The organism is Pseudoalteromonas sp. BSi20311, from assembly GCF_000239875.1.
In the GTDB taxonomy this organism is placed as follows: domain Bacteria; phylum Pseudomonadota; class Gammaproteobacteria; order Enterobacterales; family Alteromonadaceae; genus Pseudoalteromonas.
Window position 1 is genome coordinate 1 of sequence record NZ_BADU01000015.1, and the last position, 57,671, is coordinate 57,671.

General features: G+C 40.6%; 55 protein-coding genes (1 of these 55 running past the window's edge). 23 read left to right on the forward strand and 32 right to left on the reverse strand.

All coding sequences use genetic code 11. The annotated features are described in order from the left end of the window. Positions 1-128: 128 nt before the first annotated feature. Positions 129-923: a YggN family protein gene (locus tag P20311_RS01700; RefSeq protein ID WP_008108973.1), complete on the reverse strand. Its 795-nt coding sequence runs from the start codon at positions 921-923 to the stop codon at positions 129-131. 388 nt (positions 924-1,311) lie between these two features. On the opposite strand from P20311_RS01700, the gene P20311_RS01705 reads away from it, so the two are divergent. Beyond that, on the forward strand, positions 1,312-1,497 hold the full coding sequence (locus P20311_RS01705) for a PA3496 family putative envelope integrity protein (RefSeq protein WP_008108975.1): 186 nt from the start codon (positions 1,312-1,314) through the stop codon (positions 1,495-1,497). A gap of 71 nt (positions 1,498-1,568) precedes the next feature. Here P20311_RS01705 and P20311_RS01710 read toward each other — a convergent pair whose 3' ends face one another. The 3 genes from P20311_RS01710 to P20311_RS01720 form a co-directional block, all read right to left on the reverse strand. Beyond that, positions 1,569-2,060: a glutathione peroxidase gene (locus P20311_RS01710; protein ID WP_008108976.1), complete on the reverse strand. Its 492-nt coding sequence runs from the start codon at positions 2,058-2,060 to the stop codon at positions 1,569-1,571. An 89-nt stretch (positions 2,061-2,149) separates the two neighbouring features. Continuing rightward, a complete protein-coding gene (locus tag P20311_RS01715; RefSeq protein ID WP_008108977.1) occupies positions 2,150-2,449 on the reverse strand; it encodes an AzlD domain-containing protein in 300 nt (99 codons plus the stop codon). Continuing rightward, complete coding sequence (locus tag P20311_RS01720; protein ID WP_008108978.1) at positions 2,449-3,150, reverse strand: AzlC family ABC transporter permease; 702 nt, start codon at positions 3,148-3,150, stop codon at positions 2,449-2,451. Before P20311_RS01720 ends, P20311_RS01715 begins: the two co-directional genes overlap by 1 nt. 417 nt (positions 3,151-3,567) lie before the next feature. Between P20311_RS01720 and P20311_RS01725 the strand changes: the two genes are divergently transcribed. Further along, a complete protein-coding gene (locus P20311_RS01725; protein WP_008108979.1) occupies positions 3,568-4,224 on the forward strand; it encodes a cytochrome b/b6 domain-containing protein in 657 nt (218 codons plus the stop codon). A 51-nt stretch (positions 4,225-4,275) separates the two neighbouring features. Here the strand turns inward: P20311_RS01725 and P20311_RS01730 are convergent, their stop codons facing one another. After that, positions 4,276-4,728, reverse strand: a complete 453-nt coding sequence (locus P20311_RS01730) for a cytochrome c (RefSeq protein WP_008108980.1) — start codon at positions 4,726-4,728, stop codon at positions 4,276-4,278. 77 nt (positions 4,729-4,805) lie between these two features. Then, positions 4,806-5,276: a DUF2721 domain-containing protein gene (locus tag P20311_RS01735; protein WP_008108981.1), complete on the reverse strand. Its 471-nt coding sequence runs from the start codon at positions 5,274-5,276 to the stop codon at positions 4,806-4,808. Between the two features lie 233 nt (positions 5,277-5,509). Here P20311_RS01735 and P20311_RS01740 point away from each other — a divergent pair, with 233 nt between their 5' ends. The 4 genes from P20311_RS01740 (at position 5,510) to P20311_RS01755 (ending at position 12,370) form a co-directional block, all read left to right on the forward strand. After that, complete coding sequence (locus tag P20311_RS01740; RefSeq protein WP_008108983.1) at positions 5,510-8,980, forward strand: S8 family serine peptidase; 3,471 nt, start codon at positions 5,510-5,512, stop codon at positions 8,978-8,980. A 128-nt stretch (positions 8,981-9,108) separates the two neighbouring features. Next, complete coding sequence (locus P20311_RS01745) at positions 9,109-11,280, forward strand: S9 family peptidase (protein WP_008108984.1); 2,172 nt, start codon at positions 9,109-9,111, stop codon at positions 11,278-11,280. A gap of 160 nt (positions 11,281-11,440) precedes the next feature. Then, complete coding sequence (locus P20311_RS01750) at positions 11,441-11,806, forward strand: DUF4870 domain-containing protein (protein ID WP_008108988.1); 366 nt, start codon at positions 11,441-11,443, stop codon at positions 11,804-11,806. Positions 11,807-11,929: 123 nt separating this feature from the next. Continuing rightward, complete coding sequence (locus tag P20311_RS01755; RefSeq protein WP_008108992.1) at positions 11,930-12,370, forward strand: YqaA family protein; 441 nt, start codon at positions 11,930-11,932, stop codon at positions 12,368-12,370. On the opposite strand, the gene folX is transcribed toward P20311_RS01755, so the two are convergent. The 7 genes from folX to ycaO all read right to left on the reverse strand — a co-directional run bounded on the left by folX (position 12,347) and on the right by ycaO (position 20,931). Continuing rightward, positions 12,347-12,703, reverse strand: coding sequence for a dihydroneopterin triphosphate 2'-epimerase (gene folX, locus P20311_RS01760; RefSeq protein WP_008108994.1), 357 nt, complete (start codon positions 12,701-12,703; stop codon positions 12,347-12,349). The two genes, P20311_RS01755 and folX, sit on opposite strands and share 24 nt — an antisense overlap. A 3-nt stretch (positions 12,704-12,706) precedes the next feature. After that, a complete protein-coding gene (folE, locus tag P20311_RS01765; protein WP_008108996.1) occupies positions 12,707-13,261 on the reverse strand; it encodes a GTP cyclohydrolase I FolE in 555 nt (184 codons plus the stop codon). 25 nt (positions 13,262-13,286) lie between these two features. Next, complete coding sequence (folM, locus tag P20311_RS01770) at positions 13,287-14,006, reverse strand: dihydromonapterin reductase (RefSeq protein ID WP_008108997.1); 720 nt, start codon at positions 14,004-14,006, stop codon at positions 13,287-13,289. A 127-nt stretch (positions 14,007-14,133) separates the two neighbouring features. After that, on the reverse strand, positions 14,134-14,970 hold the full coding sequence (gene nadE / locus P20311_RS01775; RefSeq protein WP_008108999.1) for an ammonia-dependent NAD(+) synthetase: 837 nt from the start codon (positions 14,968-14,970) through the stop codon (positions 14,134-14,136). A gap of 73 nt (positions 14,971-15,043) precedes the next feature. After that, a complete protein-coding gene (locus P20311_RS01780) occupies positions 15,044-15,676 on the reverse strand; it encodes a YceH family protein (protein ID WP_008109001.1) in 633 nt (210 codons plus the stop codon). Positions 15,677-15,717: 41 nt separating this feature from the next. Continuing rightward, on the reverse strand, positions 15,718-19,053 hold the full coding sequence (locus tag P20311_RS01785; protein WP_008109003.1) for an ATP-binding protein: 3,336 nt from the start codon (positions 19,051-19,053) through the stop codon (positions 15,718-15,720). 117 nt (positions 19,054-19,170) lie between these two features. After that, the gene (gene ycaO, locus P20311_RS01790) at positions 19,171-20,931 is read right to left on the reverse strand and encodes a 30S ribosomal protein S12 methylthiotransferase accessory factor YcaO (RefSeq protein ID WP_008109006.1); all 1,761 of its coding nucleotides are present in this window, start codon (positions 20,929-20,931) and stop codon (positions 19,171-19,173) included. A 156-nt stretch (positions 20,932-21,087) separates the two neighbouring features. On the opposite strand from ycaO, the gene P20311_RS01795 reads away from it, so the two are divergent. The 4 genes from P20311_RS01795 (at position 21,088) to P20311_RS01810 (ending at position 26,238) form a co-directional block, all read left to right on the forward strand. After that, positions 21,088-23,376 (forward strand): penicillin acylase family protein, encoded by a 2,289-nt coding sequence (locus P20311_RS01795; protein ID WP_008109008.1) that lies wholly within the window; start codon positions 21,088-21,090, stop codon positions 23,374-23,376. Positions 23,377-23,451: 75 nt separating this feature from the next. Continuing rightward, positions 23,452-24,300 carry an MBL fold metallo-hydrolase gene (locus tag P20311_RS01800; protein WP_008109010.1) on the forward strand — a complete coding sequence of 283 codons (849 nt, stop codon included), beginning with the start codon at positions 23,452-23,454 and terminating at the stop codon, positions 24,298-24,300. Between the two features lie 88 nt (positions 24,301-24,388). Next, on the forward strand, positions 24,389-25,921 hold the full coding sequence (locus P20311_RS01805) for a bifunctional GNAT family N-acetyltransferase/carbon-nitrogen hydrolase family protein (RefSeq protein ID WP_008109012.1): 1,533 nt from the start codon (positions 24,389-24,391) through the stop codon (positions 25,919-25,921). Beyond that, on the forward strand, positions 25,921-26,238 hold the full coding sequence (locus tag P20311_RS01810; protein ID WP_008109014.1) for a multidrug efflux SMR transporter: 318 nt from the start codon (positions 25,921-25,923) through the stop codon (positions 26,236-26,238). The genes P20311_RS01805 and P20311_RS01810 overlap by 1 nt, the downstream gene beginning before the upstream one ends. 39 nt (positions 26,239-26,277) lie before the next feature. Here the strand turns inward: P20311_RS01810 and P20311_RS01815 are convergent, their stop codons facing one another. Further along, positions 26,278-27,159 (reverse strand): DMT family transporter, encoded by an 882-nt coding sequence (locus tag P20311_RS01815; RefSeq protein ID WP_008109016.1) that lies wholly within the window; start codon positions 27,157-27,159, stop codon positions 26,278-26,280. A gap of 242 nt (positions 27,160-27,401) precedes the next feature. Between P20311_RS01815 and P20311_RS01820 the strand changes: the two genes are divergently transcribed. Beyond that, complete coding sequence (locus tag P20311_RS01820; RefSeq protein ID WP_036984650.1) at positions 27,402-27,785, forward strand: MAPEG family protein; 384 nt, start codon at positions 27,402-27,404, stop codon at positions 27,783-27,785. A gap of 75 nt (positions 27,786-27,860) precedes the next feature. On the opposite strand, the gene P20311_RS01825 is transcribed toward P20311_RS01820, so the two are convergent. The 3 genes from P20311_RS01825 to P20311_RS01835 all read right to left on the reverse strand — a co-directional run bounded on the left by P20311_RS01825 (position 27,861) and on the right by P20311_RS01835 (position 30,258). Then, positions 27,861-29,072, reverse strand: a complete 1,212-nt coding sequence (locus P20311_RS01825) for a TonB family protein (RefSeq protein ID WP_008109020.1) — start codon at positions 29,070-29,072, stop codon at positions 27,861-27,863. A gap of 9 nt (positions 29,073-29,081) precedes the next feature. After that, positions 29,082-29,456, reverse strand: a complete 375-nt coding sequence (locus P20311_RS01830) for a BlaI/MecI/CopY family transcriptional regulator (RefSeq protein WP_008109021.1) — start codon at positions 29,454-29,456, stop codon at positions 29,082-29,084. 112 nt (positions 29,457-29,568) lie between these two features. Further along, positions 29,569-30,258, reverse strand: a complete 690-nt coding sequence (locus tag P20311_RS01835) for a pseudouridine synthase (protein ID WP_008109022.1) — start codon at positions 30,256-30,258, stop codon at positions 29,569-29,571. A 91-nt stretch (positions 30,259-30,349) separates the two neighbouring features. Between P20311_RS01835 and P20311_RS01840 the strand changes: the two genes are divergently transcribed. Together P20311_RS01840 and P20311_RS01845 are read left to right on the forward strand one after the other, a co-directional pair. Further along, positions 30,350-30,655 (forward strand): DUF6482 family protein, encoded by a 306-nt coding sequence (locus tag P20311_RS01840; RefSeq protein ID WP_008109023.1) that lies wholly within the window; start codon positions 30,350-30,352, stop codon positions 30,653-30,655. Between the two features lie 40 nt (positions 30,656-30,695). After that, positions 30,696-31,115, forward strand: coding sequence for an N-acetyltransferase (locus tag P20311_RS01845; RefSeq protein ID WP_008109024.1), 420 nt, complete (start codon positions 30,696-30,698; stop codon positions 31,113-31,115). Between the two features lie 14 nt (positions 31,116-31,129). On the opposite strand, the gene P20311_RS01850 is transcribed toward P20311_RS01845, so the two are convergent. From P20311_RS01850 to P20311_RS01880, 7 genes are all read right to left on the reverse strand, one after another. Then, complete coding sequence (locus tag P20311_RS01850; RefSeq protein ID WP_008109025.1) at positions 31,130-31,489, reverse strand: HopJ type III effector protein; 360 nt, start codon at positions 31,487-31,489, stop codon at positions 31,130-31,132. 74 nt (positions 31,490-31,563) lie between these two features. Next, positions 31,564-32,268: an HAD-IA family hydrolase gene (locus P20311_RS01855; RefSeq protein WP_008109026.1), complete on the reverse strand. Its 705-nt coding sequence runs from the start codon at positions 32,266-32,268 to the stop codon at positions 31,564-31,566. A gap of 10 nt (positions 32,269-32,278) precedes the next feature. After that, positions 32,279-33,223, reverse strand: a complete 945-nt coding sequence (locus P20311_RS01860) for a tyrosine recombinase XerC (protein ID WP_008109027.1) — start codon at positions 33,221-33,223, stop codon at positions 32,279-32,281. Further along, entirely contained in the window at positions 33,220-33,831 is a 612-nt protein-coding gene (locus P20311_RS01865; RefSeq protein WP_008109028.1) for a DUF484 family protein, read from the reverse strand. Before P20311_RS01865 ends, P20311_RS01860 begins: the two co-directional genes overlap by 4 nt. After that, positions 33,828-34,658: a diaminopimelate epimerase gene (gene dapF / locus P20311_RS01870; RefSeq protein ID WP_008109029.1), complete on the reverse strand. Its 831-nt coding sequence runs from the start codon at positions 34,656-34,658 to the stop codon at positions 33,828-33,830. Before dapF ends, P20311_RS01865 begins: the two co-directional genes overlap by 4 nt. Positions 34,659-34,722: 64 nt before the next feature. Beyond that, positions 34,723-35,976, reverse strand: coding sequence for a diaminopimelate decarboxylase (gene lysA, locus P20311_RS01875; protein WP_008109031.1), 1,254 nt, complete (start codon positions 35,974-35,976; stop codon positions 34,723-34,725). Continuing rightward, positions 35,977-36,156 carry a lipoprotein gene (locus P20311_RS01880; RefSeq protein WP_008109033.1) on the reverse strand — a complete coding sequence of 60 codons (180 nt, stop codon included), beginning with the start codon at positions 36,154-36,156 and terminating at the stop codon, positions 35,977-35,979. It abuts the gene before it with no gap. Positions 36,157-36,304: 148 nt separating this feature from the next. On the opposite strand from P20311_RS01880, the gene cyaY reads away from it, so the two are divergent. The 8 genes from cyaY (at position 36,305) to add (ending at position 45,979) form a co-directional block, all read left to right on the forward strand. Then, a complete protein-coding gene (gene cyaY / locus P20311_RS01885) occupies positions 36,305-36,628 on the forward strand; it encodes an iron donor protein CyaY (RefSeq protein WP_008109036.1) in 324 nt (107 codons plus the stop codon). Beyond that, positions 36,625-37,281 (forward strand): alpha/beta hydrolase, encoded by a 657-nt coding sequence (locus P20311_RS01890; protein ID WP_008109038.1) that lies wholly within the window; start codon positions 36,625-36,627, stop codon positions 37,279-37,281. The genes cyaY and P20311_RS01890 overlap by 4 nt, the downstream gene beginning before the upstream one ends. Positions 37,282-37,304: 23 nt before the next feature. Beyond that, positions 37,305-38,204, forward strand: a complete 900-nt coding sequence (locus tag P20311_RS01895) for a DUF2914 domain-containing protein (RefSeq protein WP_036984652.1) — start codon at positions 37,305-37,307, stop codon at positions 38,202-38,204. Between the two features lie 58 nt (positions 38,205-38,262). After that, the gene (hemC, locus tag P20311_RS01900) at positions 38,263-39,201 is read left to right on the forward strand and encodes a hydroxymethylbilane synthase (protein ID WP_008109042.1); all 939 of its coding nucleotides are present in this window, start codon (positions 38,263-38,265) and stop codon (positions 39,199-39,201) included. Then, positions 39,201-41,039 (forward strand): uroporphyrinogen-III C-methyltransferase, encoded by a 1,839-nt coding sequence (locus P20311_RS01905; RefSeq protein ID WP_036984654.1) that lies wholly within the window; start codon positions 39,201-39,203, stop codon positions 41,037-41,039. Before hemC ends, P20311_RS01905 begins: the two co-directional genes overlap by 1 nt. Next, positions 41,036-42,145 (forward strand): heme biosynthesis HemY N-terminal domain-containing protein, encoded by a 1,110-nt coding sequence (locus tag P20311_RS01910; protein ID WP_008109045.1) that lies wholly within the window; start codon positions 41,036-41,038, stop codon positions 42,143-42,145. Before P20311_RS01905 ends, P20311_RS01910 begins: the two co-directional genes overlap by 4 nt. A 46-nt stretch (positions 42,146-42,191) precedes the next feature. Next, positions 42,192-44,858: an ATP-binding protein gene (locus tag P20311_RS01915; protein ID WP_008109048.1), complete on the forward strand. Its 2,667-nt coding sequence runs from the start codon at positions 42,192-42,194 to the stop codon at positions 44,856-44,858. Between the two features lie 119 nt (positions 44,859-44,977). After that, positions 44,978-45,979: an adenosine deaminase gene (gene add / locus P20311_RS01920; protein ID WP_008109049.1), complete on the forward strand. Its 1,002-nt coding sequence runs from the start codon at positions 44,978-44,980 to the stop codon at positions 45,977-45,979. A gap of 69 nt (positions 45,980-46,048) precedes the next feature. On the opposite strand, the gene P20311_RS01925 is transcribed toward add, so the two are convergent. The 5 genes from P20311_RS01925 to P20311_RS01945 all read right to left on the reverse strand — a co-directional run bounded on the left by P20311_RS01925 (position 46,049) and on the right by P20311_RS01945 (position 51,358). Continuing rightward, positions 46,049-46,462, reverse strand: a complete 414-nt coding sequence (locus tag P20311_RS01925; protein WP_008109051.1) for a CBS domain-containing protein — start codon at positions 46,460-46,462, stop codon at positions 46,049-46,051. Between the two features lie 161 nt (positions 46,463-46,623). After that, on the reverse strand, positions 46,624-47,337 hold the full coding sequence (fre, locus tag P20311_RS01930; protein WP_008109053.1) for an NAD(P)H-flavin reductase: 714 nt from the start codon (positions 47,335-47,337) through the stop codon (positions 46,624-46,626). Between the two features lie 94 nt (positions 47,338-47,431). After that, positions 47,432-48,898, reverse strand: a complete 1,467-nt coding sequence (ubiD, locus tag P20311_RS01935) for a 4-hydroxy-3-polyprenylbenzoate decarboxylase (protein ID WP_008109055.1) — start codon at positions 48,896-48,898, stop codon at positions 47,432-47,434. A 71-nt stretch (positions 48,899-48,969) separates the two neighbouring features. Next, positions 48,970-51,000 carry a methyl-accepting chemotaxis protein gene (locus P20311_RS01940; RefSeq protein WP_036984656.1) on the reverse strand — a complete coding sequence of 677 codons (2,031 nt, stop codon included), beginning with the start codon at positions 50,998-51,000 and terminating at the stop codon, positions 48,970-48,972. 67 nt (positions 51,001-51,067) lie between these two features. After that, the gene (locus tag P20311_RS01945; protein WP_008468601.1) at positions 51,068-51,358 is read right to left on the reverse strand and encodes an MliC family protein; all 291 of its coding nucleotides are present in this window, start codon (positions 51,356-51,358) and stop codon (positions 51,068-51,070) included. A gap of 110 nt (positions 51,359-51,468) precedes the next feature. Here P20311_RS01945 and P20311_RS01950 point away from each other — a divergent pair, with 110 nt between their 5' ends. Further along, a complete protein-coding gene (locus tag P20311_RS01950) occupies positions 51,469-52,371 on the forward strand; it encodes a DUF808 domain-containing protein (protein ID WP_008109059.1) in 903 nt (300 codons plus the stop codon). 21 nt (positions 52,372-52,392) lie between these two features. Here P20311_RS01950 and P20311_RS01955 read toward each other — a convergent pair whose 3' ends face one another. Together P20311_RS01955 and P20311_RS01960 are read right to left on the reverse strand one after the other, a co-directional pair. After that, positions 52,393-53,334 (reverse strand): tetratricopeptide repeat protein, encoded by a 942-nt coding sequence (locus tag P20311_RS01955; RefSeq protein ID WP_008109061.1) that lies wholly within the window; start codon positions 53,332-53,334, stop codon positions 52,393-52,395. Between the two features lie 135 nt (positions 53,335-53,469). After that, positions 53,470-55,545: a TonB-dependent siderophore receptor gene (locus P20311_RS01960; protein ID WP_008109063.1), complete on the reverse strand. Its 2,076-nt coding sequence runs from the start codon at positions 55,543-55,545 to the stop codon at positions 53,470-53,472. A gap of 193 nt (positions 55,546-55,738) precedes the next feature. On the opposite strand from P20311_RS01960, the gene dbpA reads away from it, so the two are divergent. Continuing rightward, positions 55,739-57,127, forward strand: coding sequence for an ATP-dependent RNA helicase DbpA (gene dbpA, locus P20311_RS01965; protein WP_036984658.1), 1,389 nt, complete (start codon positions 55,739-55,741; stop codon positions 57,125-57,127). Between the two features lie 9 nt (positions 57,128-57,136). Here dbpA and P20311_RS01970 read toward each other — a convergent pair whose 3' ends face one another. Next, positions 57,137-57,671 carry the 3' portion of a DNA-J related domain-containing protein gene (locus P20311_RS01970; RefSeq protein WP_008109066.1) on the reverse strand. It continues 47 nt past the right edge of the window, so only the last 535 of its 582 coding nucleotides appear in the window; its start codon lies beyond the right edge, outside the window; the stop codon is at positions 57,137-57,139.

Consider the following 57,671-nt stretch of genomic DNA (forward strand, 5'->3'; position numbering starts at 1 on the left):
CCGTGAGTAGATCCGCTCAACAGTCTATTATTTGAGTTAAATGGTTTTAAATAGGGTATAAAAGGCAAAATGCGGCATAGCTTAAAAGCAAATGCCGCAAAGGGAGATTAATGCGGGGTATTATTCTATTAGTGCTGTTTAATAGTAAATAGCTCATAGCCTTTTAATGCAGGAACTTGAGCGGTTAGTTGCGTTTCTTGTTGTGCTATTTCAACAAAATCATCACATAATGAATTTGCACGCTTTTCAAGTGTTTTGGCATGCAGCTCCACTTTTTCTTCTATTTGTGCGCCCATATTTTCCATGCGCTCTTCAAATGCTTGCATGTCACCGCCTGAACTCATTAACTCAGAGCCCAATGCCACTAAAATGCTGCCCATTGATTCCATTACTGCTGATTCAACTGCTGTTTCTATTTGCTTTTCAAGCTGCTGTTCAAAGTTTTCACCAAATTGAGTAAAGCTTTGTTGGCCCATTACAAAAGTACCTTGCTGATAAAAGGTGCTTTCAACCTCTTGATGAATATCGTCCATTAAGGCTGAAATATTATCGAGGCCGTTAATATTAAACGCATTTGCAACTTCTTCTAATGCTACACCTGCAATTTTAACCCCTTCAAGGGCAATATTGGCCACTTCAGGTAATTGCACGCGTAAATTGTCTGTGTAGTCGGTCATTGCTTGGCGCTGTGTACTATTTAATGCTACTTGCTCGCCATTGATAGACAGCTCACCTTCAGCGGTAAATAGCATGCGCTGATTATTGGCTTTAAAAATTTCTAATTCATTAGGTTTGATGCGCACATCGTTCTTAAATTCAACGTTACATTCATCGTTACTAAATGAAATTGAAGAGTCGCTAGTATTGTGAGCCATAGCTACTGGAGCGCACATTATTGCGCTAACTAATAATAATTTTTTCATGTTTATTCTCTGTTTTTTTGCTGATGATAATTAACTTATAACAAGTTTGATGCCAATAGTTTTTAGTGTTTAAAAACAGTTGGTTGAGTGTTTTTGGCTGAGGTGTAGTTAAAAGCAAACTTAAAGGAAAGGCTAAGTTTTGGTCAAAATAACCAATAATTAAATGCTAATAAATAAAATTTATCGATACGATAAAAAACTCTCACTTTCCACAATTGAAATTTAGCGCTATTTATTCACAATACTGACACAGAGACTATTTAGGATAGCGATGTGGCTTTATTTTGACGTAAATTTGTACAGTGAATTTATGTTGAACATTTTAATTTCACCAATTATCGCGATATAAAAATCCGAGGTTGGTCTCAAACACTTTATGGAGTGGGTTGTGGGTAAGACATTTAGTTACGATGCGCTAGATGATGATTTTGTTGAAGACGAATACGAAATGGTCGGGCGTAATCAACACGACAAGAAAAAGCAAAAGGTAAAAAGAAAGTTAGAGGATTACCTTGAGCAAAAACGCTTGCGTAAAAATCTAGGTGAAGATGACTTAAACGATTATATTGATTAGGTTGCCGCTAGTACAAATAAGCGCTGTAGTTGGCAATAAAGAGGCTTTGGGCCTCTTTATACTTTTTGGGGTTAAGCCTTAGCTGCAAGCAGAGCTTTTTCAATTACTTTTTCTAGTTTTTCAGGTTTGGTAATAGGCGCAAAGCGCTTAATGGGTGTGCCATCAGCTGCTATTAAAAACTTTGTGAAGTTCCACTTAATTTTTCGTGTTAAAAATCCAGGCAGTACAGATTTTAAATAGCGGAAAACTGAATCTGTGTGCTGGCCATTTACATTTACTTTTTCTGCGATTAAAAAATTAACCCCATAATTTATTAAACAACCTTGCGCTATTTGCTCTGAGTCTCCGGGCTCTTGCTGACCAAATTGGTTACAAGGAAAACCTATAATGACTAAGCCTTGGCTTGCATACTTTTCATGTAATGCTTGCAACGACTTATATTGATAAGTGAATCCACACTCACTCGCGGTATTTACTATTAGTACAACTTTACCCTCAAACTCTTTAAAGTCGATTGGCTGGCCTTGCAGGCTGGTAGTCTTTAGCTGATGGAATGGGTGCATATAAATACGCTTATTATTTGTTTATTTTGCATAGTTTAACCTTTGCGTGATGATCTACAAAGTCTAAGTCACTTCTACAGCGCTTGCTGCTAATTTAAAATTAGAAATAGCCCCATACCGGCCAAGGTAGTTAAGTAAATATTATGAGTTTTGTAAGCAACAACAATAGCGACTATAGCTGCACTGAGATAAGGGTTTTGCCAGTTTAGGTTTATACCTTCGTCATTTATAAATACAATAGGCACCCAAATCGCCGTTAAAACCGCAGGTGCACTAAAGCTTAAAAACTGCTGCATTTTAGGCCCTACTTTAAATGGTAATGCGCGGTGTAAGAATAAATAACGAGTAAAAAAGGTAATACATGCCATTAGCAAAATAGTGGTCATCATTATTTGGCATCCTTATTTTGCACTAATCTGGTAACAGCGTAACCTGCGCTCATCGCGAGTAGTGCAGAGCATACTAACCACAATTCAAAGCCTGTACTTTTTAATAAAGTGGCACTGATCCCTGCAACAATGACGGTGACTAAAGTGGCTAAGTTTTTAATCCCTGGAATTACTAAGGCAATAAAAGTTGCTGCAATTGCAAAATCGAGTCCTAAATTAGTGAGGTCTGGAAGCATAGTACCGGCTACAATGCCAATTAGAGTCCAAATATTCCACGCAATGTAAAAGCTAAAACCTGCGCTCAATGCATAAATTAAACGGGTTTTAGTACGATAGGCGCGAGGGTGGTGCGAGAAGGCAAAAAGTTCATCAGTTAACACAAAGCTGACAGGAAGACGCCATCGCATGGGTTGCTCAATCACTTTGTGACGAACCGCCAAGCCATATAAAAAATGGCGAGAGCTAATAATAAACGTGGTAAAAAGAATGGTCAGTAGAGGGGTATTACCAGCAATGAGCTCAATTGCAACCAGCTGCGCTGAGCCTGCAAATACCAGTAGCGACATGGCTTGAGTTTCAAAAGGGGTAAAGCCATTTTGTATTGCTAACGAGCCACATAAAATGCCCCAAGGAATAACTGCTAAACACAGTGGCAGCATATCTAAAAAGCCTTTTAATACTGGTTTTTTAATTGATTGCATGTGTTTTACTCTGCGCACTGGTAGAAAGACTCATTAGGATACCTCAAGGTCTGTTGACCTTTGCATATTAAAATTTGTTCAACTAGGGGCGATTTAATCGCGGCGCGAGGTTTGTAACCTAGTGGGCTAAGTAAAAACCGAGCAAAGCTTCCGCGTCCTGCTCACGCCCCTTACCTACATCCATGTAGGCAACAAAGAGTTAATCGCCCCTAGACAGAACCCTTCGGGCAGCGCCTGTTTGGCATTGATGCAGCGTTATCGCCTATTTATGGGGAATAACCACACCACATAGGCTCTGTCTTGCCTAAATACCAAACAGACTGCTGGAAATTTAATCTTGAAAGGTTAACAGACCCTTAGATTAAGATGCTAAAATAGTTAGCGTTTTAGATGATACTTTTTTTTAGGGAAGGTGCAATGTTTAAGGTAAAAGTGTGGGATGGTTTTGTAAGAAGCTTTCATTGGTTATTAGTATTGAGTATTGCTGCGCTTTATTTTAGTGCTGAAGAGGCCATGATAGAGCTACATTTTGTGGTTGGCTTTTTTACCTTAGCGCTTATCTCAACACGGATTATATGGGGCCTCTTTGGCAGTAAAACAGCAAAAATATCGGCATTACTGCACTCTCCTAAATCGGTGCTTGCTTCTTTTGCTGGCAAAAAAACAAATGAGGTGGGCCATTCTGCACCAGGTAGTTATATGGTGTTATTATTTTTTATTCTGCTCATAGCGCAGCTAGTAAGCGGTTTAATGAGCAGTGATGGCATTTTAACTGATGGCCCGTTAGCGCAGTATGTATCAAGTGATACCATTGATTTTGCCAATTGGTTGCACCATATTAATTTTGATATTTTATTTTATGCGATTATTTTGCATGTTGTGGCTATTATTGCTTACAAAGTGAAAGGCAAGCCTTTGGTCAAAGCAATGATCACGGGTAATAAAGCACTAGCAACAAAAAGCTCAGAGCCAGAGACAAAGTCACCATGGGTTGCATGGGTTATATTTTTGGTACTACTGGTTTTATTAATGAGTACCTGGGGAAGTGAGCATTTAAGTTATTTGCTTAGTTAAAAAAAGTGGCGCTAATACAGCGCCATTTTTGTTTTTAATACACCGTATATATTAGTCTTTGAATTGCTTATGACAATCTTTACAGCCTTTAGCCCATGCACCAAACGCTTTACCAATAACAGCTTTGTCACCGGTTTGAGCTGCTACAGCAAGTTCATCAGCATATTGTTGAAATGCTGTCGCTTTTTTCATAAAAGTATCGTTTTCAGACCATACCGCAGGAAGTGCTGATGTATCACCCTTATCAGTACCTGCGTAAAAAGCTTCCCAAGGCATTTTAGACAATGCCGCTGCGTTATTTGCACGCTGCTTAAATTGCTCTGCATCAAAAGGAATTTTACCCTTAAGCATGGCACCCATATCGCCTATTTGAACTGAAATCATAGAGAATGCAGCTTGGCGATACTCAATCGCATCACTCGGCTCTTTAAATGCAGAATTTGCAGATACGCTAAGTGCGCATGTAGATAGTAATGCCCCGATAAATACTTGTTTCAATTTCACTTTACTCTACTCCTTAAGGGTTCTTTAATTATCTTTGTATCTTAGCTCAGGCTTTAGTTCAAGATAAAGAGCTGGTTTTAGTCATTTATATCAATATCAGCAAATATCATTCCTCGACGCATACTGCGGGTTGCCAAAAAAACCTCGCCAAGTAATGACATAAATGCACATATTAGCAATGCCATGGCACCAACAAAACAACTACCGATAGTGACACCTAAATTAATCGATTGTATGTGCGATAAAAACAACAACATAACTACTGCACATACTAATAATGCGCTTAAGACACTTAAACTAAATGCAATATGAATGCAGCGAGAGCGCTTAAGAAGAGCTCTTAATTCTGTGGTTAAGGATAAGTTAAACTCTTCATCAGTACTAACTTTTAATTTTCGTTCTAACTGCCTGGCTCTATCTGTAATACGAGCTAAGCGGTTGGATAATACCCCGAGTGTTGCCGCAATACCGGTAATTAAAAAAACGGGTGCAACGGCTGTTTGAATGACCTTAGCCATAGTTAAAATATTAATTACATCGTTGTTCATTTTACTCTCAATTAAAACTGTATCATTTACAATCATTCACAATTAGTTTTTGTTTTTTATTACATTAAAATCAATGTTTTATGATGTTATTTTTGTTGGTGTGTGCTTTTTTGTAACTTAAATGTAGCAATGCTGTTGCTCCTGCAAAGGTTAACGTTTTATATTCGTAGTTATCAATCAATGGAATTGAAACTAGTAAATACAATAATACATAACCTATCCTAGGGGAAACGATGTCTAATAATATAATTAAAAGAACAGCAATCGCGACTGCTGTATCAAGTGCATTTGTGGCAACACTTGCCAGTGCTGCGACTTTGCCAAATGCTACAATGACTAACAAGCAAGTAGAGCAAGTAAAAGAAATAGCTGCTGATAAAAAAGCGCCTTCAGCTCATATGATTGTTTTAAAAGCAAAAACTTCAGTTGATGCAGTGGCAGATGGGACTTACCAAGTATCATCTAACCGTGAAGTAACCGCTCAGGTTGAGCAGCTTCAGGACATAATGGCGGTTGAGCTTAGCAGCCTAGATTTTAATGCTAAGGTAATTGGCAAAACTAAAATTTTAGCGCCAACGTTAATAGTTCAAGCAACGCCTGAAGCGTTAGCAAAAATTGCAAAAGATGATCGTGTTGCTAAAGTTTTACCAATGTTCGATCGCGAGCTACATGTTGCAGCAAGCTCAGAATATATCAATGCAAAACCACTTATAACTGATGGAATTGCAAGTGGTAAAGGTCAACGTGTTGCAGTACTTGATACAGGTATTGACTACACGCACGCAGCGTTTGGTGGTGCTGGCACAGTTGAAGCTTATTTAGCAGCTCAAGCTGATCCAACATCAGTTGCATGGCCACAAGGCATTGTACAAGGTGGTTACGACTTTATACGTGATGATGCTGATCCAATTGAAAATGATGCCGCTAATTCACCTTCTACAGGTGCTCCAACAAACCACGGTACATCATCTGCAAACTCTGTAAATGGTATTGCTCCTGACGTTGAACTGTACGCTTACTCAGTGTGTGGCGGCGGTTGTCCGGGTGCTGCACAAGCAGCCGCTTTAGAAGCCGCAATGGATCCAAATGGCGATGGTGACATTTCAGACCGTGTTGATGTAATGAATATGTCATTAGGTGGTGAGTTTGGTGATACTTACACGGGTGGCGGTACGCAATTCCTAATTCAACGAGCCGTTGATTTAGGTGTAAACATGGTTATTTCTGCCGGCAATGACGGTGACAATCCATTCCGTGTAGGTGGTCCAAGTACAACACCTAATGCACTATCTGTAGGTGCAATGACTCACCCAACAACTGAAATCGGTGTTGCAACAGGTACTGTTGCTGGCGTTGAAGGTAATATTCAGCCATCAAGTTTTGGCCCACAAGAAGCATATACAATTTCAGGTGCAGATATTGATTTGGTTTACCCTGATGCGAATCAGAATGGTTGTGATGCGTTCGCTGCGGACGTAGATTTTACTGGTAAAGCAGTATTAATCGACCGTGGTACGTGTGCATTTACACAAAAAGTATTGAATGCACAAACAAACGGTGCTGAGTTTGTAATGATTGCAAACAACACAGACGATGGTACCCCAGCACCTATGGGTGGCTTTGATGCGGACGTAACTATTAAAAACGTAGGCATTAACTTTGCTGCAGGTGCAGCTTTAAAAGCTCAATTAGCTGCTGGCGGCCCTGCAACATTTGATATTAGCGTTGAAATTAAAACAACGGCAGGTGCGGTTGCAACATTCTCATCTCGTGGTCCTTCTATGGATGGGTTATTAAAACCAGAAATTACAGCGCCAGGTACGAGCATTGACGTAGCAGCAGCAGGCACGCAAACAGGCACAAACCCGGTTTCAGGTACTTCTTTCTCTGGCCCAATTACAGCAGGCGCTGTTGCAATGATCCGTGAAGCGCATCCAGATCGTAATGCGTTTGAGATTAAAGCAACAATCATGAATGCGGCAAACTTAAACGTAACTAATGAGCCTCTAGCGATTAATCCTGATTCAGAGCTTGCGCCAATTAGTATGATTGGTGCTGGTTTAGTTGATGTTACTAAGGCGGCTAACTTACCAGTTGCGGCATGGGTTCATAACAGTGAGTTTGATACTAAACAAGCTGCACTATCTTATGGTTTAGTAAGTTTAGCAGAATCAGGTGCAATTACTAAAACAGTGACAGTTAAGAACTTCTCTGCAGATGCAAAAACTTATAACCTTCGCACAGAAGCGCGTTACCAAAGTGATATTGATACGGGCGCAGTTAGCTGGGATTTCCCTGAATCTATAACTGTACCAGCAGGTCAAGCGATTAACTTTGACATTACAATGACAGTTGATCCAAGTAAATTACCTGCATGGGAATTGGAAAATCCATTCAGTGCAGAGGATATTGCAGCAAGAAGCGCTGCATTAACATCAGTAGAGTTTGATGGTGCGTTAGTATTTGATGATGCATCTACAGATGGCGATCACGATTTACATGTTGTTTATCATGCAATGCCAAAAGCTGCGACTCAGTTGAGCTACTCACCTGAAATTGTTAACAATGAAATGGCATTGGTTATTGAAAATACAGGTCAAACTGAAATTTCTCCACAAGCTGAAAGTATTGTTGCAATGGGGACAGAAAAATCAGTTGAAGATGCTGAGTTTAATATCCTGTCTACTACATTCTCTGCATTTAATGCAGATTTCTGTGATTCAGGAATTTATATTACGTCATCAATACAACTACGCGATCCGTTAACTCATACTTTCCAAGCGGGTTATAGAATTGAAATAGATACTAACAATGACGGTGTATCTGACCAGTTCATGCAAAACTTAAATGACCGTGGTCGCACAACTCCATTCCCAGGTCGTAGCCGCACATTAATTGGTATGACTGATGGCGCTGGTAATGATGCATGGCAATGGGGTACGCCGCTTTTCCATGCTGCGGGTGAAGATACAGTTACTTTCTCAGGCTGTTCAGAGTTAATGAATATTGATGCGTCGCTTCTTGGCGAGCCAATGAATTTTAAAGTTTCTGTGGGTTATCCTAGTTACCAAACAGGTGTTTTCTCTGAAACAGACAGCGTAACAGGTTCAACAGTATTTGGCGTACAGCCAGCAGTTGAAATGACTTCTTATGAGACAGGTGAAGCAATTTCTTCACTTAAACCTGGTGAGAAAGCGGTTGTTTCTGCAAGCGGCCCGTTTGCATTATCGCAAGGTTCAGGTACTAACGTTATTAAAGTAATGGCAGCTGAAGACCTAGAGTTACCAGACGTTGAAGCACCAATGCTGGTTGGTGGTGAGTTTAGTGTTTCTGAAGATGCAGCTGATGGAACTGTAGTAGGTGCGCTTACTATTGAAGAATCAGACTTAGACTTAGCTATTTCAGAGTACTATGTTCAATCTAATACAAACCTTGGTCTTGCTGTTGATGCAGAAGGTCAAATTGTGGTTGCAGATAATACTTTATTAGCGGGTGATACATCTGCAGAAATGGAAGTTGTTGCGATTGATGTTCGTGGTAATGTATCTGCACCTGTAATGGTAGCGGTAAGTATTACAGCGAAAGTAGTACCACCTGTAGTTGTTACTCCAGAGCCAGCGAAGAAAAGCTCGTCAGGCTCATTAGCTTGGCTAACATTACTAGTTGCGCCGTTTGCATTTATGCGTCGTCGTAAGCAAAAGTAGTGTATTAACTTAAATGTTATTTAAAGGGAGCTTCGGCTCCCTTTTTACATAGCTTCACAAACTAAATCTCCGTGCTATTAAATATTAGGTATATTTAATAAAAATAATAACTACCGAGATTCCAATCAATGAAACATACCCCATTTGTTCTTACTTTTATTTCCTTAGCTATTTTAGGGGGATGTAACAAAGCTCCTGACGTTGAGCAATCAGCAAAAATTGAAAACGCAGCTGCTAAAATCGCAGTCATGCCGCCTATTGCGAAGAAAGTACCGTATAAAATGACAGTCCATGGCGACACGCGTATCGATAATTATTATTGGATGCGTGATGATGAGCGTAAAGCTCCTGAGGTAATTAGTTACCTTGAGGCTGAAAATGCTTACACAGATGAAATGCTTGCGCATACAAAAACGTTACAAACTTCGTTATTTGAAGAGCTAAAAGGGCGAATTCAAAAAGATGATGATTCAGTGCCAGTTAAAAAAGGTAACTATTATTATTCATCACAAACTCGCGGTGATAACGAATACGCAACTTATGTACGTAGTAGTGATTTTGCAGGCACTGACCAGCAGGTTATTTTAGATGTAAACGAGCTAGCTAAGGAACATGATTATTATGCCGTAAGTGGTTTAGATGTAAGTCCAAACGGCAATTTAATGGCGTATGGTGAAGATACGGTAAGTCGCCGTGTTTACAACATAAAAATTAAAGATTTAAGCACTGGTAAATTATTAGAAGACACGCTTGAAGGTACCAGTGGTTATGTTGTGTGGGCGAACGACAATAAAACGGTGTATTACATCAAAAAAGACGCGCAAACCTTACTTGGTTATCAAGTTTATCGTCATACGCTTGGTACGCCACAAAGCGATGATGAGCTGGTTTACGAAGAAACAGACACAAGCTATTACACTGGTATTAGCAAGAGTAAAGACGGCTCAGAAATTTATATTTGGCATAGCAGTACTGATGCATCGGGTTTGTCAGTGCTTAGTGCAGATGATGTAAATGCTAAGCCAAAGCGTTTAATTGAGCGTGAAGCCAACCTTGAATACAGCATTTCAAAATTAGGCAATACTTATTACATTGTGACTAATTTAAATGCGGTTAACTTTCAGCTTATGAAAGTTGATATTGATAAAGCCGGTGATAAAGAAAATTGGCAGAGTGTGATCCCTGCCCGCGAGGATATTAAACTCGAAGACGTTGAGTTATTTGATGACTTCTTAGTATACCAACAACGCGAAATGGGCCAATCAACACTGATTGCGCGTAATTTAACATCAGGCAAAGAGTTACCACTAAGCTTTAACGACAGTGCGTACACAATTAATGCGTACGGTAATAACGAATTAAACAGCGATACGCTGCGTGTGTATTACACCAGTATGACGACGCCGGGTTCATCTTATGATGTTAATTTGGCCACTGGCGAAAAAACATTATTAAAACAGCAAAAAGTGTTGGGTGATTTTAGTGCAGATAACTACGCATCAGAACGACTATTTGTAACGGCTCGAGATGGCATTAAAGTGCCTGTGAGTTTAGTTTATCGTAAAGACATGTTTAAAAAAGATGGCACCAATCCGTTGCTACAATATGGTTATGGCTCGTATGGAGCGACCATGGATCCTACCTTTTCTAGTACGCGGTTAAGTTTGCTTGACCGTGGTTTTGTATTTGCCATTGCGCATATTCGTGGTTCGCAAATGTTAGGGCGTCCTTGGTATGACGCGGGTAAATTACTGACTAAAAAGAATACCTTTAATGACTTCGTAGATGTTACTAAATCATTGGTAGCTCAAGGGTATGGCAATAAAGAGCAAATTTTTGCCCAAGGTGGCAGTGCTGGTGGTTTATTAATGGGCGCAGTGGCAAATCAAGCGCCTGAGCTATATAAAGGTATGGTGGCTGCGGTTCCATTTGTTGATGTAGTAACCACTATGCTAGATGAGAGCATTCCTCTGACAACTAACGAATACGGTGAGTGGGGTAACCCTAACGAAAAAGCATACTATGAGTATATGTTGTCGTATTCACCGTATGATCAAGTAAGCAAGCAAGACTACCCTAATATGCTAGTAACAACAGGCTTACATGATTCGCAGGTACAATATTTTGAGCCTGCCAAGTGGGTGGCTAAGCTGCGAGATTACAAAACCGATGATAACAAGCTACTGTTTAAAATTGATATGGAAGCAGGGCATGGAGGGGCGTCAGGTCGTTTTAAGCGTTTGGAAGACACGGCACTTAACTATGCGTTTATGCTTGATTTAGCGGGTGTTAATAAGTAATTGATACAGGCAAAACAAACAAGCGCAGCTATTGGCTGCGCTTTTTTATTTTTAAATATACACAAATGCTTTGCATTGGATAAATAAGCATTTACATTAAGGTGGCTAATGAGTATGAATGTCATTTTAGCGCAAAATAAAAACGATAAGGGAGAGTGTTATGGAACAAAATCAAGAGATTAAAGTGGTGAATAAAGATGACAGAACATGGGCTATGTTATGTCATTTAAGTGCGCTGGCAGGGTTTATCATCCCGTTTGGCTCAGTATTAGGCCCATTGATTATTTGGCTGATTAAAAAAGATGAAATGCCTATAGTTGATGTGCATGGTAAAAAAGCACTTAATTTTCAGATCACTATGGCTATAGCTTATTTTGTGTGTTTTTTACTTATTTTTGCAGTGATTGGTTTGATTTTGTTACCAATGGTAGCGATTTTCTCATTTGTGATGGTTATTATTGCTAGCGTAAAAGCTAATGATGGTAAAGAATTTAATTATCCGCTGAGTTTAAATTTAATAAAATAACAGCCATGCAATCTAGCCAAGGCTTTGTTTGTAAGATTGCAAAGCTGCGGCGTATTACGCTTGCTGTAGGTTATTAGCTTATCAGCGTTATTCCCTCGTTTTATTGTTAGCCATAAGGGTAACATGCTTTATATCACCTTATTTTTAACTGCCTTTATTTCGGCTACCTTATTACCCAGCTCGTCTGAAGTGTTAATGGGCGGCATGATAGTACAAGGCAATACTCACCTAGGATTAATTTGGCTTTCGGCAACTTTAGGAAATGTATTAGGTAGCTGTGTTAATTATTGGTTGGGAACACAGGCATTGCGTTTTAAAGATAAAAAATGGTTTCCAGTATCTGAAAAAGGACTTGAAAAAGCCCAAAAGCAGTTTAATAAATATGGGGTATATAGCTTACTGTTGGCGTGGTTACCTATTGTTGGCGATCCACTAACCGTTATTGGCGGCGTGTTTAAAGTGCGCTTTAGTATGTTTTTAGTGCTGGTAACACTCGGCAAAGGGCTACGTTATTTAGCTGTAATAGCCCTTGCCGTTGGATTATTTGTGCCAGTCGAGAGTTAGCGACACGGAGTCTGCAAAGCGCAGCGCATGGGGTTTATCCACCCGGGCTTTGGCATAATTTACACTTGGATGTGAGTGGCAAACAGCAAGGATTTCAGCAACTAGCTTTTCTAGCAATAAAAAGTGGCCTTGCTCAACTAAGCTAATCACTTCTTTAGTTATTACTTTGTAGTTAAGTGCTTGCTCTACTTCATCTGTTTCACAAGCTTGATCTGCCGGATAATGAATTTCTAAATTAATAACTACATCTTGTTTTTTCTCTCGTTCATCAGGGTTAAAACCAATAAACGTGCGTAGTCGTAAGTTAGTTACATTAATTATTGCGTTTGCCATACATTATCCTTTGATCAGCTGTAAAAACTCATTACGTGTTTTCGGATCGGCTCTAAAGTTACCAAGCATAACCGAGGTACGCATACTTGAGTTTTGTTTTTCTACGCCACGCATCATCATACACATGTGCTTTGCTTCAACAATGACGCCTACACCTTTGGCACCAGTTACTTCCTCGACCGCTTTGGCAATTTGATGGGTAAGTTGCTCTTGAATTTGAAAACGGCGAGAGAACATATCCACAATACGTGCAAACTTAGATAAACCTAATACTTTGCCATCAGGAATATAAGCAATGTGGCAACGACCAATAAATGGTAATAAGTGATGCTCACACATAGAGTAAAGCTCTATATCTTGTATCAATACCATGTCGTCAGCATCTGAGGTAAACACGGCATTATTCGTGATTTCGTTAAGCGTTTGGCGGTACCCTTGAGTTAGGTACTCCATCGCTTTTGCTGCGCGTTTTGGGGTGTCTAGCAACCCTTCGCGTTCTGCATCCTCACCTACCGCGGTTATAATTTTTTGATAGCTTTCTTTTAATTCGTTATGCATAAGTTTCTCAGTTTTATTAGATGACTTACTTAAGATGGCGACCACCATCAACAGGTAAAGCGCGGCCTGTGATGTAATGGCTGTTCAGTAGTAGGTCAATACTATTGATAATTTCTTGGCATCCAGGTTCTATGCCCATTAATGATTTTTTCAATGTTTTTGCTCGGTATTGCTCATCATCGTGTTGGTTAAAAATAATCAATGAAGGGGCAATAGCGTTTACTTTTATCTGCGGTGCAAATTTAGCGCTAAATGATTTAGTTAAATTATCCAATGCGGCTTTGCTGGCCGCATAAGCAAGGTGCTTTGGGCTGCCCGTTTCAACTACATAATCAGTGAGATGAATAATATCTGCCGGTTGATTAGACTCTGCGTGGTAACGCATCAGCAAATCAGCGCAATGTAAGTTGACTAAGTAAGGGGCTTTGGCATGAATACGCATCATGTTATCAAACAATTGCTCAAACTGTGGGTTATTAGCTTCGCAGTCCCAGCTTGATGCGTTATGAATTATCGCCTTTAGTGATTCTGTATGTGCTTTAAGTAATGTAATAAAAGTACTAATACCCTGATCAGAACTAAAGTCAGCATAAAGACAAGTCGCCCCTTGTTTCTCTAACAAATCTACAGCCTCATGACGGGTACGGTAAGTAATAATGACCGCTTGCCCTTGGGCTATAAAATGCTGTGCGAGCGCAAGGCCTATGCGTTGTCCTGCACCAGTAATCAAAATAGGGGGTGTCATAAAATATAAAACTCTCTGTTGGCAAGCGTTAAGGTTAACCGTTAAAAACCTAAGCCGCTTATTTTCACGCCATATTTACGAAATATATAAGCGGCTAGATCAGTTAAGTTATACTTATAATATTGATTTAAAAAGCATCGTATACTGTTGGGATCGGCTGGCGCTTATGTTGCGTGCGCTGGAAAATAGCAATCAGCGTTTGCTCCACATACTCTGAAACCGGCTTGCCTTCTAAGAAGTCATCAATCTCTTCATAGCTTAAGCCAAGCGCTTCTTCGTCAGTCAAACCTGGTCTATCACTTTCTAAATCGGCAGTAGGTGCTTTTTCAACTAACAGTGCTGGTGCGCCTAACTCTGTTGCCAGTGCTCTTACTTGACGTTTAGAGAGACCAAACAAAGGGGCTAAATCACAGGCGCCATCGCCAAACTTAGTATAAAAACCGGTAATATTTTCGGCGCTATGGTCGGTACCTACAACGAGTCCTTGGCAAAACCCAGCAATTTCGTATTGTGCAATCATGCGTTGGCGTGCTTTCACATTACCTTTAATAAAGTCTATTTTTTCTTGTGTTGGCAGAGGTTGGCTATTTCCTGCTAAAGTTGCCATTGTTTGCTCGTGCAGCGCGTCGGTAGCAGGCTGAATATTGACTGTCATACGCGTGCTAGGTTGAATAAAATCAACCGCCATTTGTGCTTCGCTTTCATCTGCTTGAACGCCATAAGGTAGGCGCACAGCAATAAATTGATATTGCGTGTCTTGGTGCTCTTGATTAAGTTCATTAATAGCAAGTTGGCATAATCGGCCACAGGTTGATGAGTCTACGCCACCACTAATACCCAGTACCAGTGAGGTTGAGTATGCGGCTTTTAAACGTGCTTTAATAAAGTCTATTCGGCGTTTAATTTCAGCGTTTACATCAATACTAGGCTGAACTTTCATCTCAGCCATAATTTCGGCGCGCATGGCCCGCTCCTTAAAGTTAAAAAGTTTTAATGCTCAAAAAAGAATAGCTATTATGTGATTTCAAATTACACAATTAAAGCCCTATATACTCTTTTATTTGTTTAAGTTGAGCTTTTAGTTCGTCAATTTCAGCGAGTAGGTCATTGAGCTCTCGGTTTTCTAGCTCGTCTGTCATGGTTTGTGTTGCTACAGGGTCATCGTTCTCTGAAGAAGGAGCTGCAAATAAATGGATAAAACGACTATCACGTTTACCAGACTCACGAGGTAGCTTCTTAACATGGCTATTTTCAATCAATTGTGCAAGCGCTGCTTCAACGTTGTCAACATTGTTAAAATCAGCTAAGCGAGCGCAACGGGTTTTTAATTCACCAGGTGTTTGGGCACCTCGCAATAATAATAAACAAATAATAGCGCGTTGTTGTGCGTTAAATTGTAAGTGGCTAAATGGGGTATTACAAAAGCGATGGTCGTACTTAGATACGCGGCCACTGAGGCCTTCATCTTCTGTTACTAAGCGTAAGTCGATTAGCTCGGCGATAGTCGCCTGAACTTGCTGTTGACTTAAGTCGAGCACAGGAGCGCGGTTTGATTTTTGGTTACAGGCATTCGTTAAAGCATTTAATGATAGCGGGTAATGTTCAGGCGTTGTTATTTGCTTTTCCAATAAACAGCCAATAACTCTTTGTTGTTCAATTGATAACTGCATAATATCCCTTACTTCATCGATTCTATTTTAAGCTTACACTGTTATTTAGCGCTAAGCCATTGTTGCAATTTAGCATGCATAGCGGGGCCATCGAGAGGCTTACTTAAATAGTCATTCATACCAGCGTTTAAGCACTTCTCTTTATCTCCGTGCATTGCATTAGCCGTAAGAGCAATAATGGGAATGGCTCGATTCTCTTGACCCGCAAGGCCCTCTCTAATAGCCATGGTTGCTTGGTAACCATCCATAATAGGCATTTGGCAATCCATTAGAATAAGTTGATAAGTGTTTGCGGTTGCTTGATTTAATTTAGTTAGTGCATCCTCGCCATCCTCTGCAATATCAAAGGTGAGCTCGGCTTGTTTTAATAATGCACCGGCAACCACCTGATTTACTTTGTTATCCTCAACTAACAATACATGGCCTTTCGCTTTTTTCGGGGTATTAATCGCAGAGAGCTCTACCTCTTTGGGTTGTTCTGCCAGTGTTCCTTTTACCAGCGTGTCATATAAATCAATAGCGGTGAGTGGTTTAAAAATTAAGGCAGTTTCCTTGTCTCCATAAAATAAACTGCTTTTTGAAGAACTCATTGGAGCCATAATCAAAACGTGGCTTTTCTCTAAAAAATGTTTCAGCTTTTCAGCCTGAAGGTGTGCTACAGGCTCCAAAAAGCTACTGTCAATAATTGCCACATCTGGGGGCGTTTGTTGATGGTTACTTATATAAGCTTCAACCTCTTCATAGTCACATACTGCACTGACATCTGCGCCCCATAGCATTAATTGCTTCTCGGTGATGGTGGCATTCATTTCACTATTATCAACAATCAGGATCCGCTTTGCTTGTATATGTTGGCAATCTAAATCAAATGCTTGGTCTATCACTGAGGTAATATTGACTGAAAAAGCAAAGGTGCTGCCTTCATTGGGTAAGCTATTTACACTTACTTCGCCTCCCATGAGTTCGCACAGCTGCTTAACTATTGCCAAACCTAAACCAGTGCCGCCATATTGCCGCGTTGTTGATGCATCAGCTTGAGTAAAAGAGTCAAATAACTGTTTTTGCTTATCTAAACTAATACCAATGCCGGTATCAATAATCGCGCACTCTAAAGTTGTATTGTCGAGAGTTTTTTCTATGGTGGCGGTTACCAGTACTTGTCCGTTTTGAGTGAATTTTACGGCATTGGCAATCAAGTTATTTAAAATTTGTCGCAACCTATTTGGGTCGCACACAATCTCACTAGTGCTTACATGCGTAGTATCTAAAATTAATTGGGTGTTATTACTTTCGGCCTTGAGCGCAAACGACTCAACAATTTCGCCGAGTAATTTGGGTAGATTAAATTGAATGTTTTCTATGTCTAACTTACCAGCTTCTATTTTAGAAAAGTCTAAAATATCATTAATAATTCCTAATAGAGATTCCGCTGACGATTGAGCCAGTTTGATATGGTGACGTTGCTGCTGATCAAGCGAGGTCGTTTGAATAAGGTTAAGCATGCCTAAAACCCCATTCATCGGGGTACGAATTTCATGACTCATGCTAGCTAAAAACTCACTTTTAGCAATCACAGCTTGTTCTGCGGCTTCTTTTGCTTTGACCAATTCTGCTTCAGTCTCTATGCGTTGTTCACTAGAGTGAAGACTTCCTATTAATGCCCCGATGGCAATTAAAAAACCTTCTTCGTTTTGCGTCCATGCTCTAACGGTTGCTTGCTCTGCGCACACCACACCTATAGAGCCGCTGCCCGCGGGGATCATCACACAGAGCATTGCTTTAATGGATGATGGCTCTAGATAGCTTTTTGCTATAGGGGCGAGGGAAGCTTGTTGCTGAGCGTTCTGGGCGCTAAAAACGGCTTTGTTCTCTAAGCTGGTAAAAAAATCAGGGATGTCTTGCTGGCGCCAAGGGGTATTGTTATCACTGTTATTTTGGCTATAGCTCGCGATAGGAGTAAGCTGAGTTTTATGTTTATCAAACAAGCGAATGCTCACAGTATTCACTTTAAGTGCACGGCAAACCGCACGAGTTATAAGCTCTTTTGATTCGCTTAATTTGCCATTTAATATGTGATCGCTAATAGTTAGCGATGCTAAGGTTTCGTTAAAGCGAGCTATTTTTTGATCTTCTATTGCTACTTTTTTACGGGCATCTATATTTTGTAATGAGCCGAATATTCTAATACAACGCCCATTTTTATGCTCTGCTTCTCCATGTATTAGCGCCCAAATCACTTCGCCTTTGGCATTAATAACTTCTAGTTCGGCTTCGTAACTTTCACCATATTTAACCGCCCTAGTAATTAGTTCAGCTGCCTTATCTCTGCTTTTACCTTCTTTAAAATAATATAAATCGGATGACCATTTAGGTTGCTCATCTAAAGGGTATTCAAATATCTTTTTGGTCATGTCTGACCAAAACACCTGTTTTTTTTCTAAATTAAATGACCATGCACCCACTTGCGCTAGGTTACTCATTACCTCGAGCATTTTTTCGTTTTCGTGTTCTCTATTGAGCATTTTTAAAAACAATAAAAATGCAAAAATAAGTAAACTCAAAATAACGATGATAACGATACGTAATGGCCAGATAGACGATGATGCCGGTTGCCAGCCGGTTTTTGGCACCACATAGAGCTGCCAAGCTCCGCCTTGGAAGTTTAGGCTAAACTCAAGCGGATTTTGGCTGGTAATTGTTGGGTCGCCAAAGAAAAACTCACCTTGTTTACCTAACCCGTTGCGTCCTTGAATAGCAACAGTGTATTTTTTTTGTAATTCAAAAATCCCTGCGTTGTTATAGACTTTCTCTATATCGAGCACCACAGAAAGCAGCCCCCAAAAAGACTGGTCTTCAGGCAAATACACTGGCACTCGTGCAATCAAAGCCTCACTGCCTTGAACTAACGTGAGTGGCCCAGCCATTACAATGGTATTAGTATCACGTGCTTTAATGGCATCATCACGTTGCGCCTTATTCTCTAAAAAATTGAGTCCAATGGCTTTTTCATTCCCTTCAAGCGGGTAGGTCATTGTGATGATCATATCTGGTGCAGCACCAATATTGCGAAGTTCGTTAGAGGTATTAAACAGCGGAGCGGCAATTTGCCCAAAACGTGTTTGGCTCAAATTAGGCTCGGCAGCAACGGCTACAGCCAAACCACGTATTAACTGAATATTCGAGACTAAAGTAGCTTCAAGCTGGGCTCTGTAGGTGCTTACTTGAGAAAGTACTTGTAAACGGTAAGCATCTTTTGCACGATTATAATTAAGCCGATCAAGCACTAAGCTTGTTATTGCAATTAAACTGATTGCAAATAAAAAGGTAAGTTTAAGATTATAAACAGATGTGCGTTTACTTTTACGCTGTTGCCACATAGGGTGTAATTAAATTGTTAATATAGAAAGCTTAACTATAGCTAATTAACACCAGAAACAAAAATGGCGCAGTGAAATATGCGCCATTTTCTTTTTAGCTTTAAACAAGCTCAGATATTATGAATCACTGACTTCTCGTGCCCAATGCTGCTGTTTCGCAACATGTAACTTACGGTAGCCATCCAGTAATGCGGCATGCTTTTTAAAGCCTTCAAGCGATAAACCTGGGAAGGTTAAGCCGTTAAAGCGTGTGCGACCTTCTGCAATCTCAATCGCTAGGGTTACATTGTTAGCGCCAAACATAAGCCCTAAAGCGTCTTGGTAGCTTGCATACTCACGTTCGTCATCATATTTAATTTCCAGGATTGCTTTTAAACAACGGAAATGACGCATTGCGTCTTCATTGACTTGGCCGGTATGTAAAATCCAGTCAACCCAATCAATCGCTTCTTCGCTACCTGCCGCTAAGCATAAGTGTGCTTTCAGTTCACCAATACGTAGAGTATGCCAAGGCGTATCGGCATCGGTTGCTAAGCCAATGAATTCAGCCGCGCGAATAATATCGCTGTGACCAGCTTCTTCTAAGCTATCGTAAATTTCCATCAGTTGCTCAGTGTCATACTGATCTAGTGATAGGAAGGTTTCACGGAATTTAGCCCCTTCGTTATTATTACGCCAAATAAGCTCATCTACCGGGTAAATATCAGACATACCAGGCACTAAAATACGACATGCATACACATTTAAGTGGGTGTAATCCATGATGTAGATATCATGGCCCATGCTGTGAATTAGATCAGTACAGAAGTTATATTCTTGCTCAGTTGAGCCACTAAAGTCCCAATGTACAAATTCAAAGTCAGCTTCAGAACGGAAAAAGTCATGTGAAATTAAACCGCTTGAATCAATAAAGTGCAGTTCAATGTTTTCAGGTGTGGCCACTTCGTCGTTGTCAAAAGTAGCAGGTTGGAATACGTCTAGTTGATCTAGGCGACGACCTTGCAGTAATTCGGTAACGGTACGCTCTAGCGCTACTTCAAATGAAGGGTGAGCACCAAAAGAAGCAAATACAGAGCCATCTACTGGGTTGATTAGCGTAACACTCATTACAGGGTATTTACCGCCAAGTGAGGCATCCGCAATACGTAAATGGAAACCATGGCTACGAAGTTCTTCACAGGCTTCATGAATTTTAGGGTATTGTTTTACTATTTCTTCAGGCACGATAGGTAAGCTAATGCCTTCGGCAATAATACGGTTTTTAATAGCGCGTTCAAATACCTCAGATAACCCCTGTACACGGGCTTCAAATTTAGTATTACCAGCACTCATACCATTGGATACAAAAATATTACCAATCACGTTCACCGGAATATAAATTTCTTGGCCGTCGCGCTGGCGAGTATAAGGTACAGTACAAATACCACGTTCAAAATTGCCAGAATTAAAGTCATAAAGGTGTGAAGCGGTTAATTCACGCTCTGGGTCGAAGTAATCCCATAAGCTCTCATCCATAATCCCTTGTGGTACTTCATCTTCTGCTACTTTAAACCATTTTTCGTTCGGATAATGGGTAAAGTCACCATTGGCAAATTCTTCACCTAAGTAAAAATCAGCAAAAAAGTAGTTACAGCTTAAGCGCTCAAAATATTCACCTAACGCAGAAGCGATAGAGGCTTTATCAGTGGCACCTTTACCGTTAGTAAACATCACACCACAGTCGCTATCTTTTATATGAACTGAATAACAGTTTGCTACAGGGTTAAGCCATAGCGCTTCTTCAATATTAATATTTAGCGCTTTTAGCTTGTTTTGCATGGTAGAGATAGACGACTCTAAATCGCGGTCTTTACCTTTAATAAATGTTTTTTCAGTCATTTTGATCTCAACTAGGTCTGCACAATACATGAACTGTGTATTATCGTGGATTTTGATGTTTATTTCACCCTTTACCCGCTTTTCGTAGCGTTTTTAATAGAACGATTATGAATATATGCTAATAATAGTTTATTGAAATAGTTGAAGGGTATGTTTATGTTTAAAGTAATCAAGCGGTTGCTATTGGTTGTTGTGGTTTTAGCGCTCGCTGGTACTGCCATTGTTTACGGCGTTTTGACCTTAAGTTTACCTACCCTTGATGGTAAAGGTCGAAGCGATGCGGTGACACAGCCTGTTAAAGTTGCTCGAGATACCCTTGGCCAAGCTGTTATTACTGCAGCAACTCGCCACGAAGCTGCCTATGGCTTAGGTTATGCCCACGGACAAGACCGCTTTTTTCAAATGGATTTACTTAGACGTAATGCCGCTGGTGAGCTCAGTGAGTTATTTGGTAAAGCTGCGCTTGCTCTTGATAAAAAAATGCGCTTTCATCAATTACGTAAACGTAGCCAAGCTATTTTAAAAACTCTCCCTGAAGCCGATAAGCAACTACTAAAAAGTTATGCTCAAGGAGTAAACGAAGGACTTGCGCAAATAGGGTACCCAAGCTTTGAATACTTACTCACAGGGGCTGAGCAACAGCCATGGCAAAGTGAAGATAGCCTGTTAGTTATTTTTAGCATGTACCTAGACTTACAAACCGCCACCTTTGAACGCGACCAAGCTTTAATTCAAATACAGCAGCAATACGGCGCAAAAATGGTTGAATTTTTAACTCAACCAAGCCAATACCAAGCAGCATTAGATGGCAGTGTTTTAACACCTTATACCCAAACTATACCCCAGTTACCAACGCAGTCATTAGCGGCGATTAAAACTATTACCGCTAATTTAGAAGTAGGCAGTAATAACTGGGCAGTAACCGCAGACTTAACTAATACCCAAGCTGCGATGCTTTCAGATGATATGCATTTATCAATGGCGGTGCCGGTTATTTGGTATCGCGCACAACTTAATTACACCCATGACAATCAAGCTTATCAAGTAACCGGTGTTTCGTTACCAGGGGCGCCTGCCATTGTGGTTGGCAGTAATAATAAAATTGCATGGGGATTTACTAATGGTTATATAGATACAGCCGACTGGGTGGCATTAACTGATAGCAGTAAAACGTGGCAAGTAAATGAAGTGATTGCCTTACCTAATGGCAACAGTGAAACCTATCCATTAACGCTAAGCGAGTATGGCCCTGTTAAATACATCAACAATCAGCCTTATGCATTAAGTTGGGCAGCGCATCAGCCGTATGCCGTTGATATGCAATTGTTGCAGCTTGAGCAGGCTGAAACAGTGGATGATGCCCTTAACATTGCAAGTAACGTGGGTATTCCAGTACAAAACTTAATGGTGGTAGATAGCCAAGGCAGTGCCGCTTGGAAACACATGGGTGGTATTCCTGCGCGAACAGCACCCAGTGAGTTAGCCATTAATGAAAATGAGTATTCAGCAACTTGGCAGCAAAATGAAGTTATTCGCCCATTTGTTAAAAACCCTCAGAGTGGGCGCCTATGGACAGGGAATTCGCGAGTGGTTTCTGCTGAGGATAATGCACGTTTTGGTAATGGCGGCTATGCGCTTGGAGCCCGTGCAACGCAAATTCGCGATAGGCTATTTGAAAAACAACGCTTTAATGAAAGTGATTTTTATCAGTTGCAGTTAGATAACCAAGCACGATTTTTAATGCCTTGGCATGCCTTATTGCTTGAGCAGTTAAAAAAGCAGCCCGCGCGTTATAAAGATCACATAAATGCCCTCGAAAACTGGCAGCAATGCGCTTGCCCGCAATCAATAGGGTATACCTTAGTAAAGACGTATCGTGATGAATTGATAAATATTTTATTTAGCAGTATTGAGACAACACTCAACCAGCAAGATGGCACATTAAAATATGTGAAACGTGATTTAGAGCCCGCTGTTTGGCAGTTAATAAAGGCGCAGCCAACAAGTTGGGTTAATCCGCAGTTTACTAATTGGGAGCAACAATTACAGGGAGCCTTTGAGCAAACTCTCGCACAGTTAACAACAAAGTTTGGTAACAACATTCAAAACTGGCAATGGGGTAAAGTAAACGAATTAACAATTGAACACCCATTTGCTAAACAAATACCGATGCTTAGTAAGTTACTTAACATGCCAACAGCGTCGGGGTTTGGTGATAGTTATATGCCAGCGGTGCAAAAACGCGGTTTTGGTGCATCACAGCGATTTATTGCCCAACCTGGACATTTAGAAAGTGCTATTTTAACTGTGCCAGGTGGGCAATCAGGTCACCCACTTTCTGAATTTTATCGAGCTGGCTTTGATGAATATGTAGAGGGTAAGCACACCCCATTGTTACCGCAAACATTCATGCATCAAATTGAAATAGTGCCGATGAGCGACTAGCTTTGGGTGCAGAGTGAGCTAAATAAGTCGCTACCACGTTTTATAACCATGATTATTAATTATAGGGTTACAACAATGAAAAAATTACTACCGGCATTAATAACGACTTTACTACTAAGTAACTACGCGGCAGCGGATGACAACCCAGTTTCAGCTAAGCAGCTGAGCGAACATGTGTATGTTCTATATGGACAAGGCGGTAACATTGCCGCCAGCGTAGGGGATGATGGCATATATATTATTGATGATCAGTTTGCCAAACTCTCAGACGATATTAAAAAAACCATTAGCGATTTAAAACCTGGCAGTGCTGAGTTTGTAATTAACACCCACCATCATGGCGATCACACCGGGGGTAACGAAAATTTTGCTAAAGCCGGTGCTCATGTTATTGCCCACAATAATGTACATAAACGCTTAAAAGAAAAACATGGCGAAGGGTCTGATTACCTACCACGGATTAGTTTTGGTCATGATTTAACACTGCACTTTAATAATGAGCAAGCGCATGTTGTGCATTATCAACATGCTCACACCGATGGCGATGCGGTGATTTTTTTCAATAATGATAATATTGTGCATATGGGAGACATTTATTTTAACTTTGGTAGCCTCCCGTTTGTTGATGTAGACAGTGGTGGCAGTGTTGACGGTGTATTAGCGGCGGTTGATGATGTTATTAATCAGATTGATGATAAAACCCAAGTTATTCCCGGTCATGGCCCACTAAGTGACCGTTCAGGACTGATAACGTATCGTAAGCTGGTGCAAAAAGCGAAAGATGTTATGCTAAAAGCAATGCAAAATGACGCCAGTTTAGAGCAGGTACTTAAAGCAGACCCATTGTCAGAACTTGGCCTTGAATATGCAAATTGGTTACCTAAAGAGCGCGTAACCACACTTTTTTATCGCAGTTTAAAGTAGCGCACAGCGCGAATAAAAACGCATAAACCTAATAAAGCTGAGCATGTGTTCAGCTTTTTTGATTCTTACATGCCCCAAGGAGTTGCGTATGTCGGCAGAAAAAACCCATCTTGAAATTTGTAACTTAACCCGAGAGCAATACCCACAAATTAAAACCTTGATGGACGAAGCTTACCCCGACCTAGGCGGCGCATGGCCAAGCCATACTATTTTTAGACTCATCGATCAGTTCCCTGAAGGGCAAATAGGTATTGTGGATGACGGCGTGCTGGTGGGTTTAGCGCTGAGTGTACAGGTAGATTATGCGCGTTTTTCAAACCCGCATACCTATGAAGATATTGCCGACGGCCACGACCGTGTATTTAGCGACACCACAGGGGATGCTTTATACGGTTTAGATGTTGCCATTAGTGAGCAATACCGTGGCATGCGTTTAGGGCGTCGTTTATATGATGCGCGAAAAGAATTGTGTCGTCAGTATAATTTACGCGCTATTTTGGCGGGTGGGCGTATTCCGCGTTATTACAATCACAGTAGTGAAATGACCCCAATGGAATACATTGCAAAGGTCGATCAAAAAGAGTTATACGATCCCATACTCAGCTTTCAATTAGCTAATGACTTTCAGGTTAAACGATTATTGAAAAAATACTTACCTGAAGATCAGGAATCGGTCGGTTATGCCACATTACTTGAGTGGAATAACATTATGTATGAGCCAACCGACACCGTTATTGAGTCAACTAAATCAATCGTGCGGGTAGGGGCTGTGCAGTGGCAAATGCGCTGTGTTGAATCGGTTGAAGAAATGCTTAAGCAAGTTGAATACTTTGTTGATACGGTATCTGATTACAAAAGCGATTTTATTTTATTCCCGGAGTTTTTTAATGCGCCACTAATGGGATTAACCGAGCAAAGTAATCAAACTGAGGCAATTCGTTATTTAGCCGAATACACAGAAACCTTTAAAAACGCCATGTCGCGTATGGCGATAGAATACAACGCCAACATTATTACCGGCTCAATGCCGCTTGCCGAAGACGATAAAATATATAACGTTAGTTATTTATGCCACCGCAGCGGCAAAATAGACGAGCAACGTAAAATTCATATTACCCCGCATGAACATAATGACTGGGTTATTCAAGGCGGCGATAAAATTGCTGTATTCGATACAGATGCAGGCCGGGTTGGTATTCAAATTTGTTACGATGTCGAGTTTCCTGAGTTGTCACGTATTTTGGCCACCCAAGGTTTGGATATTTTATTTGTGCCATTTTGGACCGACACCAAAAATAGTTACTTGCGTGTACGCCATTGTGCCCAAGCACGTGCCATTGAAAACGAATGTTATGTGGTTATTGCAGGCTCTGTGGGTAACTTACCTGAAGTAGAAAGCTTAGATGTGCAGTTTTCACAGTCGGCGGTACTAACCCCATCGGACTTTTCATTTCCACATGATGCCACACTAAATGAAGCCACCACCAATACAGAAATGTTATTATTTAGCGACTTAGATATGGATAAGTTAAAAATTCTTCACAGTGAAGGGACAGTGCGTAACTTAAAAGATCGCCGTCACGATTTGTATGAAGTGATATTGAAAAAGAGAGATGTTTAATGGCGTGGATGTATTTAATTATTGCAGGGTTACTTGAGATTGGTTGGCCTATAGGGTTAAAAATCTCTCAAACCCCTGAAACTCGTTGGCAGGGTATAGCAGTTGCCGTTGCATTTATGGTCGCGAGTGGCTTTATGCTGTGGTTAGCGCAAAAGCAAATATCTATGGGTACGTCATATGCGGTGTGGACAGGTATTGGGGCCGCTGGTACGTTTTTAGTGGGTATATTATTTTACGGTGATGCCGCTACGTTTGGTCGTATTGCTGGTGTGTTAATGATTATTTGTGGTGTGATCACCCTAAAAATTAGTCATTAGTTATTAAAAAACAAGCGCAGCTTTATAGCTGCGCTTTTTTTAGCTGCTCGGCAGCATAACCAATATGGCAGCCACTGCAATCAGTAATAGCCCTGCGCTGTCTTGGCGTTTTAGTGGTTGTTTTAACCATAAAACGGCAATTAACATCGTAAAAAATACCTCTATCTGGCCGAGCGTTTTTACATAGGCTACATGTTGTAAGCTCATTGCGCTAAACCAACCTATTGACCCCAAGCAACTAAATATACTCACCGTACAAGTCATACCCTTATGCTGAAGCATGGTTTGAAACGTGTCGCGTTCCTTTAAGGCAATATAAATACACAGCATTAGTGTTTGTAAACTAATAACAAGCAATAAAACCCATGCAGGCGCATACGGAAAAGCAATCCCCGAACTCAAGCTGGCTTCTCTGATCCACGATGATGACAACGCAAAGGCGGTACCGCAGGCAAGTCCTGTTAATGCTGTTTTTAAGCTAAAGTGTTTTACATTGGCAATACCACTTAATAGTAATACCGCAATTGCACCAATAAATACGCCCAGCCAACCAAGTAATGACAGCGTTGAGCCAAAAAACAATAGCCCGAGTATGGCCGCCATAAGCGCTTCGCTTTTAGCGAGGCCAGCACCTACAGCAAAATTATTCATTTTAAATAATTTAACCATGAGTCCCGTAGCAATAATTTGCACTATGCTGGCACCAATAATGTAGCTAATAAATAAAGGGTTAAATGAAGGAAAGGGAGCATCTTGGTGATAATAAAGCGCATATAAATACAGCCCGGCAATAGGGCTTGCCACAATAAAGCGGGCTAATGTAACGCCAGCAATGCTCACATGAGTGCTTAATTTACTTTGCAGAGCGTTACGCCATGACTGCATAAATGCAGCAAAAATAGTCAGTAAAATCCAAATCATCTTAAACAGCATACAATAAGTGGAGGAGTAATTTAGCAGTACTAAGACATGAAAGCGACCCTCAAAAAGGCATAATGAATATTCATCACCTGCGACAATTTGCCACAGTGACGCACTGCTTAAATCGGCTATAGTGTCTGGGATGTTACTGCTCGCCGCCAGAACTCAGGTTATTTATATTTGGCGGCTTTTTTCTATGTGCTGTGTTATTTTGAGTTATAAATAATAACTTGAGAATGATAATGACAACTTTATTGGTTTGCGCCTTAATGGCAGTGATCATGCCTTATGTTGCGAGAATACCAGCGATTATAGAAATGAATAAGCTCGGTGGTTACGATAATAAACACCCGCGCCAACAACAAACACAGCTCACAGGGCTCGGGGCTAGGGCGTTGGCTGCGCATCAAAACTGTTTTGAGTCGCTAGCGGTATTTGCTGTCGCTTTGGCGGTGGTATTAGGCACTAATAATGTTAATGCCGTAACCGAAACTTTAGCGATGACGCATATTGTTGCGCGTATTTTATTTTGTGTTTTTTATTACTTAAACCTCGATATTATTCGATCGTTCACTTGGCTGGTGGGAATAGGAACCGCTATTGGCATGATCGCTGTCAGTTTGTAACGTGAATAAGCAAAAAACCACAAAGCAAGCAGCCTAAAAGGGTGCTTGCTTTATAGTCTTAAACACTCATTTTTATTAATGCGATACTTTAATTCGCTCTATTAAGTCACTTTTTGCAACTGCACTATTGATTGCAAAGTCAAGTTGTATCAGTACGTTCTGTTGCCCCATTGATGAAGGCGTATACTGCCATTGCATCAGTGCTTTTTTTGCCTCTTTGTTAAACACGGCCTCTGGCTCAGCTTTTACAACAGTAATGTTAGCTGTTTCGCCTGCTGGGGTTATGTCGTATTTTAATACCACTGAACCACTAATGCCTTGTTCTGCTGCTTGTTTAGGATAAAGCGGTTCGATTCGCATTACGGGAGCAATAGATGTTCCTTTGTTTGCTGATACTTCAGGTTGTTTTGCAATTGTTAAGCCACTGAGTAAACTCGCAGTGATAAGTAACAAGCTCCCTTTTGCTAGGCGTGAATGTGCGCCATTATGTTTGATATTAGTAAGTCGTTGTAACATGGTTTTTTTATCTCCGTAGTGTGAATAAGCCATCAGACCCGCTGGTGCATTGGCAGCGCAGTTTACTAAGGCTTTGCTATATAAAATCTGTTGCTGTGTGGTTTTATTACTTAGTACCCGTTCATCACAAGTCAGCTCTTGTAAGCGGCGAATGCTTGCGTATGTCATCCAAGCCAAAGGGTTAAACCACATTAAAATTGTAGCCAGTAATAGCAGCGCATTTGTTAGGTTATCTTTTCGTTTTATATGCACATTTTCGTGCTCTAAAATAAGCGCCAATGTGGCCTTATCAAACAGAGTATTGTAGTTGTGTGGTAAAACTAGCTTGCTATTTAGTACCCCAATTACCATAGGTGTTGCCACTTGATGGCTAGTGAAGGTTTTTACCCCTGAGCTTATTTCTGCTTGTAAATGTGTTACTTCACAAAGCTGCAGATTGCTTACAAATCGGCGATGAATAATCCAAGTGACGATTAATAGTAGCGCCGTAATAACCACATACAGTAGCGCCCAGTTAATACTAATACTGCTTATCAATGGTTGATTAGGAGTAATGATATAATGACCAATTGGACTGTTTTGTAATGGTCTAATTGCATTGGGTAAATTAGCGATAAGCAGCGAGACTGGTATTAACCACGCTAATTTATAAATAAACTGCGAACCAATTGCTTTTAAGCCAAAGCGCTCAAGTAAAACAAACCCTATAAACAAAATGCTTAATAATAATTGCTGTTCTATTAGCCAATTAAAGCTTGCTTGAATAACCATGCGAACCCCCTACTTTTGGTTTTTTTCCCAGTCATCTATGACTTTTTTAAGCTCGTTTATATCTTGTTGAGAGAGTTTTTCTGATTTTGCAAAACCACTTACCAACGGGGCTATACGGCCACTAAAAAAGCGCTCAATAAAGTTTTGGCTTTCTTTTAGGGTGTAATCAGCACGCTCTATACAGGGGGTGTAAATATATTGGCGGCCTTCTTTTTCGAAACTAAGCGCCCCTTTTTTAACTAATCGACCTAATAAGGTTTTAATGGTTTTTTCGTGCCATTGTTTATCATCACTCAAGCGCTCAATAATTTGGCTGGCATTAGCGGGGTAGCTAATCCATAGCGCATCGAGTACTTCAAATTCTGCTTTGGATAATTCGATCATTTCATTGCCTACAAATGTAATCTTTAATTTAAGACTACACCTGTAATCTGTTTTTGCAAGTTTATTTTTTGTTTTTTAATTGCGTTAAAGCGAGGGGGGTAGCGTGAGCTTGTTAGCCTAAAATGTCGCTTTTATTAATTTTTATAAACTGGTTTTCGGGTAAATTTAAATGTTCTAACAGTAATTCACTTATTTGTACGCGGTATAAATCAATCACTTTGTAACCACAGTAATGCGCCATTTTACGAATTTGTCGATTAAGCCCTTGTTTTAAAATAATACTAAACTGATTGTCAGTGATTTTAGTCACCTCACACGGCAAGGTCATTTGCTTGTCGACAGGGACGCCTGCAGCCATTTTTTCACAAAAACCCGCGTCTAATGGTTTATTCACAGTGACTAAGTACCGTTTGGGTTGATGAAAGTCAGGGTGGATCAACTGATTACAAAAATCCCCATCATTGGTCAAAATAAGCAATCCGCGCGAGTCTTTATCTAGGCGACCAATAGGATATACCCGTGTTAGTTGCGGTAAATGGTGAATAAGGCTGCTTGGGTCGTGCTGATTGAGTTTACAATCAATTCCTACCGGTTTGTGGTAGGCAAAGTAGACTAAATCGGCTGGGCCTTTAATGGCGTGACCATTAACGATAACACTGTCGTTTTCGTCCACATGATCGATATGATTAGCTTGGCGATTATTAACCATGACCACACCTTCATCAATTAAGCGCGAGGCCTGTTTGCGAGAGCATACGCCGGCATGCGCTATGTACTTTGCGAGTCGAATTTTTGTATCCATGATAGCGCGTAATTAAAAAAATCTGATCGCGATTATAGCAAAGCTGCGTATTGATTACTTGGACAGTTAATTTAACAGTAGGTAGGTTAATATGGGTATTCAATTTTCAGAATTAAAAAAGCATCAGCCATTACAAAAAGTGGTGGTTCATTCACTGGAAATGGCCTTGTATCAAGTGTCTGTTGTCATTAATAATGTTGAATACTATGTACAAGAAAGTGATGGTGAATTTGTAAAGGCAGTCAGCCCATTACATATTCAAAAACGCTTTGAAGACATTGCTTATGCGCAAATGATGCTCAGGCATACCAGCGCTTATGATGAAATGTGTGGTCAGCCGGAAAAAATTTCTAGCAATATGCTGGAAGTTCCCTTTGGACAAAATAACCTGTTTTAACATCAGGTATTTGCTAAAATAGGCCTATTTGGAACGCCCAATGTACCTATTGCATGCTGATAATACTGAGCAATTAAACCAAGCACTGCGCGCTAATATGCTTGAGTTTAATGCTCAACACTTCGACGCAGAGCGCCAAGCTCTTGGCTTTAAATATCTCAACAAACAGAATGAATTAGTTGCCGGTATAAGCGGTCATGTATTTGGCAATTGGCTGCTAATAAGTTGGTTGTGGTGCGATGAATCCGCACGGGGCAATGGCTTGGCTGATTCGTTAATAATGTCATTAGAACACGCGGCAATTGAACTGGGCGCGGTTCAGGCTCAGCTTGACACCTTAGACTTTCAAGCCAAACCTTTCTATGAAAAGCGCGGTTATCAGGTTAAATATCAACTTAACAATTACCCGCTTAGTGGTACGCGTTACTTTATGGAAAAACCGCTAATAGTGGCTAAATAACGCTGTTTTGAGCATTATTCTTTTGCGGTTAAAGGCGTGCCATCAAAGCTAATGCCTAAAAATGGTGTCGCCTCCGGCGCTAACATAAACGTACGAATATTCATGTGGTCATCGGCATTTGGGTTGTTTAGTACATCTTCACGGTAAAATTTACCAAAGCAATCTAAGGTATTTTGTTTGCTAAGACCGTTGAGCTTAGCAAATGCAAAAATTTTGCACGAACCGTTATTTTCACTCGCAGAGCTCAATAACCCATGGTTACTGAAACCGCATGCTGTAAAAGTATAGTGCTCATCAATAACGGCCATAGTATCAGCAAAGCTAATACTTTTAGGTTCATCTGCGAGTGTTGTTAAGTAATCTGTGAGCGTCATACGCTGTCCTTGTTATTATAATATGTCGTTAATTAACTAACTCTAACCTATCTTATTAGTAAAACAAGCATAGGTTATATTAAATGGGTTAATGCATGAATGTTGGTTATTTCAATATCAGCCAGCCCTTTGTAGGCATAAGCTTGTGCTTGATTATTTAACCATACAGACTGACAGCCCGCGTTATTAGCACCTTGAACATCGCTATCAAGGCTATCGCCAATGTGTAACAGTTCGCTGTTTTTAATATTTAAATGCGTTGCAGCCTGATCAAATAATGTTGTGTGCGGCTTTGCTTTACCGTGCAACCCTGCCTGTAGGACTAGTTCAAATTTGTCTTTTAAATTAAAGCGTTCAACCTCAACATTGCCATTGGTAATGGCGATTAATCTGTAGTGTTGACTTAGTTTATCAAGCAACTTCAGTACGTCTGTGCTCACAGTAATATTGCTTCGCTCATCAGCAAATGCTTGATATGCCATGTTTGCATGATGCTCTATTTCATCACCTTTAAAACCTAATTCAGACAATACTAAGCGCAAGGTATGCTTACGCCATTGAGTGACATCATCAATAAGCTCTGGCTGCTTTAGCGCCGCGAGCTCACGGCATTGTTGCCAAAATTGAGCTCCTTGTTGACGATAACCTGGCAAGGCGTTTAAGTAATCATGCTGCGCTTGAACTGCCGCCGTTATAATGGGTCGGTTATCGTACAAGGTGTCGTCTAAGTCAAAACTCAGCACAGAAAAAGGAGAAATTGCGCGATTAAATCGGATCATGGTTGCTGCTCTAATCAGTTCTTTTTTTAGCACGTGGGTGGGTGTTATCGTACACCTTAGCTAAGTGCTGAAAATCTAAATGGGTATAAACTTGGGTTGCAGATAAACTACTGTGGCCTAATAGCTCTTGGACTGCTCGTAAATCGCCAGAAGACTCTAAAATATGCGATGCAAATGAGTGGCGTAATTTATGCGGATGCACTTGTGAGCTTATACCTTGTTTAATACCCCATTCTTGCATACGCAAACGAACTTGGCGTACAGAAATACGGTTTTTTTTGCTACTTAAAAATACCGCATGTTCATCTGAGCCCATAAATAGTGGGCGAACTGCTAACCATTTTTTTAATGCCTCAAGTGCTTTGGAGCCAACCGGTATTAGGCGTTCTTTTGCGCCTTTGCCTCGTACTAATATTTCACCGCTACGAGTGTTTATATCTTGCATGTTAGTGCCAACTAACTCGCTAATACGTAACCCTGATGAATACATTAGTTCCATCATCGCTTTATCACGCATGGCGAGTGGATCATCATCGGGGATTTCGAGTAAACGAGCCACTTGGTCAACATCAAGGTTTTTAGGTAAAGGCCGCGCAAATTTAGGGCCTTTTATGCCCTGTGCCGGATTATGGTAATGCGCTTGCTCAGTAATATTTTTTGCTTTTAAAAATTTATACAAACTACGTATGCAGCTTAATTTTAAGCTGATTGTTCTGCCACTTAATTGTTTTGCCCGCAGTGCCATACTGTAACGACGAATATGCTCACTTTGTACCGCAAACCAATTATCGCACAGTTTATTAAAATACAAGGCGGCAAAACCTAATTGGCTGACATACTGATTAACGGTGTGCGCTGAATATTGACGTTCAAATTTTAAGTAATCACTAAATAATGTAATGGGTGTACGCCAGCTATCGCTTAAGTCGCTTATATTTGGCGCGTTATCACTCATGCCAGTTCCAGTAACCGTATTTGCAATGAGCGCACAAAATCTAATACAAATAAGTTATCTTGTGAGGGCTCAAAGTGGTTTTCATCGTGGCTGCCAAAAGCCAAAATTGCGTAGGGGTTACTCGGCTCACCAATTAAATAAAGTGCGGTCGATTGGGTATCATTGTTAAAGAGTAAGTCGCGTTCTTGCTGATTTACACGGCCTAAATAATGATTACTATCTGATAGTCTATGCTTTACTAACTCTTCAAAGGCATTATCGTATCTAACGAGTTTGCATTCATTAATAGTCGGGCTCATACAAATAATATTGCGTAAGTTACTGGCCAGTGTATTAAAGTCGTAATTACTCCACAGCTGTCGGTGACATTGGCTAAATAAACGATAAACCAGTTCATTCTGGGTCGCATTTTTGCTCATGCTGTCTATTTGATTTTTTAGCTGTGTATTGTGCTCGCGTAATTGGCGCTGCTGAATATGCACTAATGAAGTAGCACCCTGTACTTGCTGTTGTAACTCAAGTTGCGCTAATAGCGCAGGTTGATTTATTAAAAAATCAGGATGCTGTTGTAAGTAATCTATTACTTGCTGTTTAGTTAATTCACTCATAGTGCAACTTGCCCATCAAATACATGTTCAGCGGGACCTGTCATACGCACTGGATGGCCCTCGCCACTCCAGCGCACTTGTAAGCTACCGCCGGGTAAATCAACTTGTACGGTACTGGTGAGCTTATTTTGGATAAAACCAATCACCATGGCAGCACACGCGCCGGTACCGCAAGCAAGTGTTTCGCTTACACCACGCTCCCATACTCTGAGTTTAATGTGCTCTTGAGAGATAACCTGCATAAAGCCAATGTTCGCGCGTTGTGGAAAACGCTCATGGTTTTCAAGCAACGGGCCTAGGGTATCCACTTGGGCTGTTTCTATATCGTCTACTTCCATTACGCAATGAGGGTTACCCATAGATACGGCACCACTAAAAACGGTATGCTCTTCTGCGCGAATAATATAAGTCAGCTCACGTTTGGTTGCTTTGAGTGGAATTTTATTTGGCTCAAAATTAGGGTGACCCATATTAACGGTTACTTGACCGTCTTTTTCAATATACAGGGTGAGATTACCAGACTTAGTCGACACGCTGATTTTATGTTTATTGGTTAAGCCTTTCATGCGTACAAAGCGGGCAAAGCAGCGCGCACCGTTACCACATTGTTCTACTTCGTGGCCGTCAGCGTTAAAAATACGATAGTGAAAATCGAGATCGGGTGAGTAAGGGGCTTCAACCATCAGTAGTTGATCAAACCCAATGCCGAAATGGCGATCGGCCAGCTTTTTGATTTGATCACGAGATAAAAAAACGTTTTGTGTAATGTTATCAATCACAACAAAGTCGTTACCTAAGCCGTGCATTTTGGAAAAATTAACTAACATAGCGCTCTAATTCGGTTTTGCTCTGTGCTAATCATGCCACAGAGCAGCTAGTTGGCAAAAACGTTTATGGTAAAACTTTCTCACCTTGGTATAAGCTTTCGATAGTTTCGCGTTCGCGAATAAGGTGATGTTGCTCACCATCAACCATTATTTCAGCAACCCGTGGGCGTGAGTTATAATTTGAACTCATAGTAAAACCATAGGCTCCAGCACTTCGCTGTACTAATAAATCACCTTGTTTGAGTGCTAATGGGCGGTCTTTACCTAAAAAGTCACCTGTTTCACACACCGGCCCAACTACGTCGTAATTATGGGTCGGTGTTTCGTCATCACGCACTGATACAGGAATAATTTTTTGCCATGCTTGATACAGTGATGGGCGCAACATGTCGTTCATACCCGCATCGACAATCGCAAAATATTTGTCTTGGTTTTGTTTAATAAACTCAACTTGTGTTACTAAAATCCCCGCGTTTGCGGCAATGGCTCGCCCTGGTTCAAAAATCAGTTCTAGGTGACGGTAATTCGCAAGGCGTTGCGTTACTTGTGCTGCATATTCACTTGGATGCGGGGGTTGCTCATCATCATAGGTTACTCCAAGTCCTCCACCAATATCTAGATGGCTTAGCTCAATACCTGCATTCTTTAACTCATCAATTAATGCCAGTAGTTTCTCAAGCGCCTCTAAAAACGGTTTGGTTTGTGTAAGCTGTGAGCCAATGTGGCAATCTACGCCAACAATCGTTAAGCCAGGTAACGACGCAGCATGTTGATACACGCTTAAAGCAGATTCGATACCAATGCCAAACTTGTTCTCTTTAAGCCCAGTAGAAATATATGGATGTGTTTTGGCATCAATATCGGGGTTAACGCGAATAGAAATTGGCGCGTCTAAATTAAGCTCGCAGGCCACTTCAGAAATGCGCTCAAGCTCTGAGATTGACTCAACATTAAAGCATTTAATACCTAATTCTAACGCATAAGCAATTTCGTCAGCCGTTTTAGCAACCCCAGAAAATACCACTTTATTAGCAGCACCTCCGGCTTTGATCACCCGAGCTAATTCGCCTTTTGAGACAATATCAAAACCCGCACCAAGTCGTGCCAATATATTTAACACCGCAATATTTGAATTTGCTTTAACGGCATAACACACTAGGCTTTTGTGATCTTTAGCCGCATTAGCAAACGCTAAATAATGACGTTCAAACGTGGCTCTTGAATACACATAACACGGCGTACCATAGTGTTGTGCAATAGTGGCTACGCTGACATCTTCAGCAAATAGTTGGTTGTTTTTATAATTAAAAAAATCCATTTATTGCTCCTGTTGTTGCTCTACGGGTGTTTGTTTATTAGGGGTGTCAGTTGGCTGGTTTTGTTCAGTAGGCTGCTCGGGTAAGTACAGCGGGCCGCTTTGACCACAGCCAGCTAACGCACACAACAATACGGTGCTGATTAATAGTTGTTTTAATTGTAAGGTATATGTCGCTTTCATTAGATTAATACGGTTGCTGGCTTTATAATCGCAGAGTAACAGAATATCTAAAAAATGCAGCTATTCGCGGATGATTTTATTCCTGTTACACTAGCTCTATAAACATGCACCCATTATTTAGGCGCCTCGCCTGCAAAGGAAATTAACGATGACTGATCACGAATATCACCAGTTAGCAGAAGCTCTTATGTTCACTATTGAAGAACAAGTTGATGATTGTGAAGCAGATTTAGATTATGAATCGGCTCAAGGTATTTTAGAAATTATTTTTCCAGATCGCAGTAAGATTGTGATTAATAAGCAAGCCCCTTTGCACCAGGTATGGGTAGCAACAAAATTCAATGGACATCATTTTGAAATGCGTGATGGTCAATGGATTGATAACCGCTCGGGTGCAGAGTTTTGGAGTTTCATTAACGAAGCGTCAACACGTCAAGCGGGTCAAGAAATTAAGTGGCAATCAACGCTATGAGTTTAGGGTTTGTAGAATACCCGGCACAAAGTGCCCATAAAGCCACGGTGATTTGGCTACATGGCTTAGGTGATTCAGGTGATGGTTTTGCACCAGTTGCCCCGCAGCTCGATTTACCTACTGAGTTAGGAGTGCGTTTTATTTTTCCGCACGCGCCTATGCAGGCTGTTACAGTTAATGGCGGTATGCAAATGCGCTCATGGTACGACATTAAATCTATGGATTTAGATAAACGTGCCGATGAGCAAGGGGTTAGAGAATCAGCAGCGAAAGTTGAGCAACTCATCACACAAGAAATTGCTAATGGCATACCTGCGAGTAAAATTATTTTAGCGGGATTTTCGCAAGGTGGCGTTGTATCGCTGCATTTAGCACCGCGTTTAGAGCAAAAACTGGCTGGTGTAATGGCGCTGTCAACCTACATGTGTGTGCCACATAAATTGGCCGATGAAGCAAAACAAACACAGTTAAATATATTTATGGCTCATGGTAGCCAAGATGACGTTGTACCGCATAGCGCGGGTAGAAGTGCGTTTGAAGTATTATCAACGCATAACATGGATGTAAGTTGGCAAGAATACCCAATGGGGCATCAGGTTTGTACACAAGAGTTACAAGCTGTGCGCCAATGGTTAATTTCTCGCTTAAGTTAGTTTAGGAGCCGCTGAGGGTCAAAATGAGTCAAAAAATAGTAATAACAGCAAATGTAAAACGCGAACCATCTACTAGCAAACCCAACGTGAGCTATGAGTGGCATTGGCGTCGGATTGTGAGTATTTCTATGTTGGTGATTATGACCTCTGCAGCGGTTATTTACGGCCTGTCTAGTGCTGTAAATGCTGATCAAGGGACGCCGCATCCTAATGAGCAGTCTGATTTAACTGAGCAACAAACAGCAATTGTGTCGCTAAGCGATGATAATGCAGTATCAGTAGAGAGTGAAAAAGCCACAGATGCTGATGAGGAGCCGGTGAGCAGTGTCGCGATTGCAGACCCTAGAACCATTTCCTCCAATGAGAAAATACCAGCGCCTATTACTGAACAGGCACCATCGGAGCCTGAAGTTCAACAAAATATTATTAAGCAAGAAGTAGAGCCAACGACCACAGCTGAGCCTGAAGAAGCAGTCATTGCAGCAATAGCCACTCCAGCCCCTGACGTTGTGAGTGCAAAACCCGCTGAGCAAAAAGAATTTGCTGCATCTGCAAATATTGCCAGTGTGGCCATTGGTGCCAAAATAGATACCGCTACCATAAGTCGTGCAGTTCTGACTCGCAGTGTCAGTAACCGTGAGCCAACTAACGTATTTGCCGCTGATGTGCGTTTAAATCAATTTGAAGAGTCGCTGTCATTTTTTAGTGAGCTTAAAAATTTACAGGGCCAGCAGGTAAAACATGTGTGGCTATTTGAAGGTGAAGTAATGGCCGCAGTGGCACTTAAGGTTACTTCTCCACGTTACAGAACGTACTCAACTAAAAATATTATGGATACTCAAATAGGGCATTGGCGCGTTGATGTAGTTGATGAAAACGGGCTACTCATCGCTCAAAAAGAATTTAGAGTTTTAGCAAATTAAATCGCCTTAGATTGAATAAATTTTAATCCTAAAGCTTGTAATTATTAATGGATATTTTATGACCGAAAAAACAAAGTTAGTTCGCATTGCCACTCGTAAAAGTGCATTGGCACTCTGGCAGGCTGAATTTGTAAAAGCGCAGCTAGAGCATTTTCATGATGACGTGCGCGTAGAGCTCGTGCCAATGTCGACTCAGGGCGATATTATTTTAGATACGCCATTGGCTAAAATTGGTGGCAAAGGTTTATTTGTAAAAGAACTAGAGCAAGCCATGCTTGATGGCCGTGCAGATATTGCTGTGCATTCAATGAAAGATGTACCAGTAGAGTTTCCGGATGATTTAGAACTGCACGTTATTTGTGAGCGTGAAGACCCGCGTGATGCGTTTGTATCAAATAACTTTGCCAATATTGATGCGCTACCACAAGGCGCTATTGTGGGGACTTCAAGTTTACGTCGCCAGTGTCAAATTAGAGCGCTGCGTCCGGATTTAGAAATTCGTGACTTACGCGGCAATGTCAATACACGTTTAGCAAAGCTTGATAGCGGCCAATATGATGCCATTATACTCGCAGCAGCAGGGCTAATTCGTTTAGAGATGGGCGAGCGTATTCGTGACTTTATTGAACCAGAAGTGTCGTTACCTGCTAATGGCCAAGGCGCTGTAGGCATTGAGTGTCGTATAGATGATACCGTGACAAAAGCATTATTAGCGCCACTTGAGCATAGTGAAACACGTATTCGCGTTAACGCTGAGCGCGCAATGAACCGCCATTTAGAAGGAGGCTGCCAAGTGCCAATTGGTGCGTATGCATTGGTTGATGGTGAGCAAGTACACTTACGTGGTTTAGTCGGTGCGATTGATGGCAGTGAAATTTTACGCGATGAAATTAGCGGTCACGTTGATGATGCTGAAAAGTTAGGTATAGAGCTGGCTAAAAAACTATTAGCACAAGGCGCAGATAAAATTCTAGCTGACGTATATCGAGACGCATAATGAAACATATCTTGATAACTCGGCCCGAAGGAAAAGGCGCAGCCCTTGCACAGCAACTTGAGCAAGCGGGTTATCAAGCGTCTTTATATCCAGTTTTAAAAATAACCTACTTAACGCCGACAAGCGTTGAATTAAGCCCGTTGGTAAACGCCGACAAAATTATTTTTGTTTCACAGGATGCGGTGCATGCATTAAATGCACTTAAGCCTGCAATTAATACCAAAGCGCAGTTTTATGGGGTGGGCCAACAAACAGCTGATACCATTTATGAAGTATTTGGTGTGCGAGCTGCATTACCAAAACAACATGACTCTGAGGGGTTACTTGCGCTTAAGTCATTGGCTGACGTTGATGGCAGTAATATTGTGCTGGTAAAAGGTATTGGCGGGCGACCTGAAATAACAAAAACCTTGAAGCAACGTGGTGCTTATTTAAATAATTGTGTGGTGTATCAACGTGAGCCGGTAGAGCCTAGTTCAGCTAACTGGATAGACCACTGGCAAAGCCTTAATGTACACGGTATAGTCATTACAAGTAATGCTGCAGTTGACGCTATATTTAATACTATTACGCCAGCGCAACTAACGTGGTTACAACAGTGCGAGTTTTATGTTGCCAGTGAGCGCATTGGTGCTTATTTACAGCAACAAAAAATAAATTCGACCCATATACACACTGCGGCAGGAGCTAGCGACCACGCTATGTTTACCTGCATTAATCAGCAAGGTAGCAAAATGAGTGAACAGTCAGCGACGCCAAAAGCAGAAAAAGAAGCACAGCCAATAGCAAAGAACACTTCTAATACGACTAAAAGTGACTCTGCAAAAGCGAATAACCAAACGCAGAGCACTCCTCAAAAAGTAAGTAAAGTAGGTAGCGTTGCGTTAGTGATTTCCTTGCTTGTTGCCAGTGGCGTGGGTTATGAGTTTTATCAAAAACTCAATGCCGGTAAAGTGCAAAATTTAGCGGTAAATGCATTAACAGAGCAAAATAAGATATTGCAGCAAGAGCTGCAAACGCTTAAGTCTGAGCAGCTCAGTTTGCAACAAGCACTGCTTAATAGCGAAGAGCAAATCGCTATGGCACTCAATGAAAATTCTGTAAAAAATCAACAAGCATTAAAAGCCGCGCTACAAAAGGTACAACAAAGTGGTAATACATTAAACCCACAAGAAGTGACCAGCTTGCAACGTATGGCTGAGTTTAAACTGTGGGCAGAGCAAGATTACTCAGGCACGAGTGCCGTGCTTAAACGTTTAGATTCATTGTTAAGCGACCACTCTGGTACGCTTGAGTTGCGCCAAGCAATTACACAAGATATTCAAACACTCGACAGTATTAAACCGGTTGCGACAGAGGCGATTTATTTACAATTAAATAGCGTAATAAAACGTATTGATGACTTAGTATTTAATGCGGTTAATTTGCCTGAAGAGGCGAGTATAAGTGATGAGAACGCACTCTCTGAAGATGTTAGTGATTGGCAGCAAAATATTCGTAATAGCTGGAATAAAATAGTCGATAGCTTTATTACTATTCGCCATCACGAAGGCGTATTAATTGAGCCGTTATTAACTGACCGAGAGCGCCATTTAATTACCCAGCGTATCAAGCTTAATATTACCCAGGCGCAAGACGCATTAATGAGTAAGCAAGCAAGTATTTATTTTAACGCTTTGAATGATACAAAACGTTTGGTTAATGAATACTTTAAGCAAGATGACGATGCGACAAAGGTGGTAATACAGACCTTAGCCAATCTTGAAAAAGAATCGCTTAACTTTAATCCTCAAGTAACACTGCAAAGCACTCAGCAAGTGAAGGAGTGGGCACAATGATAGGACTGATTATTTTCATTGTCGCGATTGTGTTGGTGCTAGCGATTACCCCTTTTGTGTTAGATGAAAAAGGTTATGTGCTGATTTCATTTAACAATACCACTATAGAAGGCACGATTGTTTCATTTTGTATAATGGCAGCACTGAGTGCAGCGGCTTTGTATTTAACTTACAAGCTAGTGCGTTATTGTTTATCTATTTACAGAAACACTAAGCATGGTTTTTTTGCTCGAAGCCAAGAGCGTAAACATGCAGCTATAGAGCAAGCATTGTGGAGTCTCATTAATGATGATTACGAGCAAGTAGACAGTGCGCTATCAAGCAATAGTGTGCCACCTAAATTTACCGATATACGTTTAGCATTATTAGCAAAAGCGGCACTGGCAAATAATCAACCCGATAAAGCGCTTGAGCGTTTGTTTGAAATTAGCCCAGAGCAACAACTTAAAGTGGCTAAATTGTGGTTAGCTAGTGGCGACAGCAGTGTAATTGAACCGCAAATACGGGTGGCTGCAGAATCTAAAAAAGCCACGGTGTTTGATTTGAAATTGTACACCGAAGTGTTAGTGCAACAGCAGCATTTTAAATTGCTTGAAGACTTTTTACCGCGTTTATTACGCAAAAACGCCTTGAGTGATACCCAGTGGCAGCAAGTGTTTTTAGCTTATTTTGCAGCGCAAGCAAGTGATGAGTTAACCACTAAATACCAACATTTAGGTAAAAAACTGCAAGCGCATGCGTACACGGCCTATTTAACCCAAATGGCCAAAACCGGGCAATTAGCAAGCATTGAAAATGAGCTAATTAAATTGCTTAAGCACAATAAACAACATGACCAATTGGCTAGTATTTTAAGTGAAGCTGCCCCAAGTAATGCTTATAAGTTGCAATCAAGCATTCAAGAGCGATTAAAAAAAGATGAGCATAATAATGCGTTATTATTAGCGTTGGCGTGTTTAGCCAATGCGCAAGGTGATTATGATTTAGCTGCGCGAGTATTCGACAAAGCGCTTAATAGTGAAAATAAATCACAATACCGACAACAAGCTATATTAAGCTATAAGCACAGTGCACAATTAGATAAGGCACTTGTACTCTACCAATAATCAATTATAGTTATAAATCAATAATAAAAGCGCAGGAGCGGCGGTTGTGAAAAATGTATTTACACTTTCCTTTAGCCTCGCATGCGCTTACTTCTTTAGCGGTTACCTGAGTAATTTTTTATTTGCTGTTAATGGTTACGCGGTTGCCTCTTGGCCCCCTGCAGGTATTGCACTAGCGAGCTTTTTATTATGGGGGCGTCGCGCTTATGTGGGGATTTTTGCAGGCGCTGCTTTTGTTAATTTAATCCACTTAGACAGTGTTGCTGATATTTTAAACTGGCAAGTATTATTGCAAGCTATTGGCGTCAGCTGTGCTGTATTTTCTCAGGCCTGGCTGGGTGCATTCCTCATTACCAAAGTTATTAAAGCGCCTCTTAATTTATCTTCCCTTAAACTTAGCATTCAAAGCTTGATGATTGGTGGACCGCTGTGTTGCGTCATAGCTGCTGGGGCAGGAACCATTCTGCTTGTTTTTAATCATATAATTAGTTCATCTGCTGCGCTTAGTACCTTTATTACCTGGTGGATTGGTGACTCAATAGGGGTACTGATTTTTACCCCTTTAGTACTGGCTGTATTTAACTATTCTCAGTTACGTCATCGGCTTCAAGTCATTTTGCCTGCGTTACTCATTTACGCCATTATCAGTGTTAGTTTTTATGGTGCGGCTAGTGTAAAAAAACAAAAAGACATTCAAAAACAAGAAGCTAAAGTGATGATGACGCAAAGTGCCATTAATCAAAGGTTAGATGAAGTGGCTGCTCATCTATCTTTGTTGGGCGCATTTTTAGCAAGTAGCGAACAAGTTAGTCTTGATGAGTTTAATCATTTTACCTCTAAGCAGTTGAGCTACAGTGAAGAGATTTTAGCGTTAAATTGGGTACCAATCATTACTGCCAATTCTATTAATGAATCTACTAAATGGGACAAAAGTGTCGTTATAAAACAAAGAATGGCGAATGGACAATGGCAAAAAGCACCCTCTAGTAATATTTATTACCCCATAAAATACATTTACCCCTTAAAGAATATGCAAGATCTGTTGGGCTTTGATTTGAGCTCTGATGTGGGTATTCGCGACGCCCTTAATAAAGCAAAAATTCTTAATGAGTTGGTACTGAGTGAGCCATTTAAGCTAGCCCCTACAGACGAGGAATTAAGCGTACTTTTTATTTCCCCTGTTTTTGGTGCCCCTGATATTGAAGGCGATTTTAAAGGGTTTGTAATTGCCCTAGTGAGTTTAGCTAAGTTATCTGAGGCACTCTCGTTTGATAGTCGTGGTGAAGTTGCGATTAGTTTTACCGATATAAATAAAACAGATAACCAGCAACCCCTTTATGAAGCAGAGCATAGTGCAATGAAGTTGTTAAAAGACTATCAATTGTTAATTGGTCATCAGTTATGGCAAGTAGAAATTTACCAGCCTAAGACGCAATCAACCTGGCTGATTTATTGGTTAGCACAAATAGTAGGAATGTTGTTTGTTTGGCTACTGATTATGTTTTTAATTTCAGTGGTAGCTACTAATGTTCGTATACGGGAACAAGTTGCAAAGCAAACACTGACTTTGCGCCAGGAAAAGAAAAAAGCTGATGAAGCCAGTGAGATAAAAAGCCAGTTTTTAGCCAATATGAGCCACGAAATTCGCACCCCAATTAATGGTATTAAAGGCATGCATTACTTAGCACTGCAACAGCAGGACTGGCCGCAAGCAAAAACTTACATAGAGCAAGCTGATGGTGCGGTCAGCGTCTTATTGAGAGTGCTTAATGATGTGCTTGATTTTTCAAAAATGGAGGCGGGTAAACTTGAGTTAGTGCAGGAGCCTGTGGAGTTAAAGTCTCTAGCAAAAGAAGTTATGAGTTTAATGCAGTTTGAGGTCAGTAATAAGCCTTTGTCACTGCAAGTTGAGGTTGATCATGATGCTCCTTTAGTTGTTAATACCGATCCTATTCGTTTAAAGCAGGTGCTGCTGAACTTATTAAATAATGCCGTTAAGTTTACTGCTAAGGGCAGTGTAACATTAAAGATTTGGCAGTCAGCAAAAATGACTTATTTTAGTGTCAATGATACGGGGATTGGAATTAGTGAGGAGGCACAAAAACAGCTATTTAACCCATTCTCTCAGGCTGATAGTTCAACCTCACGCCAGTTTGGTGGCACAGGGCTTGGTTTAAGTATTTGTAAAAAATTAGTGGAACTGATGGGAGGAGCAATTGATTTAAAAAGTAGTGAAGGTCACGGCTCTACTTTTACCTTTAGTTTACCGCTTCATTCTCCGTTACCTAAAGCACAATATTATTCAGGTAAGTTAGATAAAATAGATATAAGCAACCTATCACTGGCGAAGTATCGCTTACTACTCGTTGAAGATAACCCATTAAATCAACATGTGGCTACCGCTATTTTAGAAACCAAGCAGGGTGTTGTTGATATTGCTAATAACGGACTTGAAGCGATTAAAATGCTAAGCGATAAAAGATACGACTTAGTATTAATGGATATTCAAATGCCACAAATGGATGGCTTAAAGGCAACGAAAGTGATTCGTAATGAATTAGGGTTTTTAGATTTACCTATTATTGGCCTATCTGCTAATGCGCACGAAGAAGATGCTAAAAAAGCGATTAACGTGGGGATGGATAACTATATAACCAAACCGATTGATGCAGATGCACTGTTTAAAATGATTTGGTTTTATTTATCACGTTAACTCTTTTTATATAAAAAGCAGACATAAGACCTCCAAGCGCTATTTTAAGTATTCTACACTTGAAATATTACTGTACCTGCGTATCATTCGCGCAATTTTAATTCAACCGAGTAGCTATTATGATCAATAGAAAAATACCTTTGCTAGATATTCACCGTCATTTAGATGGTAATGTACGCGCGCAAACCATACTAGAACTTGGTCGTCAGTTTAATATCGCTTTACCAGCGGACAATGTTGAAGCACTTATTCCTCATGTTCAGGTTATTGATCCTGAGCCAAACTTAATGGCATTTTTACAAAAGCTTGATTGGGGAGTGACGGTACTAGGCGATTACGATGCCTGTAGACGTATTGCGATAGAAAACATTGAAGATGCGCAAGCGCAGGGTCTTGATTATGTAGAGCTGCGTTTTAGTCCTTATTATATGGCTCAAAGCCAAGGGTTACACCCTCAAGGCGTTGTTGAAGCAGTGGTTGATGGTATCCGAAGTGCAACAAAAGATACTGATATAAAAGCAAACTTAATTGGTATTTTGTCTCGTACATACGGAGTTAAAACCTGTCAGCACGAGTTGGACGCGTTACTTGCCTTTAAAAATGATTTGGTTGCAGTGGATTTGGCCGGTGATGAAATTGGTTATCCTGGCGAGTTGTTTGTTGATCATTTTAAGCAAGTACGTGATGCATATTTGGCTGTTACTGTGCATGCTGGTGAAGCGTTAGGTGCTCCAAGTATTTGGCAAGCATTAAACGAGCTTGGCGCAAGCAGAATAGGCCATGGTGTTAAAGCGATTGAAGATCCAAAACTAATGGATTATTTACGCGATAACCGTATTGGTATTGAATCGTGCTTAACCAGTAATATTCAAACCAGTACAGTGAATGATTTAACCAAACACCCACTTAAGCAGTTTTTAGATCATGGTATTTTAGCTTGTCTTAACACGGATGACCCAGCTGTTGAAGGCATTGAAATTGAGTACGAGTACGCAGTGGCAGCACCAAAAGCAGGTTTGTCACAAGCCGATATGGAAAAAGCGCAAGCGAATGCGCTTGAAATTGCCTACTTAAGTGACGCTGATAAAAGTGCACTTAAAGCCAAAGTAGCACAGCGTTAAATTGCTTATATTAACCTGAACTCTGGTTAAGATATTTATTAACAATGCCACTATTTACAGTGGCATTTTTTATATGTGCGCATTACAACTAACGTAATTATTATAAAGTGCTTTTAATATATCGGCACGGCTGATCATACCGACTACCACACCGCCATCGATTACGGGATAATTTTTAGGTTTACCGGGCTTCATTTGTTCTGCTAATTCCATAATATTGGTATCGCCGTGCACGGTTACCACATCTGTTTGCATCAACTGCGATACCTTAACCATACCATCACAAAAATAACTGCTTTGCATTAAGGGTTTAAGTAACTCCTGTTCTGAGATAAAGCCAACAAGCATCTTATTATCATCAAATACCGGTGCGCCAAGTAGTTTAAATTTTTGTAGCTCAGCAATGGCTGTGGTCATTTCTGTATTAGGGGTGATATGAGGCAACTTGTGTTGCATAAAATCTTTTACTTTTGTATTTAACATTTAGGTTTCTCCCGCTTAATGTTCTATACAAAGTATGGTTTATAGATTGGATTTTAGGAAATTGTTTATGTTGATGAGCTTAATAGGTAATAACAATCATAGTTCTAGCAATTAAAACAATTAAGGCACCCTAAGGTGCCTTAAAAATGATGCATTTGCTTTTATTTTATAAAAGCAAATGCATCCGCGTACATATTTTCGCGAATGGCGCCATGATTTATAAAATCATCACGTACTATGCCAATCATGTCAAAACGACCTGCCATGTAAATATCGTAAGGTTCTAACGATACAATATCGTTCATTACCGCTTTATGTACATAGCCAGTATGGCCAGTCCAGCTGTCGGTAGGATGTTCTACTACAGGAATAAATTTAAAGTTTTTACGGCTATCTGCCCATGCTTGCATTTGCGTATGAGCATACAGCGCCGACTCTTCTTTTACACCCCAGTAAAATAGCACCGGGCGCTCACAGTTGATTTCAGCTAAATGCTCAGCCATTGACTTTGCGTAAGAAAAACCAGTACCGCCGGCGAGTAAAATAATCGGACGCTCGCACTGCAAACGCAGCTGAGAAATACCTAAACCCGCTTCAATAGTTACGGTTTTGTTATCGTTGTGGGCACAACGAAGGTGCTCTAATGATTGCATCGCATAAGAGTCTGCGTTTGATGCGCCAATGTGTAATTCTAAAGCATCCGTTTGTGAAGGGCGACTCGCGATTGAAAACGCGCGTTTATCTTTCTCACCTAAAACCAATTGTAAATATTGGCCAGCTTCAAATGCTACAGGCTGTTGCGGCTTTAAAATAACTTTATGAACAAATTCTGTTAGTGGGCTGATAGAGACAACTTCAGCGAGTAATGTTTGCATGTTTTACCTTAAATTAGCGGATACGCACTTTATTTGAGCAATAATAGCATATCCGCAGGGTGAGTTTATAGCCTAGGGCCCTAGACCAAAGTCGTTAAAGAATACCTAAGCTATCCCAAAGTTCATCAACGCGATCTTTAGTGGCTTGATCCATGACAATAGGTTCGCCCCATTCGCGAGTTGTTTCACCTGGCCATTTATTAGTTGCATCCATGCCCATTTTTGAACCTAGGCCCGATACGGGCGATGCAAAATCTAAATAATCAATTGGCGTGTTTTCAATTAGCGTGGTGTCGCGCGCAGGGTCCATACGAGTAGTGATAGCCCAAATTACATCGTTCCAATCTCTAGCGTTAATATCATCATCACAGACAATAACAAACTTAGTGTACATAAATTGTCGTAGGAATGACCAAACTCCCATCATTACGCGCTTGGCGTGACCTGGGTATTGTTTTTTCATTGTCACCACAGCCATGCGGTAGGAACAACCTTCTGGCGGCAAATAAAAATCGACAATTTCTGGAAACTGCTTTTGTAAAATTGGCACGAATACTTCGTTTAGCGCCACCCCTAAAATAGCCGGCTCATCCGGCGGGCGGCCAGTAAAAGTACTATGGTAAATAGGGTCTTTACGATGTGTAATATGAGTGACCGTCATAACTGGGAAGTCGTCGACTTCGTTGTAGTATCCTGTATGATCGCCATACGGACCTTCCGGCGCCATCTCTCCAAGCATAATATGCCCTTCAAGTACGATTTCTGCACTGGCTGGTACTTGTAAGTCATTTGAGATTGACTTAACTACTTCAGTTTTACTACCACGTAGTAAACCTGCAAAGGCATATTCGCTTAATGTATCTGGAACGGGGGTAACAGCGCCTAAAATAGTTGCAGGATCTGCACCTAATGCCACCGAAACAGGGTAGGGCTGGCCAGGGTGTTCTTTACACCACTCTTGAAAATCAAGCGCGCCACCGCGATGAGATAACCAACGCATAATGATTTTATTTTTACCCAATAGCTGTTGACGATAAATCCCTAAATTTTGGCGCTTTTTGTGAGGTCCTTTGGTAACGGTTAAACCCCAAGTAATTAAAGGTGCAGCATCGCCAGGCCAGCAGTGCTGAATAGGAAACTTAGTTAGATCAACGTCGTCACCTTGTAAAATAATTTGTTGGCAAGGGGCTTTTTTAACTTCTTTGGCCGGCATATTAAGTACTTGCTTGAATACCGGAATTTGTCCAAGCGCTTCTTTAATACCTTTTGGTGGCTCAGGCTCTTTTAGAAATGCGAGTAATTTTCCTACTTCACGTAATTCACTCACATCTTCTTGGCCCATACCCATGGCTACACGCTTCGGGGTACCAAACAAGTTAGCTAAAACGGGAATGTTGTACCCTTTAGGGTTTTCAAATAATAAAGCAGGGCCTTCGGCACGCAGTGTGCGGTCAGCAATTTCGGTCATTTCAAGATACGGGTCAATTTCTTGGCTGATGCGTTTTAACTCGCCTCGTTTTTCAAGTAAATCGATAAAATCGCGTAGATCTTTGTATTTCATTGTGGGCCGTTACTTAGCAAAAAGTTAAAAGTATTATACCCAGTTCATACAAGCCAAGTCATTAGCTGCGCTTAAAACTTAAAGCGCTCTACTGCACCTTTTAATGAGTGTGCAAGTTGATTAACGTCTTCACTTTCGCTTGCTAGGGTCGTCGCATTGTTGGCGTTTAGGGTGGCCTGCTCGGTTACCTTAGCCATTATTTGTTGAATATCGGTGCTGTTTGTAAGTTGTTCATGTGAGGCATGAGCAATCTCTTTACTCATAGCATTAACCGATACCAGCGTGCTTTTAATACGCTCAACGGCACTATTTAGTTCAGTGCTGTTTTCAACGCAGTGCTTAGCCTGTTGTTGCCCATCATTTATTTCAGTTTGAGTGGTTTGAGTATGCTGCTGTAGTGTGTTGATCATGGTGGTAATTTCGCTAGTAGAGCTTTGCGTACGAGCTGCAAGCGAGCGGACTTCATCTGCTACTACGGCAAACCCGCGACCATGTTCACCGGCCCGCGCCGCTTCAATTGCGGCATTAAGTGCCAGTAAATTTGTTTGCTCTGCAATACTGCTAATGGTATCGACAATGGCACCAATGAGTTGCGTATATTGCGCTAATTCTTCTGTACTGCTTACTGCTCTATCTAAGCGGCTTAAAAGTGCCTCAATGCTTTGGCTATTATTGTTTGCAATGTCGTTTACGTCATTAGCAAATTGCGAGGCATTAGTAATTTCATCTGAAGTGCTTTGCGCTTGCTCGTATACGGCTTGTGAGCTTTGTAACATTTGTTGCGCTAATGAGGTTGCTTGTGCACTACGTTCCAGCTGTTGCTTAGCAACAATGGTCATTTGCTGGCCTTTTTCGCTGGTTTGAATCGCTGAATTATCGAGTTCGTAAGCGTCGTTACTAATGGCTTTTATTAAGTGAGTTAAATCATCACAAAGCTTATTAGTGTTGTGCATCAGCGTACCAAATTCATCTTTACTGTGGGGATTGCTACGCTGAGAAAAGTCACCTGAGGCTATGCGAGCAAGTTCTTTATTCACCTTTTTAAGCGGTTTTAGCATGGCGTTAGTAGTAAATACTGAAATAATAATCAGCAATGCAATTAATACAAACGCAATAATAATCACTAAGCTAGAGCCGGTATTAATCGCTGATTTAGCGCTATCTTGTAGAAAGTTAAAGCGTATGTCAGCCAGTTTATTAAGCTCAATCAATTGATTTTCAATACTAATAAAGGCGTTTTGAAAGCTTTCAAAACGCTGATCAACTTTGTCTTTATTATTGAGCACAGTATTTTGCAATGCATACAGCCCATTAGGATTATTTAATAAGCTACTTAAATCATCAAATGCTGTAATAAGCTCATTTGTGTTGAGTTTATTAGCAATTGGGGTGGCTTGTTGCTCTAAGTAACTAAGATTAGATTTAATATTGTCGAGTAAAAAAGAGGTATCTTGCTGATGATCGTTTATATTTTCTGACGTGGTTATTTGCCCAATTCCTTTGACATTATTATTTAAAGTAAATAATAAATCATCAACACGAGTCGCTGTGCCAAATACTGCATTTAAAAGTGATTGCTGGTTGCTCGCCACGTTTATGAGCTCTATATCAAGTAAGCGGTTACTGAGTTCACGAAGTTGTTCATTAAACGTAATTGTTAGTGCTGCGGCTGAGCTTTGCGCCTTAAAGCGTTGCTCTTTTGCTGCAAGCATGTCGTTGCTTATTGTATTTAGCTTGGTGAAGTCATTATTAATAGTAACGAGTAATGTTTGCATGCCTTGCTGCTGGGCAACTTGCGCTTTGAGTGTTTCTAATTTACTAAAAAACTGCGTTTGTTCGGCGTGCGCCTGTTTTTTATTTTCCAGCAGTAAATTAAGTTTAGTTTGGCTATAAGCAATGGCATTAAATTTAGTAATAGAAAGGAGTGATAAGCGCAGATCTTTACTCGCTTGTTGTACAGGCACTGCCAACGTTTCTATACGCGTGTTAGTAGTACTAATTTGATTTAGGGACCAGTAAAAAAATAGACTGCTAGTAAGCATTAACAAGCCAATGGCTGAAAAGGCTAAAATTATTTTATGTTTGATGGCAAGAGATTGCATAACTTTATCAACAATATTAAGACTTTTGTTAGTGTAGCAAGTTTTTTAATGCGATGTTAGTCATTGGTTAACTAGTGTTGCAGTGATATTTTTTACCTTTAATTATTAGCATGGCTTGCTCGCCTTTGCTCCAAAATAACACCTCTTGATTAATGTATTTACTGCCTGAAGCACTTACCTCATGATTCAACATATAATCATGATCATAAAAGCTCAACTTTGCTTGTTTGTTGCTAATAATATCAAGTTTTGCAGGTGCGTTATCGCATATATAGTTATTAATGCTTGGCTGCTTATTGCATGCAGTCAGGACTATTAAAGCAATAATAACGGTAGTGTGTTTTATTGGTTTCATCATTTATCTGTTTAATCGGCTGTTAATTAGGAGCTTAGCAAAGCTAAATTAACCGTTGGTGAAAATATAGCTTTACGTTATGTTTAAGATCTTATTTTTAGTTAGGAAATTTCATGGCTGGCAGCAACCTTTTAACATTACTGGATGATATAACGACTTTGCTGGATGATATTGCGACCATGAGTAAAGTTGCGACAAAAAAAACAGCAGGGGTGCTTGGTGATGATTTGGCACTTAATGCTCAGCAAGTTACTGGGGTTACTGCTGATAGGGAGCTGCCCGTTGTATGGGCAGTGGCAAAGGGGTCGTTTTTAAATAAAGCCATATTAGTCCCTGCTGCGTTATTAATTAGTGTGTGGTTGCCTTGGCTAATTACTCCACTTTTAATGATAGGTGGCTTATTTTTATGTTTTGAAGGCGCAGAAAAAATATTTTTATCTCATCATGCAGAAGCGACAGAAGGTGCTGAAAATTTAGACCTGGCAGAGTATGAAAAACAAAAAGTTAAAGGCGCCATTCGTACTGATTTTATTCTTTCCGCTGAAATTATTGTTATTACATTAGGTACGGTCGCAGGGGCGACATTAATGAACCAGGCGCTGGTATTGAGTGTGATTGCCATCATCATGACAATTGGCGTTTATGGATTGGTAGCTGGGATTGTAAAACTTGATGATGCAGGTTTATATTTACTTAATCAATCCAAACTTTCCGCAAGTAAGTTTAAAGAATTACTCGGCAAAGCCTTATTAGCTGCAGCCCCACGGTTAATGCAATTTTTAGCCTTTGCGGGCACGGTGGCAATGTTTTTAGTGGGTGGTGGAATTTTAGTACACGCAATTGAGCTTTTGCATCATACCCAAGTGGATGTAACTCATTATGCGCAGTCGGTTGCTGGTAGCACGGGAGAAATACTAGCCCCTTTAGTATTTGACGGACTGTTAGGAATAGGTGCTGGTTTGGTTATTGTGATTGCGCATGTCGCTTATACTAAGTTTTTTAAAACAAATAATTAGCGGTGGCAACGCTACTTTATTTTATTCGCACTGAGTTGTTTTGCATAGTTGCTCAAGTTCGTATTTAGCTTTGCTATTATCTTGAGCAATGGCTTTTTTATACCAATAAATTGCCTGCTGAATGTTCTTTTTTGTACCTTGTCCATCACGATACATTTGAGCAAGGTTTAGTTGACCCCATTGTGAGCCTGAGTTTGCTGCCAGCTTAAAGCTTTCAAGCGCTTCGTTATATTGCTTATCTTTATAGTAAATAATCCCTTGCTGATTATTCTCATCGAGCTTTAAGCCTTTATAAAGAGGCTTAGGTTTAGGTGGAAACATTACAAACCCGCCATAAAGCGAATATGCTTGTGGGCGTAGTACGTCAAATATAATGCCATCTTCGTATAAACGTTTTATTTCATTACGAGGCAGAGTAATAGTCCGAGAAGAAAAATAATCTCTTTGTACTAATAAACTTGCACGCATCGCTGCGGTAATGGCGCTACTGCGTTTATAGCTGTAATTACTTACTTGAAACGTTATAAATTGCTCATCAAAGCTTAGCACTTGCGCAACTTTTAAATTAGTGAGTGTCCATGGTTCGTGAGTGAATTTATCGGCTTTAACTAAATAGGTATCATAAGCTTTTGGGGAGGTTAAATAGCTTTGTTTTAGTATTTCAGTGTTGAGATGCTTTTGGTAAAAAAATAACAGCCCCCATAGTAATAAAATTAATCCAACGCAGTATTTTGGTAGGCTAAGCTTTTCAAGCAGAGGTAACGTTTTAATATTGATAGCCTCACTATGTCCGCATTGATAGCACTCGCGTTTATAACTTAACTTTATCGGAAATATAGGAAAAATGGTAAAGCGTAAAAAGCGGCTTTGATTAACTAAGTGATAGCTGTTGCTGTTGCAGCCAGGGCAGCACTGAACGTGTGTAAAATGAGGAAATGACTGGCTAGTATTGAAAAGCAACATAATAAGGCTCCTTGTTAATTTACAACTTTAGAGCAAGTGATAAATTAGTAAAGCAGCAAACTGTAAGTAATTATGTCATAAAGGATTAGTTTATATAGCCCATACTTTTTAATATGGGCTTTATAAAGAATGAGCTTAGAAGCTAAATTGTGCGGCTAAACGCACGCTTGTGCCTTCACCTACGGTAACGTTATTTAAACCGCCACCGGCTAGGTAGTTTTTATCAAATAAGTTCTCAATGTTTAAACGTAAGTTAATATCTTTGTTACTTAAGTTAAGCTTGTAGGTTGCGCCAATATCAACACGCGTATACCCCTCTTTTGTTACGGTGTTAGCGTTATCGGCAAAACGTTCTCCTTCGTAAAACGCACCGGCATTAAAAGCAATAGCGTCGTTGAGTTCATAACGTGTCCATAAAGAGGCAGACCATTTTGGAGCATCAGTAGGGCGTTTGCCTTCTAATTCTTCATCGCGCTCATAGTTAGCATCTAAATACATGGTTGATGCCATAACAAATAAACGGTCAGTAGCGGCACCTTGAGCTGCAAGCTCAAAGCCTTTATGGCGTTGCTCACCTGCCTGTGTGGTGATGCTGGTTATATCACCGATAGGGTTAATAAGGTCTTCGCTCACTAAGGTACCTGTTTTGCTAATATCAAATAAGGCACCGCTAAGCATTAATCGGTCATCAAACAGTTGCCATTTTACCCCAACTTCCTTTTGCTCAGAGGTAATAGCATCGAGCTTCATGCCATTATTAACATCACTTGTATTTACCAATGTTTCGTTTTGTGGCTCAAACCCTTCTGAGTAACTAGCATAAACAGTTGCAGAGGCATGAGGATGGTAAAGTACGCCAACCTTAGGTACGAACGATTCGTTATTGCTGTTTTCTTTACTTTGTTTATCGTAACGACCACCTAGCGATACTTGCCATTCTGGTGAGAATGAAATTAAGTCTTGGATATAAATCCCGTAATAGTCGTAAGCAGACGAGCTAATAGTGTCATCTGACTTGTAACTTATATTAGGGCGATTAGGCTCATTTTGACCGGCAGAAAAATTAATCGTATCAGCAGATGTACGTAATTGGCCGTAGTAATAATCCAGTGAGTTAGCGCCTACAAGTAATTGATGATGCACACCCAAGGTTTCAAATTCGCCAATGAAGTCAATAAAAGCAGTTTTAAACTGCCAATCATCAAAGCGATCGTAAGGACGTGACTGGTAACTATCACCTTCGATAAAGTCACTTGGCTTACGTGGTGCTGACTCAAAGCGCTGGCGTTCAAATGTTTGTTCGTTGTAGCCTAAATTTACCTGCCAGTGGTCGGTTAAAAATACCTTAAAATCAATACCCATGTTTTCAACAGTAATATCGGTAAAGGCCCATGACATATCACGAATTGTTTTGTCATCGCCAATAATGTTGGCATCATTATCTATCCAAGCGCCAGTATCTAAGCCAGCTTCGTCATCAGTGCGATCATAATGCACACGTACTAGGGCATTATCGCTAATATCGTAATCAACCACTAAGGCACCTAAAAAGCGATCGCGTTCACGGTTATCACCGTTTTGGTATTCTCGCCAGTATTCAACATCTTGTTTTACTAATACACCGCGGGCACGTAGATCTTCAGCCTCGGTAAGTGCGCCGCCAGCATCAAGCATAAAGCGAGTTGAACCATGCTGATCAACATCGGCACTGGCATTAAATAACGTTTGCGCAGTCGGTTTTTTGGTTACCATATTCACTAGGCCGCCAGGCCCTGATTGCCCGTATAAAATACTTGAAGGGCCTTTAATAACTTCTACTTGCTCTAAAATCTCAATGGGTTGCTGGTAATGAGACCAATGCTGGTGGCCATCACGCAGGTAGCCGGTTGATGAACTTAATTCAAAACCACGTAAGTTAAACACTTCTCTGTTTCGTTGTTTAGAGCCCGGCGTTAAACTCGCGTCATTACTTAGCACTTCACCTAAGGTTGTTGCTAGTTGTTCATTAACTATGGTGTCTGTAATAACAGTGACTGACTGTGCGGTATCGAGTAATGAGGTAGAGGTTCTCATTGCACCACTGGCATTATCTACTTTGTAGTCGTTGAAGTAACTGCCTTTAACTTCAATACGTTCTATATTTGCGGTGTTGGCAAGTGCATTTGCAGAGGTGCTGGCTAAAAGTGCGATAAAAAGAGGGTTAAGTTTCATTAGTAGCTTCCGGCTTAGGATTATTAGAATAGTAAAACGTCGCAGATCTTAATGAAAATAACTATCATTTGCAATATCTTTATTTGCACTTTTAATCGTGCGTTGTTAATGGTTGCCAATTGTTAATTCTGCTATTATTAGCAGCATATTTATTGAGACTTTTCTCAAGTTATTTTTTGCTATGGAATTTACTGTGACTGCAACTGCTTTTTCATCGTTGGCCTTACCTTCAGGGTTAGTCGATAACTTATCGACACTTGGCTACACCCAAATGACGCCTGTACAGGCGCAAAGCCTTCCGCCTGTTTTAAGTGGCAAAGATATTATTGCCCAAGCAAAAACGGGTTCAGGTAAAACAGCGGCATTTAGTTTGGGCGTTTTAGCCAAACTGAATGTAAAACGCTTTCGTATTCAGTCGTTAGTATTGTGCCCAACTCGCGAGCTTGCAGAGCAAGTGGCGGTTGAGATGCGTAAACTAGCGCGCGGTATTCATAACATTAAGATTTTAACTTTGTGTGGCGGAGTTTCAATTGGCCCACAAATTGGCTCGCTCGAACATGGTGCACATATTATTGTGGGTACACCGGGACGAGTTGACGATCATATTCGTAAAGGTACATTGCGTTTAGATGATGTTGAAACCCTGGTACTAGATGAAGCCGATCAAATGCTTGATATGGGCTTTCAAGACACACTTGATGCCATAATTGAGCGCATTCCAACAAATCGTCAAACGTTGTTATTTAGCGCTACTTTTCCAAAATCAATCGAAGCGATTGCTAAGCGTGTACTTAGTAATCCAGAAATGATTAAAGTAGAAGAGCAGCAAGAAAAAAGCCCGATTAAGCAATACTTCTACAAAATGGATAATAATAAACAGCGCTATCCAACGCTTAAGCTGCTACTTCTTAAATTTACCCCGCAAAGCTGTGTGGTGTTTTGTAATACTAAGGTTGAAACACAGCAAGTATGTGATGACTTAGCTGATGAAGGCTTTAGTGCGGTGGCACTGCATGGTGATTTAGAGCAGCGTGACCGTGAGCGCACATTGATTCATTTTGCCAACAAAAGTGCGTCTATTTTAGTGGCTACTGATGTAGCGGCGCGAGGCTTAGATATTGATGACATGGATATGGTGATTAACTATCACTTAGCTCACGATCCACAAACCCATGTACATCGTGTTGGTCGTACCGGACGAGCAGGTAAAAAAGGGATTGCGTGTTCTATTTACGGTGAAGCAGAGCAATTTAAAGTGGCTCAAATTGGTGACCATTACGAGCGTGACTTTACTCCTGAGCCAATGCCATCATATAACCTATTAGATAAGCCGCCATACAAACCTGAAATGGTGACATTGATGATAGATGCAGGCAAAAAGCAAAAAGTGCGCGCGGGTGATATCTTAGGCGCACTAACCGGAAAAGACGGTGTTGCTGGGCGCCAAGTTGGCAAAATTAATGTGCTTGATAACGTGGCGTTTGTTGCGGTAGAGCGTAATTCATCTAAGCCTGCGTTACGCAAATTAACCGAAGGCAATATAAAAGGACGTAAAATACGTGCTCGTCGACTGACACGCTAGTTTTACATTTTAAGATGAGCAACTCGCCTTGAGTTGCTCATACTCTATTTTTAATTGTTTAAACACCTCATTATCACCCCCTTGTTTATCTGGATGATGCTGTACAGCAAGTTGTCGCCAGCGTTTTTGTAATGCCTTTAATGTGACTGGCGGGGTTAATTGCCAACGCGCCAACAATTGTTTTTGTTGCTCATTGTTCAGCGGAATTTCGCGATGGGCAGGCCGACTAAATTGTTGCCAAAAGCTATCTAATAACGCATTGACTTCAGCTGTAGATGTCTCAAAATTTTGCCAGTTTAAGTAATAGTCACGCAGTGGGTCGTTAGGGTGTAGTTGGTTGTAACTGGGATTGTTTACTAGTTCAATATGTAAGCTTTTAACGAGTAATTGCTGTTTTGGCATTAATTGCTGTTGTAGCTGATAAAGCGCATTCATAATTAAAAAATTGCGCTTAAATAGGTCGCGCTCAGGCTCGGTAGCTAACGTATCAAGAAACCCACGTTGTTTTAACTCAGATGCTAAAGTATGAACCATCCACACTTTT

Excerpts from the sequence above, each read along its gene's own strand:
- P20311_RS01700 (WP_008108973.1), bottom strand. The coding sequence starts at position 923 with ATGAAAAAATTATTATTAGTTAGCGCAATAATGTGCGCTCCAGTAGCT.
- P20311_RS01710 (WP_008108976.1), bottom strand. The coding sequence starts at position 2,060 with ATGCACCCATTCCATCAGCTAAAGACTACCAGCCTGCAAGGCCAGCCA.
- P20311_RS01715 (WP_008108977.1), bottom strand. The coding sequence starts at position 2,449 with ATGATGACCACTATTTTGCTAATGGCATGTATTACCTTTTTTACTCGT.
- P20311_RS01720 (WP_008108978.1), bottom strand. The coding sequence starts at position 3,150 with ATGCAATCAATTAAAAAACCAGTATTAAAAGGCTTTTTAGATATGCTG.
- P20311_RS01725 (WP_008108979.1), top strand. The coding sequence starts at position 3,568 with ATGTTTAAGGTAAAAGTGTGGGATGGTTTTGTAAGAAGCTTTCATTGG.
- P20311_RS01735 (WP_008108981.1), bottom strand. The coding sequence starts at position 5,276 with ATGAACAACGATGTAATTAATATTTTAACTATGGCTAAGGTCATTCAA.
- P20311_RS01740 (WP_008108983.1), top strand. The coding sequence starts at position 5,510 with ATGTCTAATAATATAATTAAAAGAACAGCAATCGCGACTGCTGTATCA.
- P20311_RS01745 (WP_008108984.1), top strand. The coding sequence starts at position 9,109 with ATGAAACATACCCCATTTGTTCTTACTTTTATTTCCTTAGCTATTTTA.
- P20311_RS01750 (WP_008108988.1), top strand. The coding sequence starts at position 11,441 with ATGGAACAAAATCAAGAGATTAAAGTGGTGAATAAAGATGACAGAACA.
- P20311_RS01755 (WP_008108992.1), top strand. The coding sequence starts at position 11,930 with ATGCTTTATATCACCTTATTTTTAACTGCCTTTATTTCGGCTACCTTA.
- folX (WP_008108994.1), bottom strand. The coding sequence starts at position 12,703 with ATGGCAAACGCAATAATTAATGTAACTAACTTACGACTACGCACGTTT.
- folE (WP_008108996.1), bottom strand. The coding sequence starts at position 13,261 with ATGCATAACGAATTAAAAGAAAGCTATCAAAAAATTATAACCGCGGTA.
- folM (WP_008108997.1), bottom strand. The coding sequence starts at position 14,006 with ATGACACCCCCTATTTTGATTACTGGTGCAGGACAACGCATAGGCCTT.
- nadE (WP_008108999.1), bottom strand. The coding sequence starts at position 14,970 with ATGCGCGCCGAAATTATGGCTGAGATGAAAGTTCAGCCTAGTATTGAT.
- P20311_RS01780 (WP_008109001.1), bottom strand. The coding sequence starts at position 15,676 with ATGCAGTTATCAATTGAACAACAAAGAGTTATTGGCTGTTTATTGGAA.
- P20311_RS01785 (WP_008109003.1), bottom strand. The coding sequence starts at position 19,053 with ATGTGGCAACAGCGTAAAAGTAAACGCACATCTGTTTATAATCTTAAA.
- ycaO (WP_008109006.1), bottom strand. The coding sequence starts at position 20,931 with ATGACTGAAAAAACATTTATTAAAGGTAAAGACCGCGATTTAGAGTCG.
- P20311_RS01795 (WP_008109008.1), top strand. The coding sequence starts at position 21,088 with ATGTTTAAAGTAATCAAGCGGTTGCTATTGGTTGTTGTGGTTTTAGCG.
- P20311_RS01800 (WP_008109010.1), top strand. The coding sequence starts at position 23,452 with ATGAAAAAATTACTACCGGCATTAATAACGACTTTACTACTAAGTAAC.
- P20311_RS01805 (WP_008109012.1), top strand. The coding sequence starts at position 24,389 with ATGTCGGCAGAAAAAACCCATCTTGAAATTTGTAACTTAACCCGAGAG.
- P20311_RS01810 (WP_008109014.1), top strand. The coding sequence starts at position 25,921 with ATGGCGTGGATGTATTTAATTATTGCAGGGTTACTTGAGATTGGTTGG.
- P20311_RS01815 (WP_008109016.1), bottom strand. The coding sequence starts at position 27,159 with ATGATTTGGATTTTACTGACTATTTTTGCTGCATTTATGCAGTCATGG.
- P20311_RS01820 (WP_036984650.1), top strand. The coding sequence starts at position 27,402 with ATGACAACTTTATTGGTTTGCGCCTTAATGGCAGTGATCATGCCTTAT.
- P20311_RS01825 (WP_008109020.1), bottom strand. The coding sequence starts at position 29,072 with ATGGTTATTCAAGCAAGCTTTAATTGGCTAATAGAACAGCAATTATTA.
- P20311_RS01830 (WP_008109021.1), bottom strand. The coding sequence starts at position 29,456 with ATGATCGAATTATCCAAAGCAGAATTTGAAGTACTCGATGCGCTATGG.
- P20311_RS01835 (WP_008109022.1), bottom strand. The coding sequence starts at position 30,258 with ATGGATACAAAAATTCGACTCGCAAAGTACATAGCGCATGCCGGCGTA.
- P20311_RS01840 (WP_008109023.1), top strand. The coding sequence starts at position 30,350 with ATGGGTATTCAATTTTCAGAATTAAAAAAGCATCAGCCATTACAAAAA.
- P20311_RS01845 (WP_008109024.1), top strand. The coding sequence starts at position 30,696 with ATGTACCTATTGCATGCTGATAATACTGAGCAATTAAACCAAGCACTG.
- P20311_RS01850 (WP_008109025.1), bottom strand. The coding sequence starts at position 31,489 with ATGACGCTCACAGATTACTTAACAACACTCGCAGATGAACCTAAAAGT.
- P20311_RS01855 (WP_008109026.1), bottom strand. The coding sequence starts at position 32,268 with ATGATCCGATTTAATCGCGCAATTTCTCCTTTTTCTGTGCTGAGTTTT.
- P20311_RS01860 (WP_008109027.1), bottom strand. The coding sequence starts at position 33,223 with ATGAGTGATAACGCGCCAAATATAAGCGACTTAAGCGATAGCTGGCGT.
- P20311_RS01865 (WP_008109028.1), bottom strand. The coding sequence starts at position 33,831 with ATGAGTGAATTAACTAAACAGCAAGTAATAGATTACTTACAACAGCAT.
- dapF (WP_008109029.1), bottom strand. The coding sequence starts at position 34,658 with ATGTTAGTTAATTTTTCCAAAATGCACGGCTTAGGTAACGACTTTGTT.
- lysA (WP_008109031.1), bottom strand. The coding sequence starts at position 35,976 with ATGGATTTTTTTAATTATAAAAACAACCAACTATTTGCTGAAGATGTC.
- P20311_RS01880 (WP_008109033.1), bottom strand. The coding sequence starts at position 36,156 with ATGAAAGCGACATATACCTTACAATTAAAACAACTATTAATCAGCACC.
- cyaY (WP_008109036.1), top strand. The coding sequence starts at position 36,305 with ATGACTGATCACGAATATCACCAGTTAGCAGAAGCTCTTATGTTCACT.
- P20311_RS01890 (WP_008109038.1), top strand. The coding sequence starts at position 36,625 with ATGAGTTTAGGGTTTGTAGAATACCCGGCACAAAGTGCCCATAAAGCC.
- P20311_RS01895 (WP_036984652.1), top strand. The coding sequence starts at position 37,305 with ATGAGTCAAAAAATAGTAATAACAGCAAATGTAAAACGCGAACCATCT.
- hemC (WP_008109042.1), top strand. The coding sequence starts at position 38,263 with ATGACCGAAAAAACAAAGTTAGTTCGCATTGCCACTCGTAAAAGTGCA.
- P20311_RS01905 (WP_036984654.1), top strand. The coding sequence starts at position 39,201 with ATGAAACATATCTTGATAACTCGGCCCGAAGGAAAAGGCGCAGCCCTT.
- P20311_RS01910 (WP_008109045.1), top strand. The coding sequence starts at position 41,036 with ATGATAGGACTGATTATTTTCATTGTCGCGATTGTGTTGGTGCTAGCG.
- add (WP_008109049.1), top strand. The coding sequence starts at position 44,978 with ATGATCAATAGAAAAATACCTTTGCTAGATATTCACCGTCATTTAGAT.
- P20311_RS01925 (WP_008109051.1), bottom strand. The coding sequence starts at position 46,462 with ATGTTAAATACAAAAGTAAAAGATTTTATGCAACACAAGTTGCCTCAT.
- fre (WP_008109053.1), bottom strand. The coding sequence starts at position 47,337 with ATGCAAACATTACTCGCTGAAGTTGTCTCTATCAGCCCACTAACAGAA.
- ubiD (WP_008109055.1), bottom strand. The coding sequence starts at position 48,898 with ATGAAATACAAAGATCTACGCGATTTTATCGATTTACTTGAAAAACGA.
- P20311_RS01940 (WP_036984656.1), bottom strand. The coding sequence starts at position 51,000 with ATGCAATCTCTTGCCATCAAACATAAAATAATTTTAGCCTTTTCAGCC.
- P20311_RS01945 (WP_008468601.1), bottom strand. The coding sequence starts at position 51,358 with ATGATGAAACCAATAAAACACACTACCGTTATTATTGCTTTAATAGTC.
- P20311_RS01950 (WP_008109059.1), top strand. The coding sequence starts at position 51,469 with ATGGCTGGCAGCAACCTTTTAACATTACTGGATGATATAACGACTTTG.
- P20311_RS01955 (WP_008109061.1), bottom strand. The coding sequence starts at position 53,334 with ATGTTGCTTTTCAATACTAGCCAGTCATTTCCTCATTTTACACACGTT.
- P20311_RS01960 (WP_008109063.1), bottom strand. The coding sequence starts at position 55,545 with ATGAAACTTAACCCTCTTTTTATCGCACTTTTAGCCAGCACCTCTGCA.